The 49,618-nt window shown below is 61.0% G+C and carries 43 protein-coding genes (1 of these 43 only partly in view); 9 read left to right on the top strand and 34 right to left on the bottom strand.

The genetic code is table 11. The features are described from left to right. Positions 1 to 113: 113 nt before the first annotated feature. Complete coding sequence (locus GNZ13_RS03615; RefSeq protein ID WP_172160548.1) at positions 114 to 347, bottom strand: hypothetical protein; 234 nt, start codon at positions 345 to 347, stop codon at positions 114 to 116. A 553-nt stretch (positions 348 to 900) separates the two neighbouring features. Between GNZ13_RS03615 and GNZ13_RS03610 the strand changes: the two genes are divergently transcribed. Then, positions 901 to 2,367, top strand: coding sequence for a winged helix-turn-helix domain-containing protein (locus GNZ13_RS03610; protein ID WP_172160546.1), 1,467 nt, complete (start codon positions 901 to 903; stop codon positions 2,365 to 2,367). Here GNZ13_RS03610 and GNZ13_RS03605 read toward each other — a convergent pair. From GNZ13_RS03605 to GNZ13_RS03560, 10 genes are all read right to left on the bottom strand, one after another. Next, positions 2,345 to 7,939 carry an ATP-binding sensor histidine kinase gene (locus GNZ13_RS03605; RefSeq protein ID WP_172160544.1) on the bottom strand — a complete coding sequence of 1,865 codons (5,595 nt, stop codon included), beginning with the start codon at positions 7,937 to 7,939 and terminating at the stop codon, positions 2,345 to 2,347. The genes GNZ13_RS03610 and GNZ13_RS03605 overlap by 23 nt on opposite strands. Before the next feature lie 24 nt (positions 7,940 to 7,963). Beyond that, positions 7,964 to 9,691, bottom strand: a complete 1,728-nt coding sequence (locus GNZ13_RS03600) for an FAD-dependent oxidoreductase (protein WP_172160542.1) — start codon at positions 9,689 to 9,691, stop codon at positions 7,964 to 7,966. Positions 9,692 to 9,729: 38 nt separating this feature from the next. After that, positions 9,730 to 11,259: an alginate export family protein gene (locus GNZ13_RS03595; RefSeq protein WP_172160540.1), complete on the bottom strand. Its 1,530-nt coding sequence runs from the start codon at positions 11,257 to 11,259 to the stop codon at positions 9,730 to 9,732. Continuing rightward, entirely contained in the window at positions 11,249 to 12,199 is a 951-nt protein-coding gene (locus GNZ13_RS03590) for a VOC family protein (protein ID WP_172160538.1), read from the bottom strand. The genes GNZ13_RS03595 and GNZ13_RS03590 overlap by 11 nt, the downstream gene beginning before the upstream one ends. A gap of 62 nt (positions 12,200 to 12,261) precedes the next feature. Beyond that, entirely contained in the window at positions 12,262 to 12,513 is a 252-nt protein-coding gene (locus GNZ13_RS03585; RefSeq protein WP_172160536.1) for a DUF1427 family protein, read from the bottom strand. Between the two features lie 27 nt (positions 12,514 to 12,540). Further along, positions 12,541 to 13,182, bottom strand: coding sequence for an HD domain-containing protein (locus tag GNZ13_RS03580; RefSeq protein WP_172160534.1), 642 nt, complete (start codon positions 13,180 to 13,182; stop codon positions 12,541 to 12,543). Between the two features lie 195 nt (positions 13,183 to 13,377). Further along, complete coding sequence (locus GNZ13_RS03575) at positions 13,378 to 14,847, bottom strand: mechanosensitive ion channel domain-containing protein (RefSeq protein ID WP_172160580.1); 1,470 nt, start codon at positions 14,845 to 14,847, stop codon at positions 13,378 to 13,380. A gap of 39 nt (positions 14,848 to 14,886) precedes the next feature. Further along, entirely contained in the window at positions 14,887 to 16,755 is a 1,869-nt protein-coding gene (locus GNZ13_RS03570) for an amidohydrolase (RefSeq protein ID WP_172160532.1), read from the bottom strand. A gap of 173 nt (positions 16,756 to 16,928) precedes the next feature. Continuing rightward, positions 16,929 to 17,618 carry a hydrolase gene (locus GNZ13_RS03565; protein ID WP_172160530.1) on the bottom strand — a complete coding sequence of 230 codons (690 nt, stop codon included), beginning with the start codon at positions 17,616 to 17,618 and terminating at the stop codon, positions 16,929 to 16,931. Between the two features lie 284 nt (positions 17,619 to 17,902). Beyond that, complete coding sequence (locus GNZ13_RS03560; RefSeq protein WP_172160528.1) at positions 17,903 to 18,835, bottom strand: LysR family transcriptional regulator; 933 nt, start codon at positions 18,833 to 18,835, stop codon at positions 17,903 to 17,905. 192 nt (positions 18,836 to 19,027) lie between these two features. Here GNZ13_RS03560 and GNZ13_RS03555 point away from each other — a divergent pair, with 192 nt between their 5' ends. The 5 genes from GNZ13_RS03555 (at position 19,028) to GNZ13_RS03535 (ending at position 25,676) form a co-directional block, all read left to right on the top strand. Then, positions 19,028 to 20,176 carry an FAD binding domain-containing protein gene (locus GNZ13_RS03555; RefSeq protein ID WP_172160526.1) on the top strand — a complete coding sequence of 383 codons (1,149 nt, stop codon included), beginning with the start codon at positions 19,028 to 19,030 and terminating at the stop codon, positions 20,174 to 20,176. A 37-nt stretch (positions 20,177 to 20,213) separates the two neighbouring features. After that, complete coding sequence (locus GNZ13_RS03550; RefSeq protein ID WP_172160524.1) at positions 20,214 to 21,428, top strand: MFS transporter; 1,215 nt, start codon at positions 20,214 to 20,216, stop codon at positions 21,426 to 21,428. Positions 21,429 to 21,616: 188 nt separating this feature from the next. Beyond that, on the top strand, positions 21,617 to 22,906 hold the full coding sequence (locus GNZ13_RS03545; protein ID WP_172160522.1) for a c-type cytochrome: 1,290 nt from the start codon (positions 21,617 to 21,619) through the stop codon (positions 22,904 to 22,906). After that, positions 22,903 to 23,415, top strand: coding sequence for a (2Fe-2S)-binding protein (locus GNZ13_RS03540; protein ID WP_172160520.1), 513 nt, complete (start codon positions 22,903 to 22,905; stop codon positions 23,413 to 23,415). The genes GNZ13_RS03545 and GNZ13_RS03540 overlap by 4 nt, the downstream gene beginning before the upstream one ends. Then, a complete protein-coding gene (locus GNZ13_RS03535; RefSeq protein WP_172160518.1) occupies positions 23,412 to 25,676 on the top strand; it encodes a xanthine dehydrogenase family protein molybdopterin-binding subunit in 2,265 nt (754 codons plus the stop codon). The genes GNZ13_RS03540 and GNZ13_RS03535 overlap by 4 nt, the downstream gene beginning before the upstream one ends. Before the next feature lie 110 nt (positions 25,677 to 25,786). On the opposite strand, the gene GNZ13_RS53420 is transcribed toward GNZ13_RS03535, so the two are convergent. After that, the gene (locus GNZ13_RS53420; RefSeq protein WP_268959129.1) at positions 25,787 to 25,912 is read right to left on the bottom strand and encodes a hypothetical protein; all 126 of its coding nucleotides are present in this window, start codon (positions 25,910 to 25,912) and stop codon (positions 25,787 to 25,789) included. 247 nt (positions 25,913 to 26,159) lie between these two features. On the opposite strand from GNZ13_RS53420, the gene GNZ13_RS03530 reads away from it, so the two are divergent. Next, positions 26,160 to 26,363 (top strand): hypothetical protein, encoded by a 204-nt coding sequence (locus tag GNZ13_RS03530; RefSeq protein WP_172160516.1) that lies wholly within the window; start codon positions 26,160 to 26,162, stop codon positions 26,361 to 26,363. Between the two features lie 23 nt (positions 26,364 to 26,386). On the opposite strand, the gene GNZ13_RS03525 is transcribed toward GNZ13_RS03530, so the two are convergent. Then, positions 26,387 to 27,175, bottom strand: coding sequence for an alpha/beta fold hydrolase (locus GNZ13_RS03525; RefSeq protein ID WP_172160514.1), 789 nt, complete (start codon positions 27,173 to 27,175; stop codon positions 26,387 to 26,389). A 314-nt stretch (positions 27,176 to 27,489) separates the two neighbouring features. Between GNZ13_RS03525 and GNZ13_RS03520 the strand changes: the two genes are divergently transcribed. Next, positions 27,490 to 28,356 carry a helix-turn-helix domain-containing protein gene (locus tag GNZ13_RS03520; RefSeq protein WP_172160512.1) on the top strand — a complete coding sequence of 289 codons (867 nt, stop codon included), beginning with the start codon at positions 27,490 to 27,492 and terminating at the stop codon, positions 28,354 to 28,356. Between the two features lie 64 nt (positions 28,357 to 28,420). Here GNZ13_RS03520 and GNZ13_RS03515 read toward each other — a convergent pair whose 3' ends face one another. From GNZ13_RS03515 to GNZ13_RS03465, 11 genes are all read right to left on the bottom strand, one after another. Continuing rightward, entirely contained in the window at positions 28,421 to 29,380 is a 960-nt protein-coding gene (locus tag GNZ13_RS03515) for a fumarylacetoacetate hydrolase family protein (protein ID WP_172160510.1), read from the bottom strand. Between the two features lie 48 nt (positions 29,381 to 29,428). After that, positions 29,429 to 30,718, bottom strand: a complete 1,290-nt coding sequence (locus GNZ13_RS03510) for an MFS transporter (protein ID WP_172160508.1) — start codon at positions 30,716 to 30,718, stop codon at positions 29,429 to 29,431. Between the two features lie 107 nt (positions 30,719 to 30,825). Further along, positions 30,826 to 32,028, bottom strand: coding sequence for an acetamidase/formamidase family protein (locus GNZ13_RS03505; protein WP_172160506.1), 1,203 nt, complete (start codon positions 32,026 to 32,028; stop codon positions 30,826 to 30,828). 39 nt (positions 32,029 to 32,067) lie between these two features. Beyond that, on the bottom strand, positions 32,068 to 32,580 hold the full coding sequence (locus GNZ13_RS03500; protein WP_407945601.1) for a GlcG/HbpS family heme-binding protein: 513 nt from the start codon (positions 32,578 to 32,580) through the stop codon (positions 32,068 to 32,070). Between the two features lie 224 nt (positions 32,581 to 32,804). Then, positions 32,805 to 33,134: a hypothetical protein gene (locus GNZ13_RS03495; RefSeq protein ID WP_172160503.1), complete on the bottom strand. Its 330-nt coding sequence runs from the start codon at positions 33,132 to 33,134 to the stop codon at positions 32,805 to 32,807. A gap of 150 nt (positions 33,135 to 33,284) precedes the next feature. Beyond that, the gene (locus tag GNZ13_RS03490; RefSeq protein WP_172160502.1) at positions 33,285 to 34,415 is read right to left on the bottom strand and encodes a YncE family protein; all 1,131 of its coding nucleotides are present in this window, start codon (positions 34,413 to 34,415) and stop codon (positions 33,285 to 33,287) included. Between the two features lie 108 nt (positions 34,416 to 34,523). After that, positions 34,524 to 35,642: a porin gene (locus tag GNZ13_RS03485; protein ID WP_172160501.1), complete on the bottom strand. Its 1,119-nt coding sequence runs from the start codon at positions 35,640 to 35,642 to the stop codon at positions 34,524 to 34,526. Positions 35,643 to 36,180: 538 nt separating this feature from the next. Next, positions 36,181 to 37,188 (bottom strand): ABC transporter permease, encoded by a 1,008-nt coding sequence (locus GNZ13_RS03480; protein ID WP_172160500.1) that lies wholly within the window; start codon positions 37,186 to 37,188, stop codon positions 36,181 to 36,183. Next, a complete protein-coding gene (locus GNZ13_RS03475; RefSeq protein ID WP_172160499.1) occupies positions 37,185 to 38,156 on the bottom strand; it encodes an ABC transporter permease in 972 nt (323 codons plus the stop codon). The genes GNZ13_RS03480 and GNZ13_RS03475 overlap by 4 nt, the downstream gene beginning before the upstream one ends. A gap of 3 nt (positions 38,157 to 38,159) precedes the next feature. After that, the gene (locus GNZ13_RS03470) at positions 38,160 to 39,548 is read right to left on the bottom strand and encodes a sugar ABC transporter ATP-binding protein (RefSeq protein WP_236001787.1); all 1,389 of its coding nucleotides are present in this window, start codon (positions 39,546 to 39,548) and stop codon (positions 38,160 to 38,162) included. A 218-nt stretch (positions 39,549 to 39,766) separates the two neighbouring features. Continuing rightward, positions 39,767 to 40,765 carry a sugar ABC transporter substrate-binding protein gene (locus GNZ13_RS03465; protein ID WP_216674693.1) on the bottom strand — a complete coding sequence of 333 codons (999 nt, stop codon included), beginning with the start codon at positions 40,763 to 40,765 and terminating at the stop codon, positions 39,767 to 39,769. Between the two features lie 318 nt (positions 40,766 to 41,083). On the opposite strand from GNZ13_RS03465, the gene GNZ13_RS03460 reads away from it, so the two are divergent. Continuing rightward, positions 41,084 to 42,181, top strand: a complete 1,098-nt coding sequence (locus tag GNZ13_RS03460) for a LacI family DNA-binding transcriptional regulator (RefSeq protein WP_328807168.1) — start codon at positions 41,084 to 41,086, stop codon at positions 42,179 to 42,181. Between the two features lie 29 nt (positions 42,182 to 42,210). Here the strand turns inward: GNZ13_RS03460 and GNZ13_RS03455 are convergent, their stop codons facing one another. The 10 genes from GNZ13_RS03455 to GNZ13_RS03410 all read right to left on the bottom strand — a co-directional run. Beyond that, positions 42,211 to 42,978 (bottom strand): AraC family transcriptional regulator, encoded by a 768-nt coding sequence (locus GNZ13_RS03455; protein ID WP_172160497.1) that lies wholly within the window; start codon positions 42,976 to 42,978, stop codon positions 42,211 to 42,213. Positions 42,979 to 43,038: 60 nt separating this feature from the next. Then, the gene (locus GNZ13_RS03450) at positions 43,039 to 43,389 is read right to left on the bottom strand and encodes a cupin domain-containing protein (RefSeq protein ID WP_172160495.1); all 351 of its coding nucleotides are present in this window, start codon (positions 43,387 to 43,389) and stop codon (positions 43,039 to 43,041) included. Continuing rightward, a complete protein-coding gene (locus GNZ13_RS03445; protein ID WP_172160493.1) occupies positions 43,386 to 44,363 on the bottom strand; it encodes a quinone oxidoreductase family protein in 978 nt (325 codons plus the stop codon). The genes GNZ13_RS03450 and GNZ13_RS03445 overlap by 4 nt, the downstream gene beginning before the upstream one ends. A 10-nt stretch (positions 44,364 to 44,373) precedes the next feature. Then, positions 44,374 to 44,913, bottom strand: a complete 540-nt coding sequence (locus GNZ13_RS03440) for a gamma carbonic anhydrase family protein (protein ID WP_172160491.1) — start codon at positions 44,911 to 44,913, stop codon at positions 44,374 to 44,376. Continuing rightward, the gene (locus tag GNZ13_RS03435) at positions 44,910 to 45,791 is read right to left on the bottom strand and encodes a BKACE family enzyme (RefSeq protein ID WP_172160490.1); all 882 of its coding nucleotides are present in this window, start codon (positions 45,789 to 45,791) and stop codon (positions 44,910 to 44,912) included. The genes GNZ13_RS03440 and GNZ13_RS03435 overlap by 4 nt, the downstream gene beginning before the upstream one ends. Positions 45,792 to 45,808: 17 nt before the next feature. Beyond that, a complete protein-coding gene (locus GNZ13_RS03430) occupies positions 45,809 to 46,558 on the bottom strand; it encodes an SDR family NAD(P)-dependent oxidoreductase (protein WP_172160489.1) in 750 nt (249 codons plus the stop codon). Between the two features lie 14 nt (positions 46,559 to 46,572). Next, positions 46,573 to 47,415 (bottom strand): dioxygenase family protein, encoded by an 843-nt coding sequence (locus GNZ13_RS03425; protein WP_172160574.1) that lies wholly within the window; start codon positions 47,413 to 47,415, stop codon positions 46,573 to 46,575. A 364-nt stretch (positions 47,416 to 47,779) separates the two neighbouring features. Beyond that, entirely contained in the window at positions 47,780 to 48,901 is a 1,122-nt protein-coding gene (locus GNZ13_RS03420) for a porin (protein WP_172160488.1), read from the bottom strand. A gap of 11 nt (positions 48,902 to 48,912) precedes the next feature. Further along, positions 48,913 to 49,266, bottom strand: coding sequence for a Rieske (2Fe-2S) protein (locus GNZ13_RS03415; protein WP_172160487.1), 354 nt, complete (start codon positions 49,264 to 49,266; stop codon positions 48,913 to 48,915). A 12-nt stretch (positions 49,267 to 49,278) separates the two neighbouring features. Then, positions 49,279 to 49,618, bottom strand: partial view of a branched-chain amino acid ABC transporter permease gene (locus GNZ13_RS03410; RefSeq protein ID WP_236001781.1) — the final stretch only. It continues 767 nt past the right edge of the window; only the last 340 of its 1,107 coding nucleotides appear in the window; the start codon falls outside the window, past its right edge — the gene reads right to left on this strand; it ends in the stop codon at positions 49,279 to 49,281.

Here is a 49,618-nt window from a genome sequence, read left to right as displayed (position 1 = left end):
CCTGGATCTGTTTCGGTTTGGAAGAGCACGATTCGTTGCGCAAGCGGTGGAGAGCGCACCTGCGTGGGATTGGACGGCATCCCCTGTCAGGGCGACTCTCCTCTTCGCCTAACTCACACGTGGGCAATCTGCAGGCCGCCGAAATTCTGGATGGTGGGAATTTCGACCTTCGTGTACGTGTCAGTCTGGGTGACCGGTGCCACCACGATGCCCGGGCTGGCGAAGCCGCCGCCAAAAGCAGCGTTGAGGTTTCCGACGTTGTAGTTGCTGCCGCCGCGTACAGCGGAAAGAGCCTTGGCAGACAGTTCTTCGGTGTGGGCGAGGTCTTTGATGGTCAGTGAGGTCATGGTAAATCTCCTGGGAGTTGCTTCGGTTTGGATGGAAGAGCACTATTCGTCGCGCTCACAGGTACATTTGCATAGGGTGTGCCAACCTCAATCCATGAGCCGGGAAAAATAACCTAACCACATGAAAACAAAGACAAATAAATATCAACCATGAGCTTTTAAAAGGCTGGTTAAGGGACCGGATGGAAAAAGATGTCTTGCTATGGCAAACACATTTCCCGGTGACTGTTTGCTTTGACAGAACAGCCCTGCTCTACGTAAATGTCAGCTGACATGACTGCCGTTCCCGCGCGCGGATCACATCGCTTCAGACCACGATTGGTTCCCTGCCCAACGGCGCGTGATCAGACGGCACGGTGGCTCGGCCGGGCGGCACCCCGGCCGCGCCCATAGACTTTCCTACAAAGCATCGCACTAACGTGCAAGACGCATAAATCTCGCCGCGGTACTTTCGTACCGTACCTGGCTCCGGCGCCCGCGACTGCCTCCGCGCCCCGCCGGCACGCCGCTCCCTTTCCGTGACTCGCTCACTGTTCCTGAACCTGACAAAGTCATGATCGAATTAGGCCGCTTTCAGATCGATCTGGAGATGCGCACCCTGCAGCAGAACGGCAAAACCGTTCAACTCGGGTCCCGCGCCTTCGACATCCTTGCCGTCGTGGCTTCCGCCAATGGCCGTCTCGTCACGAAAGACGAACTGATGAACACCGTCTGGCCGGACACCGTCGTCGAAGAAAACAACATCCAGGTCCATCTATCCGCGCTGCGCAAAGTACTCGGTCCGGACCGGGACCTGATTCTCACCGTGCCCGGGCGCGGGTATCAGCTTCGCCAGCGCCGGAAAGACGCGCTGCCCGACGAAACCGGAGTACGGGCATCCGGCGGACGGGCATCCGACGTACGGGCACCCGGCTCGCAGGCATCCGGCGCTCGCCGTCTCCCACAGCCTAAATCCGGACTGTTGGGGCGTGGCCTCGCGATCAGGCAAATCCGCGCGATGCTAGAACAGACGCATGTGTTGACGCTGGTGGGCGCCGGCGGCATAGGCAAAACGAGTGTCGCTGTCGAAGCAGCGCACCATAGCTCGTCGGACTTCGCGGAGCCCGTCTGTTTTGTCGAACTGGCCGCGTTGACCACCGGGGAAGCCGTGCTCCGCGCCATCGTCGAGAGCTGCGGGTTGTCCGTGCCCGGTCCGCAAGTCGATGTCGAGCAGGTGGCGGCGGCCCTGGCCCGGCGGCACAGACTGCTCCTACTCGACAACGCGGAGCATGTGATCGGTATCGTGGCGCACATCGTCGAGGCACTGGTTGCCGGCAACGACGCGCTCCGGGTGCTCGTCACGAGCAGAGAACCGCTCCATATCATGCCCGAGACAGTGTTTCGGGTTGAACCGCTGGAGGCGCCGCCGCCTCATTCAACCGATGCGGACATTCTGCGGTGTTCGGCGGTGAATCTGTTTCTGCTACACGCCAATTCATTGCAAGGAAAAGTGGGCAGCGACAGCGCGGAAATCCAGCTCGTCGGCGAGATTTGCCGGCGGCTCGACGGTATTCCGCTGGCGATCGAGCTCGCGGCGGCTCGCGTCGTTGCGCTCGGTGTAGAAGGCGTGTATCGCCGGCTGGACGATCGCATGGCGATTCTGTCGGGCGGTTACCGGACTGCGCTGCCGCGCCATCAAACCCTGCGCGCGACGTTCGATTGGAGCTTCGCGATACTCGACCACAACGCCCGGTCGCTATTCCGGCGTCTCGCGGTATTCGGCGGCGCCTTTACTTTCGAGGCAATGTGCGCGGTCGTATGCGACGAGGCGTACACGATGGCGAACGCGATCGGCAGCATTGGCGAGCTGGTCGCGAAATCGCTTGTCAGCGTTGAGTTCGACGGTCCGGTGGCGAAATATCGCCTGTCCGAATCGACCCGTGTTTACGCGATGGCGAAGCTCCAGGCGGAAGGCGAGCAGGAGGACATCACCGCGCGGCATGCGCGCTACCTTCCGGCTACGCGGCGCTCGGCAGCGTGAACACGAAGACCGTCCCGCGGGGGTAGCCGGGACCTGCGGTCAACGTCCCGCCGTGCGCTTCAATGATGGATTTGCAGATGGCGAGTCCCATGCCCATGCCGCGTGCTTTTGTCGTAAAGAAGGCGTCGAAAATGCTGGACCGGATCTCTTCACTGATCCCGCTGCCGTTGTCCTGCACGGACACAACCACCGAATCCCGATCGCTGGTCGTGTCCGTGCAGGAAGTGACGCTCAGCAAGCGCTGCTTCGCGTCGAGATGACTCATCGCATCCGCGGCGTTCATGACGAGGTTGAACAGAACCTGCTGCAACTGCACCCGGTCGGCCATCACGGAGCGGCCAGCCGCCAGATCCAGCCGCACCGCCAGACCCCGTTGCTCGACTTCAGCGGCCGCGAGCTCGAACACTTCACGAACCACACCGTCGACCAAGGTGGGAACGAAACTCGGTTTGGTTTCCTTCGCCAGAGACTGCAACGCCCTGATGATGTTGCCGGCTCGTTTGCCGTCTTTCACGATATCGCGCAAGCCGCCCAGCGCTTCCGGAATGTCCGGCACCGGACGGTTGAGCCAGCGTACCCCCGCGCTCGCATTCGACACGATCGACGCCAGCGGCTGATTGATTTCGTGCGCGATGGAAGCAGCAAGCTCGCCCATCGTGGTCGCCCGCGACGCTTTCGCCAGTTCGATCTTGGCGTTCTGCAACGCCAGTTCGGTCGTGTGCCGATCCGTGACATCCGTGACGACGCCGACAAAGTTGCTGACGCCGGATGGCTCGCCAAGCACCTCGAGATATTTGACTACTCCGTCCGGCGTCACGATCCGGAACTTCTGCCGGAATGGCGTGCGATTGTGTGCGGCCCGTGTGACAGCCTCCTGGTAGACGCTGACGTCTTCCGGATGAATCCGTTCGAGGACCGCCTGGGTGCCCGGGCTCCCCGCCTCCATCGCAAGTCCAAACACGTTGTAAAGCTCTTTCGACCAGTAGCGCTCGCCCGTCAACGTGTTCCAGATATAGCTTCCCGAACGACTGATCCGTTGCCCGAGGGCGAGCGCCTCTTCACTCATGCGCAATGCCATTTCCGTTTCCTGGCGCCGCTTGTTTTCTTCCACGAGTTCGGCATACAGGCGCGCTGTTTCAAGTGAAATAGCGGCTTGCGAGGCCAGCATTTCCAGCACCGACGTGCGGCTCGCCGTGAACACGCCCGCGGTCAGATTGTTCTCCAGATAGAGCACGCCAACGGCGTTACCCTGTTTGACCAGCGGCAAACAGCACACGGAACGAACGGAACGGTTCGAAAAGGAAACGTCGAACGAGAACCGCGGATCGGATTGCGCGTCTTCCACCACGACCGGCTTGCGTGTGCGCAATGCCGTGTACAACACCGAAGCCGGTACATCCTCACGCATCACCTTGTCTTCACCCAGCGTCACCTGAACGCCGCCTGGCTCGTCCCGACCAATCGCCTCGACAACCGGGACATTGCCCTTTAACAGGATCAGCATCCCGCTTTGCGCACCGGCGTGAACCATGGCGAGCGTGACGAGTGTCCGGATGAGTTTGTCGAGCACGATCTCCTCGGACAATGCTTGCGACGATTTCAATGCGGACACTAGGTCGAACTGCTGCTGCGCATCGGGGATTTCGACCGAAGGCCGCGATGCCACCGGCCGTTCGAGCGAGAGCTGGGCAGGACGTTGGGCGCGTTCGAGCTGCCCGACTTTGGCCAGTGCACCCCAACGGGTATAACTGTCGATCGCGCGACGGCTGTGATGGCGTGCCGCACTGAACAGGCCGTTCACCTCGGAGCATACGGATGCGAGTTCGTGAGCCAGCGCATTGCCGTGATTGAAGCCGCTATCCGCTGCCGCCTCGGCGGCCTGCTCGTACAACGACAGAGCCGCGAGCGGCGAGCCGCTGAGTCGCGCCACTTCGGCCTCGACTAACAGGAGCTTGTCCCTGAACGTGGCCGGATTGAGCTGCGCCCAGTTCCGCAGCTTCGCCAGATGCGGCTCGATACTCGCCACCGTGGCGGCCGCGTCTTCCTCGCCGTCGTGCACCTTCGCGAGAGTCAGCGCCGTGTAGAAGTGATAGTCCAGCAGATGAATGTGCGCGGGGGTCGCCCATCTCAGCTCGCCGGCAACGGCCAGGCAATACCGTGCGTTCCGATGGTCCCCGTGAAAATAACAGGAAACGCCTTTTAGCAACCAGATCCAGAAGCGCAGTGTCGCCATCTGGGTATCGAGCAAGTCGGCGTCGAAGCTCATTCTGCCGTAGACCACGACGCCGAAGTTGCCCGGCAGCCCGGGACCGCCCATCAAACTGTGGACGAAGCGCTTCTGCAATTCGAGGATAGCTTCGACGTCCTTGAAACGCACACGTCTTGCGAATGACAATCCAAGGTCGATTTCCCTGTCGACCTGCTCCAGCGGCGCCCCAAGAATCAGCAGGTCCGACACGATGTGATTGCACGCGTAGCAGCTCATCGTCAGATCGCCGCTCGGGCCAGCCGACTCGAATGCGGCGCGTGCGCATTCCAGTACGTACGAAAGAGGTTGGGTCCAGACAGCGACCTGATCGAGCGCAACCAGCGTACTGGTGGCCACCGAGTGATAGCCGCGCTCCTCAACCAGCGTTCGCGCCAGACGGGCGAATTCGAACCCTTCTGCGTATCGGCCGAAAAATTCCGCGACGTACACGCCGAACCACGCGAGGCAATGCGCCGAGGCCGCCGTGATACCGTGGTCGATGGTCAACTGCACCATATGGCACAGGTTTAGAAAGCCAAGCCTTTCGTTCACGAACGATGCAGGCGCGTAGACACTCACCAGCAGATTCATCTCTGATTCGATCGCCGCATTGCGCAAAGGCGGCAGATCGGCGATCGAGGCAAGGGTTCGCGTTCCAAGCGATTGAATGAGCCGGCTGTAAGCGGCCTCGACATCCGCGGCGTCCGGACAGCGCGGCAGGACCGTACCGAACAGCTTGATACCTTCGAGGGCAGTATCGATGGCGGCTTCATAGTCCGACAGATGCTGCTGCATGTCGACTTTCAGCTTATACACCGACGCTCGCGCAATGACCGACAGGTTCTGGTTCAGCAGCTTTTCGATCTGAGTGCCGGCGGCCTCGAAATTCGCATCCAGAATGTGGCATTGCACCCGCAGAATGCCGATCTCGTAGCCGAGCGATTGGGAATAGTCTTCCCCACTGGCGTCGAGAAGCTTCTGCCCGACGTCCAGGTAGTTCAGCGCGGACTGAATGGCAATCGCTTCTTTGGCGTGACGCGCAGCCTGCAGACAGATTCTGCTGAAGACAGTCGTCTCGTGCGCGTCCAGTTCGCACAATGCCTCGGCTGCCTGTGCGCGTTCGATATGGTGAGCAATGTCGAACGCCGGCCTCTGCACGTCGCGCACGTCGAAGTCTTCCAGCAGGATGCGCGCGATACGGGCATGTTCGGCACCGCGATCCTCTTCGGCGATCAGCGCATACGCCGCCTCCTGGACCCGGTCGTGCGCAAAGGCGAATCCCGTCCGGTCCGACACGATCAGACCCGCCTCCACCGCGGGATGCAGGCGGCGCTCCAGTTCCAAGCCGCCGGCAAGATCGATCCGCACCAGGGTCGCCCTGTCGAGCCGCCTCCCCATCGACGCAAGCAGCCTGAGGACCGCCTGCGCCTCTGCAGGCAGTCTCGACAGGCGCGCAACCATCAGGTCGACGACGTTATCGGACGACTCGTATTCGCTAATACGATCGATATCCCATATCCAGCGACCGGCCATGCCGTCGTAGCAGATCAACTGGTTGTCGGCCAGCGCAAGCAGCAGTTGTTTGACGAAAAAAGGATTGCCGCCCGTCTTCTCGTGAACGACCGCAGCCAACGGATAGACGTGCGCGGAACCGCAATGCAGCGCGTCAGCCAGCAAGGCCGTGACATTTCCGGTATCGAGCGGCGCCACGTCGATCGTGGAGATGCGTGCGCTTCTGCTCGGCAACGCATTCAGGAAAGCCTTGAACCTAGGTGACCGGTCGACTTCATTGACGCGATACGCGCAGATCAGCAGCACATGCCGGTCCTCGACCGTCGTCAGGAAACTGGCGATGAAATTCAACGTGGCATCGTCGAACCAGTGAACATCGTCGAAAAAAAGGATCAGCGGGTGCGCTCTGGTCGCGAAGACGGATAGCAGCCGCGTGATCAGCGCCTGGAAACGAAGCTGCGCTTCCACCGGCGGCAGATCCGACACGTCCTGCTGCACGCCGAGCACCAGCTCCAGTTCGGGGATATAACTGACGAGGAGTTTGCCTTGCAGCCCGACAGCATCGCGCAGCACGTCCCGCCAGCCGTCCAGCTCGCTATCGCTTTCGCCCAGAATGCGCTGGAACAGCGAGCGTATCGCCTGCATCAGAGGCGCGTACGGCGCGTTCTGGCCATACTGCTCGAGCTTTCCCGAGGTGAACAGCGCAGGTGTCTGTGCGGTCGCGCGGTGCACGCTGCGCACGAGTTCGGATTTGCCCGCGCCCGAGTATCCGGACACGAAGATCAGTTCCGCCATGCCCTGCCGCGCGTTGCGTTCGAACGCGTCGAGCAGCGCATTGTATTCATGCGCGCGGCCAAACAGACGATGCGTGACGGCGAGGTTTCTGACGTTGTCCTCCGCGGCCGGCTCGAATGGAACGATATGCTGCATCTCGTTCCAGTCCGCCAGACAGCGGCGTAAATCGGCCTCGAGACTCGAGGCGCTTTGATAACGTTCCGCGGGGTTTTTGGCCAGCAGTTTCAGGACGATCGAGCCCAGCACAGCGGGAAAAGATCGGCGGTGTTGCCGCGGGTCGGCGGGCTGGCGCGCCACGTGGTTATAAACCCATTCGACCGCATCCGCCGCCTCGAAAGGCAATTGGCCGGTGAGCAGTTCATATAAGGTCACGCCGAGCGAATAGAGATCGCTTCGCTCATCGGCATGCCCTTCCGCCCGCCGGGCCTGCTCCGGCGACATATAGGCCAGCGTGCCGTACAAGGTGTCCGGTGATTCGGTCAGCGGATCGCCGACGACGTTAAAAGCGTCACGAAAGCCCAGTAACCGGATCGTGCCGTCACTGCATTCCAGCAGATTGGACGGCTTGAGGTCGCGATGCAGGACACCGCGCGCGTGCGCGAGACGCAGAGCGTGCGCGGCGCCGACCGCGATTCGCAGGAAACGGCTGACCGCGATCATCCCGTCGGCAGGTGGCAGAATCAGCGTGCCGCCGTTGTCTTCGTATACGAGCACGGGACCCCGCAACAGTCGCACGAGTGCGACCGGCCGCACGGCCCATGTCGAATCGAGCTTGTCGGCCGGCGCGAATTCTTGCTGCAAGCGCCGCAATACCGCTTCCGAGGGCAGATCGGTCGGCACCGCGATCAGCCAAGACTGCGCGACGTCCTGCGACCTCGCGCGATAACGCACGATGTTTCCGTCAACCAGTAAGGCCTCGAGCGCAAGCCGGTCGAACCACTCCTGGTCAAAACGCACAGTGACACCGGAGTCCGCCGACGATCCGCGAACGCCCTCGATGAATGCCCCTGTGCTCAATTCATTTCTCCCGTCCGGACAGCCCTACGCGGCTGCCGCCGTCAGTTGCCTCAGGTACGCATGGATCTGACCGACCACAGCGGCGCCGTCGCCCACGGCCGCGGCTACCCGTTTCGCGGACTCCGAACGCACGTCGCCGACCGCAAACATGCCCGGTATGCTGGTTTCGAGCGGATATCGTTCGCCTGCTTCAGACAGCCCATCCTCACTGCGGGCGAAACCCGTGACCACAAACCCTCTGTTGTCGAGCTCCACGCCGCTCGAACTAAGCCAATCGGTCTTCGGGTCCGCGCCGACGAAGAGAAACAGATGACGCGTCGCGACGACTTCCTCCACATCCTCGTCTTCATGCCGGATATGAAGGTGCGTGAGTCCGGCTTCGTCGCCATCAAGCGAACGCAGCGTGCAGCGCGCACACAGCGTGACGTTAGGCAAGGAGCCGATCCGGTCGATCAGGTATTTCGACATGCTGGCCTCAAGGTCCTTGCCACGAATCAGCACGCGGACGCTGCGCGCGAAATTGGCGAGAAACACGATCGCCTGGCCGGCGGAGTTGCCCCCGCCCATCAACACGATGTCCTGTCCCTTCACCAGCTTCGCTTCGATCGTCGACGCCCAGTAGTACGTGCCGCGTCCATCGAAGCGATCGAAGCCGTCCACCGTCGGCCTCCGATAGGCGGCGCCGCTCGCGACCACGACCGTGCGGGCGCCGATGCGCTGCCCGTCGAGCAGCGACAGCAGAAAGATGCCTCCATGACGGCTTACATCCGTGACCTTGCCGGGAATCGCCAGATGCGCGCCGAACTTCAGCGCCTGCTGGAACGCCCGCGCGGCGAGCGCCTGGCCCGAAATACCGGTAGGAAAGCCCAGATAATTCTCGATCCGCGAGCTGGCGCCGGCCCGGCCGCCCGGCGCACGCTGATCGAATACGGCAACCGACAGGCCTTCCGTGGCCGCATACACAGACGCCGCCAGCCCGGCAGGCCCGGCGCCGACGATCGCGACGTCATAGACGTGCGATTGCTCGAAGGTCGGCACGAGTCCAAGGCACGATGCGAGCTGGACCTCGTCCGGCGCGCGCAGCACGTTGCCGTTCGGGCAGAAGACGAGCGGAAAGTCGTCGGGGCCGGTGGTCATGCCGCCCAGCAGCGTGATCGCCTCGGGATCGCTACGCGCGTCGATCACCGTCGCGGGGTACGCATTGCGGCGCAGAAAACTTTGCAGCCCCATCAGCTTCGAGCAGTCGCCATCACCCACGATGATCGGCCCGAGCCCCTGCTCGATCAGTCCAAGCCGCCGCAGAATGAGCGCGCGCATGATGTGTTCGCCAAGTTGCGCATCGGCCACGATCAACGCACGCAGCTTTTCCGGCTCGATCACGAGTGTCTCGACGTCCGTCAGCGCGACGCCGTCGATCAATGCCGGTTTGCCGGAGAGTTGCGCCATCTCGGCCATGAAGTGTCCGTCTTCATGTTCCGTGACGAGCGTCGAGCGGCCGAAACTGTCGCGCGAATAGATCTTCACGCGCCCACGCAGCAACACGAACAGGCCGAGTGCAACGTGCCCCGTTTCGAAGATCAGTTCGCCGGCCTTGAACGACATCGGTCGGGCGAAACGCCGCAAACTTTGAATCTCCGCCGCCGAAAGACGGGGAAACATCTGGTGCTGACGGTACTCCAGAGAGGAATTCGGTGTCGCGAGTTCCGACTTCATCGTAGCGTCGGCGTCGGTGGATAAATCTGGAGTGCTCATAATATGACCTCATCTGGCATGGTTTGCAGATAGCGCTTCTACCAGCCGAATTTGAGTTCCGCGCCTATGTAATCGGCATTGCGGGCGCCCAATTCGCGCAGCGACGGTCCGACCTGGAAATGCACGGCCTCGAGCGCCGCGGCTAGGTTCGCGGTGACCGCCCAGTCGGCGCGAAGTTGCGTATAGAACCCGGTCCAGCGGCGGCCGTGTCCCGCCGTGCCCGGCACGACCACCGCGCCTTGCTGGTAGACCGCGTCGGCGGTGGTCTCGCGCCATTGCAGCCCCACGCCGGCCAGCAGTGTCAGCTTGCTGTTCGGTTTAACGACGAGCGACGGCTTGACGTGCACCAGGTTCGAGTAGCCGGTATAGCCGGCCAGCGCGAAGTAGTACCCGTTCGGGAACAGCGGATTGAACGTGCCGACGCGGCCGTCGCCCGGATGGTTGTCGCCCGATGCGGCGTCGATCTGAATGCCGATGCGAGGTGTCCATGGCACGGCTGTCAGCGTGTAGCCGGCAAGCGAGCCCACCGCCCACGCGCCGATCGTATTGCTGCCGACATGCCCCGACTGGTACATCCCTTCGACGTCCCAGTCGATATGGTTGACGTTGCCGGAATAGCGCGCATCGAATACGTCGCGATGTTCGTCGCCGACCGCGTCGAGAAAGTGCGCGTTGCTGCGGTTGTAGCGGGAGTAATACGCGGACAGATCGCCCGGGCCCACGCGCTTGCGCTCCACGCGCACACCGCTGAACGTCAGATCGCGATTGGAAACGTCGTCGAAATCCGAATTGTCGCGATACTGAACCGGCTGCGTCGCATAGGCGATCCAGCGCCATGGACCGGTTTCATAGTCGGCCCATAGCGCGTCAAATGCCTGACGCACGTTCGGGCCGTCGCGAACCGAGACGAAGCGCTGCAAGTCGAACGCCATTTCCTGCCGCCCGACGCGGAACTTGAAGGTACCGGGCCCAAGCGGCTCGGTGATCGCGACAAACGCCTGGCGCAGATCCAGCGGATTTTTGTCGACCGGCGTGACGTTGTCCTTGCCGTAGGGGCGCGCGTCTTCGAATTGCGTGAAGATCTGCACATGGGGCCCAAGCCGGATGTCCGCGTGAACGTCCAGACGTTGCAGCAGATACGTGTCGTCATGCCCCGATCCGAGACCGAACAGCGGCGCGTCGTTCACCTCCAGGCGCTCGCGAAGCACCACGCCGAGCGAGATGTACGCGTCGGGATTGCCGAACAGCGGAATGTACTTCAGCGAATCGAGCGGCCGTTTCGGCACGCAAGGATTGGCCAATACCCCCCAGTTTTCCTGCCAGCGGTTGAACATGATTGCAGGCCGCGCACACGACGCACTCACGGGAGCCGAAGCGACTGCGGTGTTAGCCGCGGAGGTATCGTCAGCCCCGCCGAGCGCAGTGTCTGCCGCTGAGGCCGGCAGCGCGGCCGCGAGACCCGTGCTGAACAGCAAGGCAAGGGTGGCGCGCCGGGCGGAAAAGCGCGGCGCGCACCTGCGTGCTTTCAGTGACCTCAACGGCTTCATGACGTTTGCGTCACTTGCCATCGTGCACTTCAGCAATGTACCGGCCCGGGAATTCGAGTATGGCGGTCGTACCTGTTGCGCTGTGGTACGGCGGGTAGAGCACCTTCGCGCCGGCCGCTTGTGCGCGCTCGACCGTCTGGGCGACATCGTCCACGCCATAACCGGTCGTCTCAGTCCCGAACGGGACCGGCAGCTTGCCGTCCGTGACGAACACGACCATATGGCCGAAGCCCGAGTTGATGCGGACCACACGGATCGTCTCGCCCGGCCGGCCGATCACGCCGGCGTCCGCGCGCGGGTTGTCCGACAGCACCTTGCCGTGCGAGAAGCGCAGCCATCGGCGAACGAAGTTGTCCGCTTCGTAGCGCGACACGTACACGCGGTTGTCCGGCACGCTCTGCAACGGCGCATAATTCGGCGCCTTGGTGTGCCAATAGAGCTGCATCGTCACGCCGCCCGGCCATTGAATGATCGCGTCCTTGCCGATTGGATCGTCGAACGTATCGACGACGATGTCGGCACCGGCCGCACGCGCGGCTTTCACAGCCTTATCGATATCGGTGACCAGATACCCGGTTCGCTCATTGCCGAACGGATACGGAATCGCCGTTTCGAAGCCGAACACCGAGAGCATGCCGACCGGCGTTTGCACATACTGTGACGCGGTCTTGCTCGGCGTGGGCGTCACCGTGAAAACCGCACGTTGAGAGGCCTTGCCGCCGAACGTAGTAAGAAAGCTGTTGACGAACGCGTCGAGATCGGCGGAAGCGACATACACGTGGGTGGTGCTGTACTGCGCGCCCACCGATACGTCGGGGTATCTCGCGGCGACTGCGGCTTTTCCGTTCGACACCTCCGGCAGCCCGGCATCGGCGAACGCGGATGCAACAGGTGTCAATCCAATCAGTATCGCTGCGCAAAGAGACGCGAGTGAGCTGAGCCGATGAAACGACTTGAACATTTAGTTACCCAAAGTTGTTAGCAATGTTTGAATGGTCTGCCTCCGATCGAGGCGGTATCCCGTCAGCCGCCCTGCTTCGTCGCGCCCGGCGCCACCGTCTTTTGCGCTTCAGCGCCCTTCACCGGCCCAGCGACCTGAACCGTCGTCGTCTGCGCAAAAAACTGCGCTTTGACAACCGGGATGGCGTGCTCGCCCAACACCATGCCGAGCAATCCGGCTAACGCAATCAGCGGCGGCGCCGGCGACTGCACCTTGAGTAGCCAATAGAGGAGCCCAATGCCGAAGCCGACTCCGAGAGAAATGATGTAGCCCATGCTATTCGTCCTTTCCTGAAACCCTTGTTAATTCGGCCAGTCCGATCCCAGCACCAGGCCGCAGAAATTCAAGCGGCGATAGTTCGGGTCACACCGGTCCAGTACGTCGGCATTCACCGTTCCGAACGTCGTCTCCGGCCGATGTTCCATGCCACGCGCATAGGCTTCGATGATCTTCTTCTTGAAGCCTGATTCGCGCGGATAAGCCTGCACGATTTCATCGCACTGCTGTGTGGTGAATGCGTCGTGGCGGGCGCCCCGAACATCCATCTGCACGCCGGCGCTGAGCAGCGCGACCAGCGGCGACATATGCTCCGGAATGCCCGGTGTCGTGTGCAACGCGATCGCCGCCCATACTTCGTCGATCAAGCGGTCGGCGACGACGTGCTGCCGCAGAAATTCGCGCGCGGCATTCGCGCTGTCCACCTCGAACCGGTACGGCGACCGGTGATACTTCACGTTCAGCCCGACGTTGTGAAACATCGCAGCGACATAAAGCAACTCGGCGTCGAACGTCAGGTTCTCGCGGTATCCGGTCAGCGCACCGAACAGAAATGCTCTTAGCGAATGGTGAAAGATCAACTCCGACTCCGTGCCCCGGATCTGATCGGTCGCCGCCTGAGCCATTAAACCGTCGAGAATATCAATGCCGGCAATGGTTCTCTTCATGTCAACTCCTCCGTGTCGCCCCTGCCCCCGGTGTGTCTCTACACGCATGCCGGACCGGTACCACAACCAGGCGACGTCCAGGACCGTTCGGCGTCCAAGGAGCTCCTGTACATGGCAGCGTATCGAATTAAATCCATAAAGACTTTGGCAAATTCTTAAAAACACTTAATCGACGCGGTGCGCCTACCCATTCACTCAAACCGTCAATTCATGGAAGCGCCGCACGCCTTCGCGAATCCATTGCAGCAAGCCGCCAGAGGTCTGATCCCCATGGGTCGGCGATGCAAGCATCATCTCCTCGGTTGCATGGTGTTCCGACAGCAAGCGGCACATTTCCTTCACCACCTCCGGACGCCGCGCGAGAACAGGCGTCAACGCGCTCTTGTCCAGCCGGAACACGGTGACGCGGGTCAGCGCACGCACGACGATAGCGGTCCGGACGCCGGCGAGCACGCCCGACTGGCCGATCGAATCACCCGGCGCAAGTCTTCGCAGTTCGACCTCGCTGCCGTCCTTCGACACGATCGCTCTCGCGACGCCCTGCGCCAGAATATGAAGCTCGTGCCCGCTCACATCCGCTGCGTCATAAATAATGTCGGCGGCATCGAACTCGTGCTTCGTCAGGTGCGCTGCCAGTTCCGATATCTCGTCATCTTCCAGCGTCTGGAAGATCAGCACGTTGCGCAGCAAGCGATGTTTCTCGTCCGCACCGTCGACAGCCGGCTCGGGCACCGACAGCGGCCGCAATACGACTCCACGCGAGAGCAGATGGCGGTGCGCGAGATCGAACAGGTCATTGCGCACGTCGATCTTTTTGCTCAAGGCGTCGACATAGCAGACGATCTCGTACTCGATCGCGTCGTTCGTGGCGCGGCGCACGCTGACGAGCGGCTTGGGATCAATCAGCACGTCTCCGGAACTGGCGGCGGCATTGGCGAGCGCCTCAAGTACGAGCGCCGGCCGGATCGACGGCTTGACCGGCAGCACGATGCTGATGCCATGCGTATGCGAGGGCTCATTGGCGTTGACGATATTGGTACGCGCCGCCACGCTGTTCGGAATCACGACGATATTGCCCTGACCGTTCAGCAGGCTCGTCGCACGCCAATTGCTTTCAACCACCTTGCCTTCCACGTCGCCGATCGTCACCCAGTCGCCGATTTGAAAAGGCTGCGTTGCGTTCAGGACGACGCCTGAAAACACATCGTTGAGCGTGCTCTGGATCGCGAGGCCGAGTACGACCGCGAGCGCGCCGGACGTGGCGAGCAGCCCTTTCACCGGCAGCTGCAGCACGAACGCGATCGCCCCCACCGCGGCGGCCATAAACACCAGCGCACCGAGCACGTCCTGAAACAGACGCTCCCTGTGCCACGTCTCGGGCAACACCACGCGATCGAGCAGGATGATCACGAGGCGCGCACCCTGCAGCCACCACACCACCTCCAGCACCTGCGCAAGCAGATGGCGCAGCGGCTCATCCGGCCAGGGCGCCGCGCGTAGCGGATACATCCCCGAACGGAACAGCACGTAGGTCGACAGACCGAACATGAGCGCACGAAAGGCGAGGCGCACCTGGTCGCTCTTGCGGTCCATGAAGCGCCAGGCGAGGAAATCGAGGACCAGAATGCCGAGGCCAAACAGCACACCGTCGGTCAGGGTCGGCATCATGGTCCTCGCTCGCGTGGTGGCACGAACCCGTGCCTATCAGAATGCGAAACAGCTACATCCCAATGCGCCCCAGAAACCGTTCGAGTCGCTGACCGGTACGTTTTTACGCCACGCCCACCCGTGGGCGTGGGCATGCACACCGCACAGATTCACGCAGCCATCCACGCACGCCACCGCAGTCGGCTTGTAACGGCTGTAGCCGCCGAATTCCGCCACCGGCGACCACGACGGGCTGACCGGCAGATCAGGGGGGCCAAGCGGCGCGAATTCGTCGTCGGCGTACACGACCTTGCCGCCCACCACTGTCATTGCGGAGGTGAGGAACTTGATGCGGCTTTCGTCGACGGTAAAGTAGTCTTCGCTGAGTACCGCGAAGTCCGCGAACTGGCCGGGCACCAGCGCGCCTTTGCGGTCGTCCTCATTTGAGAACCATGCGCTGCCTACCGTGTAGCGGCGCAACGCTTCCATCCGGTCCAGACGGTTCTCGCTGGAATACATCGCCGTGCCACCGACTGTCTTGCCCGACACCATCCAGTACAGCGAAACGAACGGGTTGAAACTCGCGACGCGCGTAGCGTCCGTCCCCGCGCCAACGGGCAATCCGGCATCGAGCATGTGGCGAATCGGCGGGGTGCGCTTCACTGCCTCTTCACCATATCGCTGGATGAAGTACTCGCCCTGAAAGGCCATCCGATGCTGGATCGCGATGCCGCCGCCAAGCGCGCGCACCCGCTCGATGTTCTTCTGCGTGATGGTCTCGCAATGGTCGAAGAACCAGCGCAACCCGTTGAACGGGATCTGGGCGTTCACGCGTTCGAATACGTTCAGGAAACGCTCGATCGATTCGTTGTACGTGGCGTGAAGCCGGAACGGCCAGCGGTTCGCCACCAGCAGTTTGACTACGGCTTCCAGTTCGTCTTCCAGCGTATCCGGCAGGTCCGGGCGCGGCTCGAGAAAATCTTCGAAGTCCGCTGCCGAGAACACCAGCATTTCACCGGCGCCATTCACGCGCAGGAAATCGTCGCCTTCGCCGGGCTTCGTCATCTTCACCCACTTCGCGAAGTCTTCGATTTCCTTCTTGGCGTTTTGCGTGAACAGGTTGTACGCGATACGCACGGTCAGCTCGTTGTGCTTCGCGAGATCCATGATGACCGCGTAGTCATCCGGATAAGCCTGGTAACCGCCGCCCGCGTCGATCGCGCTTGTCACGCCGAGGCGATTCAGTTCGCGCATGAAGTGCAACGTGGAATTGCGCTGATCTTCCGGTGCGAGCTTCGGCCCTTTGGCGAGCGTCGCGTACAGAATGCCGGCGTTCGGCCGCGCGATCAGCATGCCGGTCGGGTTGCCGCGCTTATCGCGCTGGATCTCGCCGCCGGGCGGATTAGGCGTGTCTTTGGTGTAACCGACCGCGCGCAGCGCCGCTGCGTTCAGGAGCGCGCTGTCATACAGATGCAAAATGAACACCGGCGTATCCGGCGCAATCGCATTGACTTCTTCGAGCGTCGGTCCACGCCGCTCGGCAAACTGGAATTCATTCCATCCGCCCACCACGCGCACCCATTGCGGCGCGGGCGTGCGCGCCACCTGCTTCTTCAGCATGTCGAGCGCGTCCGCGAGCGACGGCACACCGTCCCAACGCAACTCCATGTTGAAGTTCAGCCCGCCTCGAATGACGTGCAGGTGGGAATCGTTCAGACCGGGGATGACCGTGCGCCCCTTGAGGTCAATCTGCCGAGTGTTGTCGTTCACGTGCCGCATCACGGCGTCGCGCGATCCCGAAGCAATAATGCGGCCGTTCGCGACGGCGAGCGCATCGGCGAAAGAGCGTTTGTCGTCCTGGGTGGCGATCTTGCCGTTGAAGAAGACAACTTCGGCCGGCGTCGGCGCGGAAGTATTGGAATTCATGGTGATCCTCATAGGGAGCGCTCCGCGCTCAAGATGCGGAGCTTTTCCGGGGAAGCGGGCGCTCGCAGCGATTGCTTCCATGAAGCATTCAGAAACAGGCTGCAGCCGGCATGCGGAATTCAGGACACCGATGCACTGCCCTCGAATTCCGCCGGACGACGTAATGCGACTGTTTACTTCTTTGCAGGCACCGCTGCCAGAACCTCGTGCGGCCCCGACGTGCGCTGGGGAGCCTTGTGCACCATGGTGTAGGCATAGTCCACGCCCATCCCGTACGCACCCGAATGCTCTCTGGCAATCGCCATGACTGCGTCGTAAGTCTCTCTGTGCGCCCAATCGCGTTGCCATTCGAGCAGCACCTGTTGCCAGGTCATCGGAATCACGCCGGCCTGAATCATGCGCTGCATCGCGTAGTCATGCGCATCCTTCGACGTGCCACCCGACGCGTCGGCGACCATATAGATTTCGTAGTCACCTTCGGCCATGGCGCATAGCGCAAACGTGTTGTTGCAAACCTCGGTCCACAGACCTGCCACCACGACCTTCTTTCGGCCGTTTGCAGCCAGCGAGTCACGAACCTTCTGGTCATCCCACGAATTCATGGACGAGCGTTCGAGCACTTTGTGCTCCGGAAACACGTCCAGCAACTCAGGGTACGTGTATCCCGAGAAACTTTCGGATTCCACTGTCGTAATAGTGGTAGGAATGTTGAACGTCCGCGCTGCCTTCGCGAGTCCCACTACGTTGTTCTTAAGGACCTGACGGTCGATGGACTGGACCCCAAAGGCCATTTGCGGCTGGTGGTCGATGAAGATGATCTGCGAGTTTGCAGGTGTCAGAACTTCAAGTTTCGGATTTGCCATGGCTTTGTACATCCTAAAGGTTTGGTGAACATGGGAGGACATGCCGCACTTGCCTGAAGTGCGAGAAAAACTGAAACCAAGTCTATCCACAGCTGTTCGCCGAGTCCTTGGCAAAGCCCTTAATAGTTCTTAAATAAAAATGACGGCCGGAGAGTCGCGGCAGATCGCGACTGATCGCGACGCGGTCCATCTCGATGGCGGCTCAGAACATTTCATATTTTCTGCAGGACTTTATGTGCGCTGCGTTCCTACACTTCAATCAATCCGCGTGGGCGCGTCGCCGTTCAGCCTTCGGGTGAGGTGCGAAGCCGCGCTTCGAGAAACTGAACGAGCGAGCGCACTTTGCTGGAGTGACGACGATTGGGCAGATAGGCGGCATAGACGACTGCATCGTCTCGATGAGGGCTCGCATCGAAATTCTGGAGGAGGCGCATCAGGCGTCCCGCGCGAATCTCGGCGCCGACCAGCCATTCGGGCAGCAAGGCAATACCGCGTCCCGCCATCACCGCCTCAAGCAGGATGTCGAGACTGTTCGACAACAGATGGCCGCGCACCTCGACGCGCTGTTCGGCACGCTGTTCGACACCCTCCTGGCGGAAGGTCCAGACCTGGCGGCTGCGGTAGCCGCCGCCGTACGCGACACGAAGGCACTCGTGTGCTTCGAGCGCTTGCGGTGTCTCAGGCGTGCCGCAGCGTTCGAGGTAGTCGTGGCTTGCCACGACGTAGCGCAGGTTACTCGCCAACTTTCTGACGATCAGGTTGGCGTCACGATCGGGCGAGCCGATCCGGATCGCGACGTCGATCCGGTCGAGCGCGAGATCGGCAAAGTGATCGGCCACGACGACGTCGAGGAACACGCGCGGATTGTCAGAAAGGAATGCCGCGAGGTGCGGCGCGAGCCGCAAGCGACTGTAGGTGGACGGCACCGAAATTCTGAGCGAGCCGACCGGCGACGCACCGCTGTCGAAGACGCTCTCGTCCGCCTCGGCCAGATCGTCGAGCACCTTGCCGACCTGCTCGACGTACGCAATGCCGGCGTCCGTGAGGCTGACCTTTCTCGGTGTGCGGGTCAGCAGCGCGGTACCCAGGGAGGCCTCCAGCGAGTCCATCAGACGCGTGACCGACGAGGTCGCCACCCCGAGACGTTGCGCGGCCTTTGAAAAGCCGCCGGCGTCAGCCACTTCCAGCAACGTATTCAAGGCGAGGAATTTGTCCATGGTCGGCCTCATCGACGATTTGGTTGCGAGCAGCGCAACGCGGGCTTGCATTTTAGACCCATTCTATAAATTCAACGCAACGCATAAGCTGCATCCGTTACCTAGTGAGGGGTGCAACATGCAAGCCATTCAGGTCGAGGTCAACCACGACTTCATTTGTACGCGGCGCTCTGCCGGGCAAAGGAGCGCAGCATGAAATCACTTCAGAAACCCCGCGCGGTCGTGATCGGCGGTTCGCTCGGCGGATTGCTCTCGGCCACCACGTTGCGGGCGGCCGGCTGGCAGGTCGACGTGTTCGAAACATCGCCGAACCAGCTGGAAAGCCGCGGTGGGGGCATCGTGCTTCAGCCGGATGTGCTGGATGCGCTCCACTTTGCCGGCGTCGCGTTGCCGGATCCGCCTGGCGTGGCGTCAGGCGAGCGCATCTATCTGGACCGCGAAGACAACCGCGTCGAACAACTGTACATGCCGCAAATGCAGACGTCGTGGAGCCTGCTGTACCGCGCCATGAAAAATGCGCTGCCTGCAGCGGCCATGCACGCAGGCGAGACCTTTGTCGACTTCCACATGGAAGGCGAGCAGATCGTCGCGCAGTTCGAGAGCGGCCGCAGCGAGCAGGCGGATTTGCTGATCGGCGCAGACGGCATCCGTTCCACCCTCAGGCGGCGCCTGCTGCCCGAGGTCCTGCCGGTCTACGCGGGCTACGTGGCGTGGCGCGGACTCGTCGAGGAACCCGATCTGCCACGGCATGCGGCGGACATGCTGCGTGACCGGTTTACTTTTCAGCAAGGCGACGGGCACTCGGCGCTCGCCTATCTGATTCCGGGCGACGGCGATTCGACCGCAGTCGGGACGCGGCGCTGGAACTGGGTGTGGTACCGCAAATACAGCCGCGAAAAACTCGACGAGCTGCTGGTCGACCGTCACGGCGTTGCGCGCGCGTTCTCCTTGCCGCCGGGCGCGGCCAAAAGCGCGGACATTGCGCAGTTGCGGGACGACGCACACGCGTTGCTCGCGCCGACGTTTCGAGCACTCGCCGATGCGACCGATGATCCGTTCATGCAGCCGATCGTCGATCTGCGCTCGCCGAAGATGGTGTTCGGCCGGGCCGTATTGCTCGGCGACGCCGCATCGGTTCCGCGTCCACACACGGCGGGCAGCACCGCGAAGGCCGCGGCCAATGCCCATGCTTTGGCGCTTGCGTTGTCATCGACATGGCAAAGCGGCACAACGATCGATTCAGCCCTCAAGCGTTGGGAAAACCAGCAGTTGCAACGCGGCAGGCTGATGACCGATCTGGGCATTTCGCTCGGCGACCGGGTGATGAACATCGCCCGCTGAGTCCGCATTTTCCGTTTTTTCATTTCAGGGAGTTGTCATGTCGATCCAGGCATCCACCACGGCGGGCGGCACAAGCCACGTCAAGCTCACCAGCGGTCTGATCGCGCTGTTTGCATTCTGCTGCGGCGCGATCGTCGCGAACCTGTACTACGCGCAACCGATCACCGAACTGATCGCACCGGACATTCACATGTCCGGCAATACAGCCAGCACGATCGTTTCACTCACGCAAATCGGCTACGCATTCGGCCTGTTCTTTCTGGTGCCGCTCGGCGACCTGCTGGAGAACCGCAAGCTGATGATCACCACCGCGCTGGTGTCGATCGTGAGTCTCGGCGCCGCGGCTTTCGCTCATCAACCCGGCTGGTTCCTCGCGATCTCGCTGCTGGTGGGATTCAGCTCCGTGGCCGTGCAGATTCTGATCCCGCTCGCCGCGCATCTCGCGCCGGACGAGTCGCGCGGCAAGGTGGTCGGCACCATCATGAGCGGCTTGCTGCTCGGCATTCTGCTGTCGCGTCCGATCTCCAGCGTGGTGGCCGAGCACTTCGGCTGGCGCGCGGTGTTCGGTTCGGCAGCAGTGCTGATGGCGATCGTCACCACCGTGCTCGCGCTGACTATTCCGCCGCGCCAACCGGACCACAAGGCCACCTACTTCGAACTGATCGGCTCGCTCGCTCACCTGGTTCGCACCATGCCGGTTCTGCGTCACCGCTCGTTATATCAGGGGCTGATGTTCGCTTCGTTCAGTCTCTTCTGGACCGCGATCCCGGTCGAGTTGACGCGGCATTTCGGACTCTCGCAAACCGCCATCGGCATCTTCGCGCTGGTCGGTGCGATCGGCGCAACCTCGGCGCCGGTAGCCGGACGTCTGGCCGATGGTGGGCACACAGTGCGCGCGACGCTTATCGCGCTCGTGGTGGGCGCGCTCGCTTACTTGCCGGCGTTGATCCATCCGGCGTGGGGCGTGTTCGGACTTGTCGTGACTGGCATCGTCCTCGATTTCGCCGTGCAGATGAACATGGTGCTCGGCCAACGCGAAATCTATGCGTTGCATGCGGCGAGCAGAAACCGCCTGAACGCGCTGTATATGACCAGCATCTTCGTCGGCGGTGCTTTCGGTTCGGCGCTCGCCAGCCCGCTCTATGAACACGGCGGCTGGCCGCTGGTCGCCGGCGCCGCCACGGCCTTCCCGCTCGTTGCACTGGCGCACTACCTCGCGATCGGCCGTCCGCACGCCGCTCGCATCGCTTGACTGCAACTTCACTCTGGTACGCGGACGGCGCGCTGTCCGCGCGTTTTCCCGTTAACAAACTTTCAGCGTGGCTTCAGGAAATTCCGTGACGTTGTCGATACGCTGATCAACATAGTCATCTATCTGAATGACGCACGGCGTAACGCGTGTGCATTCTTTGATTCAGGATTTCTCCGACAGGTGCATGAATGACTCGCAAGTCTAGATTGCTGGCGGCGGGCGGCGTGGTCATCGTGGCCGCGCTGATCGTCGTCGCATTGCTGATGTGGAAGCCCGCCATCGCACCGGTCAGTCCTCCGGCGGCGGCGTCGTTCGACGCGCAGACAAAGCTCGCCGGCGCACGCGTCGTGGCGCTCGGCGACTGCATCGTGTGTCACACCGCGAAGGGCGGCAAACCGTTCGCCGGAGGCCTGCCGCTCGCCACACCGTTCGGCACCATCTACGCGACCAACCTCACGCCCGATGTCGAAACCGGCATCGGCAACTGGTCGCTCGAAGCATTCACGCGAGCGGTGCGCCACGGCGTCTCCCGCGATGGGCACCTGCTCTATCCCGCGTTTCCGTATATTCACTTCACGCGCATGTCCGATGGCGACATTTCGGCCGCCTACGCGTATCTGCTGACGCGCGAGCCGGTCAACGCCACCGCGCCTGCCAACGACCTGATCTTTCCGTTGAACTTCCGGCCTTTGCTGGCCTTCTGGAACATCTTGTTCCTGCACCCCGGCGAGCGGGCCGCGGATGCCTCGAAAGATGCCAAGTGGAATCGCGGCAAGCTGCTGGTGGATAGCCTCGGTCACTGCGCCTCATGTCATTCGCCGCTCAATGCGATTGGCGGTGAAAAGTCGGGACATGCATTCGACGGCGGCATTGTCGACGGCTGGGAAGCCCCCCCGCTGAATGCACTCGGCGCAGCGCCGAAGCCTTGGACCCAGGAACAGCTCGTCACCTATCTGCGCAGCGGCCGCGCCAGCGAACACGGCGCCGCGGCCGGCCCGATGCTGCCCGTCACGCGTGACCTCGCTACCGTGCCGGAAGAGGACGTGCAGGCGATTGCCACCTACATCCTGTCGATTCAGAAAGCGCAACCGGCCGTCATGAATGTCGTTGCCGAGAGCGCGGGTCAGGCCGATCCGTCGCCTGCGGCGCAACGCGGCGCGATCCTGTTCGGCGCATCGTGCGCGCAGTGCCACGGCCCCGCCGCGCCGATGCAATCGATCGGCGAGCGCCCCACGCTCGCGTTCAGCACCGCCGTCAACGCCACAACACCGCGCAACGCCGCCCAGATGATTCTCAGCGGCAACGGCTGGCACGGCGAGGACCGCATGAACTACATGCCGGCCTTCAGCGAAATCTACAGCGACCAGCAAATCGCCGACCTGGTGTCCTACATCCGCGCGAGCTATTCGCAGCGCGGTGCGTGGAAGGACGTCGAGGAAACGGTGGCCACGGTCAGAAAGGAGAACAACGCGCGATGATCAACCTTACCGTCAATGGCGTGCAGCACGCGCTGGATATCGATCCGTCGACGCCACTGCTTTACGTGCTGCGCAACGACCTGCACTTGCACGGCGCCAAGTTCGGCTGCGGACTTGGACAATGCGGCGCGTGCACGGTGATCGTGGGCGACCGGGCCGCCTTTTCCTGCCTGATGCCGGTGTCGTCGATCGGCAGCCGCCCCGTGCGCACGATCGAGAGTCTCGGTACGGTCGAGCATCCCGGCCCGCTGCAGAAGTCGTTCATCGAGCATCAGGCCGCGCAGTGCGGTTATTGCATCGCCGGCATGATCATGCGCGCCCAGGCACTGCTCGATCGCAATCCGCGGCCGACCGAGAGTGAGTTGCGCGAGCACATGGAGCCGAATCTTTGCCGTTGCGGCACCCACATGCGCATCCTCGCCGCGATCCGCGAAGTCGCGCACCTGCCCGCACCAGACGCTACGCCCACCCCGCCTCAAGGCGCGGCGACCCACGGAGGCACGCAATGAGCGTCGAAGAAGACGATATCAACGAAGGACGCCGCCGCTTCATGATATCCGGCGCGCTCGTGGTGAGTTTCAGTCTGTTTCCGGGCGTCAAGGCGATGGCCCAGGAAGTGATCGCGGACGAAGGCGCTGCCGTGCACGTCGCCAAAGCGACCGAGACGCTTGCAGGCAGCCTGAAGACCAATCCGTTTCTCGATGCATGGATCAAGATCGATCCCGCAGGCAAGGTGACCGTCTACACCGGCAAGGTGGAATTAGGCACCGGCGTGCGCACTGCGTTGCTGCAGATCGCAGCCGAAGAACTGAACATGACGCCATCGCTGATCACGTTTTTGACCGCCGATACAGGCGCCTCGCCGGACGAGGGACTCACGGCGGGCAGCCACACTATCGTCGACAGCGGCAGCGCCTTGCTGAACGCCTCCGCCCAGGCGCGCGGCCTGCTCGTCGACGCGGCGGCCAAACACTTCGGCGTCGAGAGCAGCGTGCTGAAAGTTCAGGACGCGGTCATCAAGGCACCCGACGGCCGCACGATGACTTACGGTCAGGCCGTTGGCGCGGTCGATCTGCATCGCATGGCCACGCCGGTGTCGCCGTTGAAAGACCCCGCGACGTTCGTCACGATCGGCACGTCATTGCCGCGATTGGACATTCCGGGCAAGGTGACAGGCGGCGCGAGCTACGTGCAGGACATGTCGATGCCGGACATGCTGCATGCACGGGTGGTGCTGCCGCCGGTCTATGCTGCGAAGCTGCTGCAGACCAATACGCCCGAAATTCTGAAGATGCCGGGCGTGGTCAAGGTGATCAGGGACGGCAGCATGCTGGCGGTGGTCGCCAAAGGCGAATGGCAGTCCGTGCAGGCGCAACGCGCGCTGGCCGCGGGAAGTCGGTGGAGCGCCGGACGCACGTTGCCCGACCCGGCAACCGTACACCGCGATCTGAAGACGATCTCCACGCAACACATCGAGATTGCGAACACACACAATGCCGCCGGCACGCCCGTCAAAACGCTGAGTGCGAAGTACACCAAGCACTACATGCTGCACGGTTCGATCGGCCCGTCCTGTTCGGTCGCGCAGTTCAAGGACGGCACCATGACCGTCTGGACGCACTCGCAAGGCGTCTATCCGCTACGCGATGCGCTCGCGGAAATGCTGTCGCTGCCGAAAGAGAATGTGCGCTGCGTTCACGTCGAGGGATCGGGCTGCTATGGGCACAACGGCGCGGACGACGCAGCATCGCACGCCGCCTTGATCGCCCGCGAGATGGCGGGCCAACCGGTTCGCGTGCAATGGATGCGCGAACAGGAACATACCTGGGATCACTTCACACCCGCGATGGTCACCGAAGTGAGCGCATCGCTCGACGCAAGCGGCAGCATCGTCGACTGGAATTACGCGCTGTGGAGCAGCTCGCACAACGAGCGGATCGTGAACGCGGGCCGGCTCCTTCCCGCGCAAATGCTGGAGAAACCGTTCGTGCCGGCGCCGTCGGTGCCGATGGTGCAGCCCGAAGGCGGCGGCGACCGCAACGCAATTCCGCTGTATGCGTTCCCCAACATGCACGTGATGAACAACTTTTCGCCGACCATGCCGTTGCAAACGTCGGCGATGCGCTCGCTCGGCGCGCACATGAACGTCTTCACGATCGAGACGTTCATGGACGAGTTGAGTGCCGCGGCCGGCGCCGACCCGGTCGCGTTCCGGCTCAAGCATATGCAGGACCCGCGCGCCCGCGACGTGATCAGACTCGCGGCCGAGAAATTCGGCTGGCCGCACGCGCCGCGCAAGGCCAATCACGGCGTCGGCTTTGCGTTCGGCAAGTACAAGAACCTGATGGCGTATGTGGCGATCGCCGTGGAGATATCCGTGGTGCGCGAGACAGGCCAGGTGATTCTCGAACGCGCCGAGGTGGCGGTGGACGCGGGGCAGATCGTCACTCCCGACGGCATCCGCAATCAGATCGAGGGTGGCCTGATTCAATCCGCCAGTTGGACGCTCTATGAAGAATTGCAGTTCGACACAGCGAGAATCCGCAGCTTCGACTGGAGCAGCTACCCGATCCTGCGGTATTCCGCCGTGCCGCGCAGTTTGAACGTGCATCTGATCAATCGGTCAGGTGCCCCGTTTCTCGGGGCTGCCGAAGCGTCGATGGGGCCGACCGCCGGCGCGCTCGGCAACGCGCTGTTCGATGCGACCGGAAAGCGCTTGCGCGACATGCCCCTGGGTGGCGATAGTCTGCGCCGGCTGGTCGACGTATAGAGAATCCGCATGGCGCCGCTCGCAACGGGTGAAGCTGCCTCGCGGACATGAGCACATGACGTTTCTACAAGGAGCAAGTCAGTGATCATCGATCTACAGGGCTCAAAGCATCATGCTTTCGCCTGGCAGGTGAGCCCCGCCACCAGCGTGTCGACCATGGCGCTCAGCCGGGCCCGGTATGGCTGCGCGGCATTGTCGCCCGTCTGCAGCGTTCCGAGTCCAGCCGCAATGAACATAGCGGCCGCGCCGTCCCGATCGATACCGGCCTCGCGCGCGATGTCGTCGGGGGAGGCAAAGACGGCCGAAGCGCGGGCGAAGTCGCCGCCGGAATCGAAGACATCGCCAACTTGTTGTCCGTAAAACGAATGACTTGAATGCGATCATTTAGATCAAGCCACTCAAGGGTTTCCGCTAGTCCTCGCGATGCCTAGAATAGTTAAGGCGTTGAACCGACGCCCCTCAGCTCAAGCGGAGAGCATCATCATGAAAGTCACTGCGTTTTTCACGGTCGTGGTTTTAAGCATTTCCCTTGTTACGCCGGCTTTTGCCAGTGAGCATATGCATGTGAATCACGACCACGAACACCCCCGCTATCAACCGGCCCATGCGGATCAGGGCGGTACGGATCGAAATACACCGGCTCCGGCGCCACAAAACAACAATCAGACCGTGCCGGGTAGCAAGTAAGATCGACGAGTACGTGGCTCGCCCTAGCGTGCATAGCGAAGCAGGAAATCTCGTAACGGCGGATTCACGATATCGGCATGCGTCAAATTCGGCGTGTGCCCCGCTCGGTCGACCAGAACAAGATCTTTGCAGTTCGGCAACCGGGCGGCGAGCGCTTCCGCGCAGCCTGGGCTGATGGCGGCGTCGTCGCGCCCATGGAACACGATCGACGTATGCGTAATCTCGGCAAGGCGTGGCGTGATGTCGTCTCTCGAGACAAGGGCATTGACCGGATGTTCGAAGTGATCCGCACTAGCATTCATCCATTTCCGGATCCATGCCGACGCTGCGTACTCCGGACCGAACAGAAACGCCGACAGATTCTGCGCGACATTTTTTGCGCCATTGCGTGCCCATTCCGCCTTCAGCTCTTCGAATGACTGCTGGACCTCCTCGGAGTCGACGTCGCTTCTTGTCGATATCAGGGCGATCGCTCGAAAGCGATCCGGCTCGAGCAACGCCGCACGCATCGATATAAATCCGCCTTGAGACATGCCGACAAGCGATGCCGAGGCAACTTCCAGATGATCGAGCAAGGCGATGAGATCCTGTGCGGAGTCCCAGTAGCTGAACGCCCGGGTTGCGGCTCCGGTTGCACCAAAACCTCGCTGATCCCATACGACGCAACGGAACTCATTCCGGAGTTCCGCGATGTTCGGCTGGAACATGTCGCCGTCCATCAGGAAGCCATGACTGAAGACAACGACAGGTGCCCCGGCAGGGCCGAACTCATCGTATGCGAAGCGTATCCCTTCTCGTTCAAAAAACGGCATGCCTATTCCTACTTTCGAATAACACGGTGGATTCAATATAAGCCGACCTCCGCTGGAACACCTGACCGAAAGCGCCGATTGCTTGTCAAATCGTCCCGATTTTCTGAACCCCCTTTTGGAAATCTCCATGCATGTCATAGCACGTTTCTACCCATTGACTGCACTCCTCACTTTTGATTAAGTAACGTCTATGCGTGCTGTCAATCGACTGGCTTGCCGCAAGATTTCGCCGCTTATCGAAGCGTCTTTTTTGTATTCATGGAACCCGGCAAAGCGTAATGCACCGCCTCGTTCCACGAGGAGAAATGTTGGGTATGACCACAGTACCAATTGATGGCGACAAGCCCGTCTGGATTCTGCAAGGAAGTTTCGGGCGAGCAACGGTGAACTTCATTAGCCGTCCGCTCGTCGCTCACGCTCACTCCCAATACCAGTTTCTTTTCAAGCTTGGCGGAAGCAACGGCAAATTCCGCGTCGGCGCAGACGATTGCGCGCTTACGGCCGAGCGGGCCATCTGTCTGAATCCCTGGGTCGAACACTCGAAAAGCAGCAGCGACGGCGAGCCTTCCCTGATCCTCTCCCTCGTGATCGAGGCACCCTGGCTGCGCCAGCAATTGAAACTCGCTGAAAACGGCACCGCGAGTATTTTCCCGAAAGCCGAGGTCGTCGTCACGCCGGACGTGCGGCATCACGTGGATCGTATCGCCGCGGCGATCACCAACCACCTGGTCGCGCAGGACGACGATTGCATGCCCATTCTTGCGGATCTGGTGACCGCACTCGGTCGAGATTTTGCCGATCCTGCGTTGACCGCCGGCATCATTCCGTCAGGCAGGCCGATCGATTTTCGCATCCGCAAAGCAGTGGATTTCATCAAGCACGCGTCAGTGACGAATCCCACCGTTGCCCAGGTGGCGGCTCAAGTCGGTCTATCCAGGTCGAGATTCTTCCAGCAATTCCGACTATGCATGGGCATTTCACCGCAGCACTATATCGATTGGGTCCGCATGTCGCATGCGATCCAGTTGCTTGGCGCTAGCGATAAACCGCTTTCCGATGTAGCCGAAGAGTTGGGGTTCGAAGAACACAGCCACTTCACCCGTTTCTTCGCTCAACACATGGGTGTGCCACCCAGTGAGTTTCGCAGGCATTCGGTGACGCTGGACAATCAGCGCGGCTGAACGAGGGTGTGGGGCCTCGAACGATCCCCACACCCTCTGAAAGCCAGGATTGTCGTAACCGGAATCAGGCCGCGGACTTCTCTACTACGTGACCACTTTCACTGTTGGACGCGTCGGCGACTACCGGATTGCCGAGAACGCCCAGTCCATCGATCTCGATCTCGACCCAGTCTCCCGGCCGCATATGCACCAGCCCCGGTGTCGGAAAGGGACCGTATTGACGCGAGAGATCGTGGCCCTCGACATCGTCCGGCTGAGGTTTCAACGCGCCGGGCGTTCCCATTGCAATCAGGTCGCCGGGCCGCAAACGATAGCCCTGACTGAGATAGCTGATCACTTGCGCAACGCCCAACAACATATCGTCGAGCGGTGCGCTCTGACGAACGACACCGTTGATGCGAGTCTTGATAGTGTGCGTGGCAGGATCGCCAAACTCGTCACGGGTCATCAACCACGGCCCATAGGACCCGGATGCTTCGAAATTCTTGCCGAGGCCGAATTGACGATTGTGCATCTGGAACTCGCGAACCGATCCTTCGTTGAGGCAGGTGTAACCCGCCACATGTTCCAGCGCTCGCTCCACCGGAATATAGCGACCAGGCGTGCCGATGACGACACCCAGTTCGCCCTCATAGTCGAACGCGCGTGCAACGGATTCCTGCGGCGCCAGAATCGGCTCGCCGGCGCCGACATAGGACGCAGCCGTGCGCATGAAAAGGTGGGGAAATTCCATCGACGTTTGAAGTCCCGTCTCCGCGATATGGCTTTTGAAGTTCAACGCCAGTGCCCACATCGCGTTCGGGCGGTCCAGGAAGGGCTTGAGTGTGACGTCAGCGAGCGCACGATCGCCCTGCCGTCCTTCTGCCGCCAGCCGCAGCCGCGTTAGTCCATCCTCCTGTTCCAGGATTGAAATGAGGCTGGCTGGAAGGTCCGGGGCGATGTCGGAGACAGCAACGAAATGGGTCGGGCTGGTGACGATTCCAAGTGCGATGCGGCCAGCGTCGGAGTAAGCAATAATCTTCATGATCGAGCGTGTCTTTGCGTTGGATTAAATAGTAGGACGTGGCGAGTCTCAGTTCTCCACCACGGCGCTATCGGGAAACTTTTGAACCGCTCTACGACCGATCAACGACAAGGCGGCGAGCGCGAGGATCGCAGCGCCAGCGGGCGCAACGGAAGTGAGGACGATATCGCGTACCGGCCAACCGAGCGACAGCAAGCCGCCTCCAATCGCCGGCCCAACGAAGGAACCGACCCGCCCGATCGCATGCCCCCAGCCGACCCCGGTCGCGCGTATCTCCGGCGGATAGAAAGCGACTGCGAGCGCGGTCTGACCCATGATGCCGTTGACCAGACCGGCGCCGATCACGCCGATGAGCAGCAGCACGATGCCCGGCGTCACCGCCACCTGACTAAGGCCGGCAATGCTGATAATCACCAGCAACAATCCCAGAACCAGAGCCGATTTCACCCTGAGCCTGCCGGCAAGCGTCATGATCGCGACAGCCCCGGTCATCACGATGTTGCCGCTCAGACCACCGATACTGAAGGCCGCCATGCCGACCGAAGCATGGTCCGCTGAGAAGCCGAAATCCACCAGCAGCGTCGGCACCCAGAACAGCAATGCATAGACGTCCATGAAGATCAGGAATGAAAACAGCCACAGCAGGCACGTGTAGGCGCCCAGACCATTTTCGAACAGCGCCTTGAGCGGGTTAGACACACGCACGGCGGCGGCATCGGCTATCACCGGGCTGCGCGCCGGGAGGATGCGAAAGAACGCAACAACCAGCAGGAAAGGCAGGACACCACCGGTCACAAAGATGGACTGCCAGCCGAAGTGACTCATCAGAGGACCACCTGCCACGCCGCCCGTGACCGCGCCCACGGACATGCCAGTCGTAACGAGCAGGGACGCCGCCACCTTATGCTTCGCGCCCATGATGCCGGCCGCCGCCGTAATCGCGATCGGCAACGCCGCGCCCAAACCGATGGCCGCCGCGAGACGCATGACGGACAAGCTGGCGATATCGTTCGCATACGAAGTCAGCAGCGTGCTCCCGGCGAACAGCACAACGCTGGCGACGCCGACGGCACGGTGTCCGAAACGTTGAGCGAGAGGACCGGAAATCATGAAACCGATCGCCGCGCCAACGTTCGTCGCCACAAAAACGGTGGTGAAGAGCGCCGGCGCCAGGTGCCATTCATGAGCGAGCTTTGGCACGACAAAGGAGATCGACGTCGTGTTGAATCCGTCTAGAACGATCACCAGGAAGCACACCAACAGGGCCAGTATCGGTCCTGCGCGGCGCGTTTTGGCCAAGCCGCCTTCTATAGACGGTTTCGGGTCTTTCTCATTCATCGAATCATCTCCTTACAACGCTGGCATCTGCGCGGGCACATGGCCCGCTCGCAATGCTGTAGCCAGGCGTTAGTGCACGCCTGTTGAACTGACGCACCATCATGGGTTTAGGCGCGGATAGACGTTGCAATGCGCTCCTGTAGCGCAGGGGAAAAAATGCGCTTGGGAAGCATGCAGTGAATACCCTTCGGCGGAATAGTCGAGTAAACCGTTCCGGTCTGATTGGCGTATTGCGTCACACGGAAGCTACCGGCCACGCTATAGATTCCGTAGCAATCTTCCGGTGCAATGCCGCTGGCGGCGGACAGCCAGCTGATCATCTGGCGCAAGCAGGCCACCAGTGAATTCTCGAGGGAGTCGGAAAACCCGAAGCCGATCCAGTGGTCAGGCGTCTCCGCCATCGGCACATTCAGTGCGGCACCTTTGTGCAGGATGTACTGGATACGCATCTCTTCGAAAGCCGTCTCAATCGAGGTCTGATCGACGTTGCCTTCACCCGAGGCGCCCATGGAACCGCCCGTCCACACCCGCGCACCGGTGACCTGTACTGGCAGGAAGATCGATGTATCCACACCCAGCACGGCACAGTCGAGATTGCCGCCGTAATTGCCGGCCAGATTTGCGCTGATGGGTTTCTCGCCGGCCGGCTGCGCGGCGATATACGCCTGAAATGGCTTCAGCGGAATATTGACGCCGGGCACATACGCGGCGGCGGTCCTGTCCTTGTCGAATTTCAGATAGCGCAGGTAAGGCTTGAAATCGTGCGGCAATGCGCCGACGCCGGGAGGCGCGGAATTCCAGCCCCAGTCGATCGGCCGCATTTTCAACATACGGCATTCGACCAGATCGCCCGCTTCGGCGCCGATGATCGAAACGGGCCCAATCAGCGAGAAGGGACCGTTGGGGTACTTCTTGCGGATCGGCTCGCGCTCCTTGAAGGTCAGCCCATACTTTGCCTCATTGCCCCAATTGGTCCATGTGCCGTCATACCAGACGGTATCGCCCGACTTGATCGTGACTGCTGTCGGCGCGCTGGGCTCGATCTGCCCGACCTTGACCGTGTCCAGCGACGGCACGAGTTTGATGGTCTGACCTTCGCGCGCGGCTGCCGCGACGGCCGCACCTTGTGACGTACCGCTCTGCGCGCGAGCTGCGCCGGACAAACCTAAAGCGCCCGCGGCAAATGCACCGAAACCAAGCTTCAGGATCGAGCGACGGCAAGCGTCTGTCGCATCATGTGTCGTGGCGTGCCTGTCTTCTGCCTCGCTTGTCACTGCCACTGCATCGCGTTGTTCTGTTTCGCGTTTCATGAAAATTTTCCCAATATCGTTTCAATAGGACACGACGTGTCATCGCGCAGTCGTTGCACCGATTGCTTCAATTGCACCCTTGACGACCTGATCGTCGATCTCCGAGGGTGCACCGCTCGCGCCAACGGCGCCTAACAGATGCCCACCGACAAAGACGGGAAACACACCCCGTGCCGGCAGAAACGGCGCGAAATAACCCGCACCGGAAACATTGCTGTACTCCGAAGGATCATCCTTGAAGCGCTGCTCCAGCGTTGCGCCGGACTGGCCACCGAGCGCAACGGAGGCGAAGGCCTTGCCGCGGGCGAAATCAACACTGGCAAAGGGCGCACCGTCCATGCGTAAAGCCATAATGAGGTGGCCTCCCGGGTCGAGCACGGCAAAACTCATCGCGAGATGGCGGCTCTGCGCGGTTGCCGTTGCGATCTCAACAAGCTTCATTGCCTGCTTGATACTCAGCGAATAGCTTGCAAGCGGGGCCGCTGCCTGCTGCGCTTGAGTCGTCTCGGCGACACAAACGTTGCTCAGAAAAACGAGGCACGCCGAACCCACTAATGTGGCCAATAGGGCGTTGTTTAACGGAGCTGGACGACAGAATCTCAAGCTAGTCTCCTCTTCATGACACCTCGAGCGGCGCTCGATAGATGAAGCTTATGCTGGGGGGCGCGTATCGCTATAACCAGAAAGATCGCGCGCTTACCAACAAGTCCGATAATTTTTGATCGGGCTTGTCGCTGAGGACATAACCCCCAGCGTCACCCTTAAAGTTGAGCGTGTTACTGACCCGATGCGGATGCCGGCGCAGCGGCTTTCGATGCAGCGGCCTTGCGCTCCGCATCCATGAGATTCTGCGGATAGTTATCCTGATTGCCTGACTCTCGATAACCGTTCTTCTCGAGTGCCTTCAACTCGGCGTTCTTCTTTTCCCGCCGTGCCTTGCGCGCAGCCTTCCGTTGGGCCTTGGCGATCTGCTTCGGCGTTGAGGCGCCCATGGATGAGGACGCCTGCTCCCCACTAGCCGGTTGAGCCGTCGCCACAGGCGCCTCGATTAGCATCAAACCAAGCGACACGACGAGTGCAGCTGAAACTGCACGAAACTGGACCATGATTGAGTCTCTTTGAAAGTTGGATTACTGAGGGCGGAGGGAGTGTGGTGCAAGGTGCCCCAGGACCGTTTGACGAAGTCCTGGGGAATCGGCAGCGTCCGACTGCGAGTCACACGTGCCGAACGACTGCCGGGTCGCTTACCGGATCGCTTACTGGGTCGCGAATACCGCTACACCAGCACCCGCAAACTGCTCCGAGTGGCCCGGTCCGTGCGGCACGAAGACACGATGAGACTCGCCGTCCACCGCCACCGAGTGCGCGCCCATCGTGGTCGGAACAATCGCGACGATGCTGCGCGTAGCGGCGTCGATAATGCCGAGCGCCGGGTCGAACTTCGCCGTCTTGCTGCCGACCTGGGAGACGTTGTCCGCCGAACGGTGACCGGCGGCCAGGAAGTAGCGATTGGACACCGGGTCGTACACGACTTCGTCCGCGCCGCCGAACGGCAACTCGGCGACGGTTTTGCCGTTCGTACGGTCGATGATCAACGTAGCCTGCTTGCCACCCTCGTCAGGATCACACCCGATCAGTGCATCGTTGCCCGGACCCATTGCGAGGCCGGTCGGACCTTCACAGCCCTTCAGCACGAATACGTTCGCGACGACAGGCTTGCCTGCGAGAACCGACGCGACCGGAATCACATCGACCTCCCCTTTCGGATTGGCTTTGGTGCCATCGTTGTTCAACACGAAGTTCTTGCCCTTCGGGTCATACGCGCACGCTTCGAGACCGGTCGAGTCCTTCAACGGGAGTTTCCCGATCACCTCCTGGCTCTCGGTATTGATGAAGGTGGCAAAAGGCGGCTCCTCTGCGCCGCTCGAGAACATCACGACATGATGCTCAGGGTCCAGGCAGCTCTCGTCGGCGCGAATACCGGACGTGCTGACGGTAATGGTCTTAACCAGCTTTTTGGTTGCGACGTCGATCACCTTGACCGAGTTGACGTCGCCAACGTACACCAGCGATGTGCCCGGCACCGGGGTGACTCCCGACGGGCCCGACTTGTCATGGCTGGGTCCAATGCCGGCGAAGTCCGCCTTAATCTGGTCAACCAGCGTGGCTGTTTTCGCGTCGAACACGTCCAGCGTGGCGTTCGCCCCGTCGGCAAGGTAGTACTTGCCGTCCGCCGACGCGCTGATATCGAAGCCGAACGGCTTGGCGCTCGTCACCGGAATATTCGCAAGCCATTTGGGCGCGGTCTGGGCCGCCTCGCTCGCCCACGTATAAGCGCCGACCGCCAAAGTACCCGCCAAAGCCAGTCCAAGGTATGTACGTTTCATGTGTTGACTCCTCCAATCAGTCGTTAAAATTTCCAGTCGCTGCTGGGACGGGGAGCACTTCCCCAATTCGGTTATCGCAACGCAGACAAACCTGCGAAGAAAGCGTGGTTAGAAAGCGTGATAGATGCCGACTCGCACGTCAGTCTGCTGACCCGCCAGCGAGGGCTGGAAACTCGCGCCGATGACAGCGTCCACTCCGGATGACGCCTTCAGGTAGTCCGAGGAGATGTAGACCTGGGTACGTTTCGACAGCGAATAAAGCGCCGCTGCGGTCACCTGGTTCCACGTGTGGCCTTCGAAGCCGGTGTGCTGATAACCGAGAACCAGCTGCGTGGCAGGCGTGACCTGGTAGGTCGCGCCCGTTTCATAGACATGCATGACCGAGGTCTTGGCCTGGTACTTCAGGACGGTATCGCTGAAGTTGCCGTAGAGCGTGAAGTCTCCAATCGCATAGGACGCACCGATCCCGAACGTCCCCAGAGAGCTAATCTGGAACTCCGGCGCCAGGTCGGTCGCGGTATTGTTCGACACAGTGGCGACAGGCACATTGAAGAACGAGTGGACACCAATTTGCGCATAGGGGTCGAGCGTGGGCTTGGCCTGGTACGTGTACGCTGCGCCGATCGTGAAAGGTCCATTGGCGTATTGCAAACCGGCACTCCAACCGCTTCCGTCATGAAAACTTCCCGGCGTATTGCTAAAGCCGTACATCGCACCAAATGTGAAACCGCCCCACACGGGACTCGTGTACTTGATGGAGTTTTTCAGGCGGTCATTGTTGGTGTGGTCGAAGTCGCCCTGGTGAATCGCGTAGCCGCTACCGGAGGAGCCCACGTTGAACTGGCCAAAGAAATCCGCGCTGAAATCGAACTGATTACCCATTGTCAGCGTGCCGTAGTCGGTCTGCAGACCCACCCATGCTTGCTGGCCAAATAAGGTGTTCGGCTGATTGAGCTGGCCGTTATTGAGGTTGAACAGCGTCGACAACTTGAACACAGTCTTGATGCCACCGCCCAGATCCTCCACACCCGTCAATATCCAAAGATTTGGAAACAGCACGCCGCTATCGGCCTTGTAATTGTGGTGACCGCCTTCGTTGTCGACGAACGTGATACCGTCGTCCAGTTTGCCCGCCATCGTCACGCTACTCTGCGCAAAGCTCGCACAGCTCAATCCAGCGCTGCACAGCCCCGCACCAATGACCGCGGCAATCAGCCTTCGTTTCATGTCTTCCTCACTCGCTCTTAGTAATGGATTCACTGCCAGCCGCTTCCGAATTCACAGCTCGCATTTATATATTCGTTGTACGAATCTTCTAGGAAGGAAAGACAGGCTAAAACAAACACGCGACACACCTGCAAGACAGCCAGATTGCCTCGGTCGTCGCCTTAGCCGGCTTTCCGACCCACCACCACGCCAAATCCTTCCTTAAGCTCTACTTCTGCAATACCTATGCAATCGTTTGCATCTTAGTGCGTAATCTTTGCTCGTCAAAAATTATTTGACTCACGTTTTCCCTTGGTATTTCAATCAGTCAGATGAAATTTATTGAACAATCGATTGCGTTTGCGTCGACCGAATCGTTATCCAGATGATACGGAACAGCGGATTAAAGTCCTTGACCTCGAAGTCTCGCCGCTTATCAAAGCGTCCGTTTTCGTGACTATCGGTAACTGGAAATAGCGGCAACGGCGGCAAAGGGCATGCAAGACGAACAACACGATGAGCGACAAACAACCCTGAGGTCATTTATCGCCCAGCAGAGTCAGCCGATCCGCTCTTTTCTGCCCCGTCCGAGCACGTCCGCGAGCACGGCAATGAGCAGAACGGCGCCAATGATCAATGGCTGCCAGTTTGCGTTGAGGTTCAGGAGGTTCATCCCGTCTATCACGAGCGCAAGAATGAGGCACCCTGACAACGTGCCCAGCAAGCTCCCTGCGCCACCGAACAGTGACGTGCCACCAATCAATATGGCCGCGATAACGGGAAGCAGAAGCGGCTCGCCCATGGCTGAATCTGCGGCATTGACCCGCGCGAGATAGATGAGCGCCGCAATCCCGGACATCAAACCACTTATCGTATAAACAGCAATTTTGCGCCGGCGCACCGGTATGCCTGAGAGCCTCGCAACCTCGCTATTGGCACCAATCGCATAGATTTCCCGGCCGAAATTGAGCCCTCCCGTGACGATCGTCGCGCCAACCAGCACGAATACCATCATGTACACAGGCAACGGTATGCCGCCGAGGAATCCTGTCCCCAGTGTTCTGAACCCCGTCGGAAAGCCGTAGATTTCGTTACCGCCCATGTAATGGAACGCGAGCCCCTGAACGACCCAAAGCATCCCGTAGGTGGCAAGAAACGGTGGAAGCCGCAGCAACGTCACGGCGAGACCATTGAGCAGGCCGATCAGCGTACTGCATGAAAGCGCGGTTGCGGCCGCCAGAACCGGCGACCCGCCCGTCTTCATGACACCTGCCGCGAGACAGGCCGACAACGTAAGATTGGCCGCAATCGAGAGATCAAAGCCGCCAGACAGGATCACCAACGTAAGCCCGGAGGCGAGCAGGAACATCAGGCTCGCCTGACGCAGAACGTTGAGCAGATTGGGGGCTGCAGAGAACGCCGACGTCGCGAAAGCCAACGCCATCGCAATCAGAACGATGAGTATGGCGCGATAGATCAGCGTGGCCGTTTCCTCACGGACATGATGACGCACATCCAGCTGGCTGACGCGGGACCATACGAAGCGGGAGTTGTTCAGAATACTCATGCTTTCGCTCCATTCACTCTGGACTTGCGCACACTATCGATAACAACGACAAGGAGTACCAGCATCCCGACGGAAACGACCTGCAGAGAGGACTCGATGCCAAGGAGATTCAAGGCATTGCGTAAAACGCCGATCGTCACGACGCCCATGACCGTGCCGAACAGCCATCCTTCGCCACGCTCGAAAGACGTGCCGCCGAGGACGACAGCTGCAATGGCATCGAACTCCATGCCGATCGCCGAGTTGGGCTCTGCGGAATTCATTCGACCGACCAGCACCAGCGCCGCCAATCCGACCATCAAGCCACCGAAGACATAGATCGCAATGTGAAAGGCTTTGGCTTTGATACCGGCAAGAAGCAGCGCATCCCGATTACCGCCGATGGCGAACACATAGGTGCCAAACCGGGTGTGATACAGCAGGAGATGGGTGAGTGCATACGCTAAGAGCGCAAAGATCACCGGAAACGGAATACCGAAAAGGGTCCACGCGTAGAGCTGGGCGACGCTGGGGTTCCCGACGACAACCGCGTTGCCGTCCGTCAGCACTAGCGCGATACCGTGGGCAATGCCGAGCGTACCGAGCGTGACAACAAAGGGAGGAAGCCCCAGCTTCGCGATGAGTGCGCCGTTGAAGAGACCTGTCAGCATCCCCACTGCTACCGAGGCACATAACGCCAGCGCGATGCCCCACCCCAACCCCAGAGTCTGAGCGAAAACGACCGCACAGAGACTGAGGAGCGCACCCACGGAGAGGTCGAGCCCCTCGCTCAGAATGACTAGCGTCATCGGCATGGCGATCATGAGCAGGATCGAGACCTGCAGTCCGATGTTGGTGATGTTGCCACTCGATGCAAACCCGGGCACACCGAGCATCGCCGCCACCGCAAGTACGCCGCTCGCCGCGACAATCGACGGCACAGGCCGCCGCTTTCGTATCACACTGATTCTTTCAACGCTTGCTTCCATGATTTAACTCCCGTGCATCGCCAGGCGAAGAATGTTCTGTTCGCTCAAGCTTTCTCTGGGCAATTCACCCGAGACCACGCCTTCGCGCATGACGTAGGCGCGATCGCAAACGTGAACAATTTCCGTCAATTCAGAACTGATGAGCAGAACGGCGGCGCCGTCTTTAATCAGTTTCTCGATCAGATTGAAAATTTCCGTCTTTGCGCCTATGTCGATACCGCGCGTCGGTTCATCGAATATGAACAGCCGGCAGCCGGCACTGAGCCATTTGCCAATCACGATCTTCTGCTGATTGCCGCCGCTGAGGACACGTGCGCTCTTACCGGGGTCACCGGGCGCGATCCGCAGGGAATCGATGAGCGCTTTAGTCGCACTCCTTGCTTTCTCCGCTTGATACCACCCTCTCGGAAAGAGTTTCCACAGGCTGGCGGTGAGCAGGTTTTCGTGCACGGAGCGCTTCAGCGCCAGCCCCTCCTGCTTCCGGTTCTCAGGAATCAGGCCCACGCCCATCGCCGCGACTTTGTGAGGACCGCCGGTCACAGCCTGCCCAAAGACGGTGACCTCGCCGGTTTGAATCGGGTCGGCGCCGAAGACCGCTCTCACGACCTCGGTGCGCCCGGCGCCGACAAGTCCCGAGAGTCCGACGATCTCGCCGCACCGGACCTGCAGATCGACACCTCGAACGCCGGTTGTGGTGGTCAGCTGGCGCACGTCGAGCGCGACCTTGCCCGGCTCGCCGAAATACTGGCGCTTGTACACCGTCCCGACTGACCGGCCCACCATCAAAGCGATCAGTTCATCGGGTGTCGCCGCGGTGGCCAGCATCGACTGCACCAGGCGGCCGTCACGCAGTACCGTGACGCGATCGCCCAGGTCGAACACCTCCTTCATGCGATGGGAGATATAGACAATCGCGGCACCTGACTCGCGCAGCTTCCTGACGACACTGAACAGCGCCTCGGCCTCACGATCGGAAATCGCCGCCGTCGGCTCGTCCATGACCACCACGCGGGCATTGTGCGAGAGCGCCTTCGCGATCTCCACCATCTGCTGCTGCGCGACGCCGAGGTCGGCCGCGTACGCGTGGGTATCGTAGGCAAGCCCAAGTTCTTCGAGCGCGGCTCTCGCATCGAGATGCATCTTGCGATGATCGATCAGACCAAAACGATTGCGCGGTTCGCGCCCAAGGTAGATGTTCTGCGCGATGTTCAGATGCGGTACGAGGGAGAACTCCTGGAAGATCACCGCAATGCCGAGTCGTTTGGCGTCAGCAGGCGACTCGATTGTTATCGGTTGGCCGTCGCTGAAGAACTCGCCGGAGTCGGCTCGGTACGCGCCGAACAGTACCTTCATCAAGGACGACTTCCCTGCGCCGTTTTCCCCGAGAAGCATATGCACTTCACCGGCGTACAGCTGAAGGTCGACGTCAGTCAGGGCGCGCACACCCGGGAAGCTCTTGCAGATCTTGCGCAATTCCAGAAGAGGCACGGCTGGGGTCGGAATCGTTGTTTCCATGTTTGCCTTCACTTTGCGGCTTGAGCCGTCGCTGGCGATGCCGGCGTATCGTTCGAGCGATATCCGGCACCGCTGCAGCGCGAACCCCTGCCTCGTTAGTTACTCACGATTTCGTCCCATTTCGGACACTGCCGTTTGTCGCCCGGCACTTCGAATGGCGCATAGTTCGTCTTGTCGATGACGATGCCCTTGATCAGAATGGTCTGCGGAACGGACTCCTTACGCGCAGTCCTCACGCCCGCCATCGTGGCAATGCAGCCCATCTTGTAGCCGTTGAATTCGGCGGTCGCCAGCAGTCGGCCGTCCTTGATGGCCTTGACTGACTCCGGCACGCCCCCGATACCCACCACCTTGACCTGCTTCTGGCCGGCTGCCTCCAATGCCTCAATGGCCCCCATCGCCATCACGTCTGCTGCCGCGAGAACACCGTCGATCTTTGGATTCGACTGAATCAGGTTTTCCATCACCTGAAGCGCCTGCAAACGCTGATAGTTCGCCGGCTGGGAGGCGAGCAGCTTGACGTTCGGAAACTCCTCCAGCGCCTTGTGAAAACCGCGTACCCGCTCGTCACTCGTGGTGGAACCCTTCACACCTTCAAGAATGACGACATTGCCTTTCCCGCCGATGCTCTTCAGCAGATAGCGGCCGACGTCCAGCCCAAGATTGAAGTCATCGGCAACCACGACGGAGGCGAATTTACCGCCTGCGACCCGGTCGTTGTAGTTGATGATCGGGATGCCGATCGCATTGACCTTCTCGATCTCCGGAACGACGCCATGAGGATTGACGCCCATGAACAGCACGACGCTGGGTTTTTTGACACTGACGTCCTCGAGCTCGCTGAGCTGCTCGCCAAGATCGTTGGGCCGCGTCGGCGCGTAATGGGTCACCGAAACGCCGAGATCTTTTGCTGCTGCATCGACGCCGGCGTGGACGAGCGCGAAATGTGGATCGACCTGATTTTTGTAGAAGGCCGCAACGCTCTCGCCTGTTGCAAATGCGTTTGGCCCTGTGGCAATGCCCAGTGCGAACGCACAGGTGATGAGAATGCGTTTTTTCGCCAGTCGGCTCGTCAGTTCTGTCGTCAGTTTCAAGGTCGTCTCCGTTTAACTATTTCTTGGCGGCCCTCAAGCGAGTGCCCGAGTCCGGTACGCCAGCCCGGTTGCGGGAATGCATCCCGGGAAGCACCTCCAATCTTGCGCACAACTCATGCAATCGATTGCTTGAAGGCAATTCAATTATTAAGCTGTTACTGCATCCTGCTTGCCATTCCTAGCTTTTTATCGTGCAACAATCTTTATGCAAACGTATGCATATACTAGTCCGACAGATACCTTTGTCAATTCATTTATGACGTTCGGCGCCTGGGGTTTGTACTTGCAACATTGAGCGCAACCCTTTGCACCTATACAATGACTTCCATGGCCAAAACATCAGAATCCCGGGCAACGAGCCGCGTCACCATTCGCGAAGTCGCGCTGCATGCGTCTGTCAACGCGTCGACGGTCTCGCGCGCCCTCAATCCTGCAACCCGTCACCTGATTGGGGACGAAGTCGTCCGCAGAGTGTTGGCGTCCGCGAAATCCTTGGGTTACCGTCAGAACAAGCTCGCGTCCGCGCTTCGCGGAGGGCAGTCAAGGGTGATCGGGGTGTGCTTGCCCGATATCGAGAACCCGGTATTTCCACCAATTGTCTGCGGCATCGAGGAAGAACTTGCGGCCGAAGGCTACGGCGTCCTGATCGCCAACACCGTTGGCACGCTGAAAGACCAGGAACGCATGCTTGAGCAGATGCTCGAGCGCCAGGTCGACGGCCTGGTTCTCGCCACCGCTGCCCGTCACGACCCGTTAGTACGCCGCTGCATTCTCGATGGCATACCTGTCGTGCTGGTGAATCGCGCGGAGGAAGGCGGGCAGGTTCCGGAAGTGATCAACGACGACTTCCTCTCCATGAAGCTTGCGGTCGATCACCTGGTGCAGCTGGGGCACAAGCGGATTGCGCATCTCGCCGGCCCTGAGCGCCTCGCAACCGGGCTCTCGCGAATCCAGGGCTTCCAGATGGCGACGCAGCAGCACCGCCTGACCGGAACCGTCATCCTCGAGGCCGCTGAATTCACGCGTGAAGCGGGCCGGGTGGCCTGCGACCAGCTGCTGAAGGAGCACAAAAGCGTGACCGCGATCATTGCCGCGAATGACCTGATCGCGCTGGGGTGCTATGACGTGTTTGCTGAACAACGTCTGGTGTGCCCCACAGATATTTCGCTCATCGGTCACAACGACATGCCGCTTCTCGACATGCTCCATCCGCCATTAACCACGCTGCGCATCCAGCACCGGGAAATGGGCCGGCAGGCCGCAAGACTGCTGCTCGGAATGATTGCGACACCGGGTGCGGCCCCACACCGCATTACGCTCCCCCCCGAACTCATGGTTCGCGGCTCGACCGCCATGCCACGCAACGCGCCGCTACGAGCGAAAGCGCCGAAAACCGCGTCTGCTTCTGCTGAGTGAGTGCAGAATGAGCACAGAAGCGGTAAGGATCAACCTGAAGCGCTTCGTTCAGGCCTCCTGATGCGCTGACGCGCGAGCCATTCGCGCGGTGCATTGCCGATCCGCGATTTAAAGAACGTCGAAAACGCGCTCGATGTGAATCCAAGAACACGGGCCGTCTCCGCTACGGAAATCCCGTGCACAAGTGCGCACATCGCCGCGCCTACCTGTACCTCCCGTCGCCATCGGCCGACACTGGCACCCAGTTCTTTGGTAAAAATCCGGCTCAACGTACGGCAGCTGACTCCCGCCCGGCTTGCCGCGTCCTCAATCGCCATATCCTTGGTTGGATGCATGAGCAGCGCCTCGCATAACGCCGCGACACGGCTTCCCGATGAGGGCATGCGGACAGCAAAATTCCCGGCAATTTCAGGTATCGCACGCAGCTCGTCGGCTACCAGAGCCACGACCGCCGCATATGAGCGTTCGATAGTCGATCGTTGCGAGGCCGAGAAGATCGCGATCAATACGTCGGAGCAGTGTAGAACGCGCGCCGCCGGTACGAAATCGGCGCTCAGGCCGGTATCGATTCGAAGCGCGCAAATATCGGCTTCGTACACTGCAGAGACGCTATGTGTGACGGCCGGCGGAAGCCAGATGCCATTGCCTTGCGTCACACAGTACGCGCGCCGCCCCACCGTTATCCACACGCCGCCTTGCCGCACATAGAGAAAGCAGCCGACAGCGGCGGTTTGGGCATGCCGCTGTTCACCCGCGCCAAGCCGCATATCCGTCACAACACCGGTGGAATACATCATGCGCAAGCTTTGCGGGTCGCCATGGAAAGCACGCGGGCGGTAATCACTGCCGTCGCCTCATCAGCATTGCTCAGGCCGCAGAAACGGCATCGCCAGCAGAATCTTCGCCGGGCTGCGGGAGCGGTTGTGCAATGCCCGCCGCTCGCCCGGCGCAATGCGGCACGAATCGAAGGCCGCGAGAATAGCCTCGCCTTCATCGGTCATGACGACGACTTCACCTTCCAGCACCACATAATGTTTTTCAACGGGCGACGCATCCGATGTGGTGTAGCCGCCCGGCTCGATCGCCGAAACGCCTAGCCACAGCGACTCCGCCGGTCCGGCTTCATGGCCCTGAAGCCGGACGCACCGCATCGAAAAATGGTTGGGTGGAAAGTATTCCGGCGCATCTTCGAAGCGGGTTATGTTCATGGCTTGAGCAGAACCCGGTTAGCCGCGCCACGGAAAACGGCCTGATACGCGAGCGCCGCGTCGGAGAGATCGAAGACAAAATCCTCGACGATGGGAAACGGTTTTAACGTGCCACGTTCGAAAGCCGGCAACAACGCGTCGAGAATGAGCGCGCCTTCCGTGCTGTCGAGTGCGAGCGTATCGATGCCGACATAGGTGTGCTGCCCCCGATAGAACGTAAAGATGTCAAATGGCACCGGGCGTTCGATGGTAGAGATGAAAATCTGCTTCCCTCGCACCGCCATGGCCTTGTTGGCTTTTTCAAAATATGGACTGCCAACCGTGTTGTACACGATGTCTGCGCCATGGCCATCTGTCAATTCACGAACCATCTCGTCGACGTTCTGCGACGAGGCGTCGATCATGGTGACGTCGGCGTTGGCATGGCCGATGTACGGTGCATTCGTGCGCTCGACACCCAACACCTTCGCCCCAGCCTGGGTCGCAAGCTGTATCGCCGCCTGCCCCACCTTCCCGTTTGCACCCAGCACGAGCACGACGTCGCCTTGTTCCACGCCACCCGCCCGTTGCAGTCCTTCGAAGGCGGTAACGAAGGGGACGCCGATCGCGCCCGCTTCTTCCATGGTCAGATTTCCCGGCTTGGCGCGCACGCTGCCCACGGGCACGGCGAGATAGCCGGCATGCGTGCCATCGCGCCGGATACCCAGCTCGCCGCCGCTGCCCCACACTTCCTTGCCGAGCATCTCCTGCGGCCCCTCGACAACAATGCCGGCGTAATCCCGCCCCGGCGTGCGCGGCCACACCGCATGCGGCATGAAGCCCAGCACAGCTTTCACGTCGCTCGGATTCACGGCGGCGCTCACCACGCGCACGAGACACTCGGCAAACTCGACGTCTGGCGCATCTTGCGGGCCAATGTGCAGATCGAGCGAGTCGATATCGGCGCTCTTTTCCATGACACGAACTGTTTTCATTTTTTATTTCCTAAAAGGTCAAGATGACAGGTCGAGCGGTTCTGTAACGCTCGGCAAGTGCCACGTAGCGGACAGCAGACGCTGCCATGCCCTCGAATTCTTCGTCATTCAGCGTGCGCAACAGACGCGCCGGGTTTCCCGCCCACAACTCACCCGCACCCACCATCTTGCGCGGCGTGAGGACCGCCCCTGCAGCCAGCATGCCGCCTGACCTGACGACAGCCCCATCGAGTACGCGCGCACCGAACCCAACAAACCCCGCGTCTTCTATGGTGCAGGCGTGCAAAATCGCGCCATGGCCAACGGTCACGTCATCGCCGATGATGACGGGCAGACCGTTAGTCGTGCCGTGGATGACCGTGCCGTCCTGGATGTTCGTGCGCATGCCGATCACAATTTTTTGGACGTCGCCACGCAGCACGCAGTTGTACCAAACGGACGACTGACGACCTATTGCCACGTCGCCGACAAGCGTCGTGCCATTCGCGATGTAGGCGCTCGGATCCACCTGTGGCGCGCCGAATACCGACGCATCCTGAAGCGCGCTCATCGGTTCAGCCCCAACAGCTCGCGCGCCTCCTGGCTGGTCGCCAGTTCGCCTCCGAGCGAGTGCACGATGTCGCAAGCACGCGTGACCAGTTCCGCATTGCTGTTAGCGAGCACGCCCTTGGCGATGTAAATGTTGTCTTCCAGGCCGACCCGGACATGGCCGCCGGCCAGCCATGACTGGGCGACGATCGGGAATTCGAAACGGCCGACACCGAAGGCCGACCAGACGGCCTGACGGGGTAGCAGGTTACGCGCGTAGAGAAGCGTTTCCGGACTGGCCGAGAAGCCGTATTTGACGCCCATCACGAGGGTCCAAAGCCCCGGGCCGTCAAGAACGCCTTCCTTGATCAGGTCCAACGCGAGGTGCAAGTCACCGGAGTCGAAAATCTCCAGCTCAGGCTTGACGCCCGCCTCGCGGATGACGTGGGCCATGCGCGTGACATTCTTAGGTGTATTGATGACAACGTCGGCACCGGAGTTCATCGTGTTCAGGTCGAGACTGCAGATGTCCGGCTTGAGTTCGAGAATGTGCTCGACGCGCCTTTCCGGCGGCAGCAAGGTGGTGCCAGGCGCCGCGACTCTGGGGTCGTCGTCGCTCGGGATAAAGCGGCCGCCCGGGCCTGTGGTCAGATTGATGATGAGATCGACATTCACCGCGCGGATGCGCTCGATGACTTCCCGATAAAGCGCCACCTCCATCGAGGGTCGCCCCGTCCCGGGATCGCGCACGTGGATGTGAACGGCGGCCGCGCCGGCGCGTGCCGCCTCGAGCGAAGCGGTCGCGATCTGCTCGGGTGTGATCGGCAGCCCCGGATGTTGCTCAGGTTTGGTGATATTGCCTGTTACAGCGCAGGTGATGATGGTCTTGCGGGAATGCATATTAGGCCTCGCTGCAACTAGTTCAGGCGACGGCCACCGTCCACGACGATGGTCACCCCAGTGCTGAATTTCAGATGAGTGGCGCAGGCCTCGATGGCCGCTGCGATATCGTCCGGCGTCCCGATGCGGCCTAGCGGCGTGGTGGCTGCGACCTTGTCGTTGAAGTCCTCGCCACGGCCGGGAACGAACGAGGTGTCGACCACCCCTGGGGACACGTTCAGTACACGAATGCGAGGTGCAAGTGCGCGGCCAAGCGACGCCGCCATCACGTCGAGCCCGGCTTTGGCCGCGCAGTAGGCGATGTTGCTGCCAACGCCTGTCGTGCCGGAAATCGAGGAAACGTTGACGACCAGGCCGTCCCCCGACGCATCGAGCAATTCGCGGAAAGCGCGAATGGCCGCGAATTGCCCGCGCCAGTTGACCTTCAGAATCTCATCGATCAATTCATCTGTGAGTGCATTCAGGTCGGAATGCTTGACGGGCTGGGTAAAGCCCGCCGTGTTCACGAGAATATCCGCGCGGCCATACCGGTCGCGCACCAACCCCGCCAGCGCGTTCAGACTCTCGCTCGCGGTAATGGATGCAAGCGCCGCGCTGTGGCCCTCGCCTGGCAAGTCGTCGGCCACGCGCTGCGCTTGGGCCAGGTCATGCTGACCGACAACGACGACGCGGGCGCCAGCTTGCCCAAGACGGCGGGCTACAGCAGCGCCGATCCCTCCGGTTCCGCCCAGGATGACCGCGACCTTCCCTGAAAGTGTGTTGGACACGTGAAACCTCGTCTTTACTTGATGGGGGGAGTCGGATAGGTCGGCGTTCCTTCGGCGAGAACGAAGTCGTAGTCGAGTGTGTAGTACAGCCTGTCTACATCTCGCTTCGGACCCGTGCCGGAATCGTGGCGCTGGAACGTGCCGACGAGGCGGCGGTTGACACCGAACACGACGTCGGAATTCAGGTGCTCCGAGTCATCGGCGAACACTTGCGAGACCAGGGTCGCGTAGCCTTCCGCGATGATGACGAAGTGCAGGTGCGCCGGCCGGAACGGGTGGCGATTCTGCTTTTCAAGCAGCACGCCTACCGGTCCGTCAGTGGGCACAGGGTAGCCGGCAGGGCGCACGCTCTTGCAGGTAAACCGCCCCTCGCTGTCGGTGTAAAAGTGACCGCGCAGGTTCTTGTCGGGCTGGCTCGAGTCCTGGTTCTCGTACAAGCCGACTGGCGAGGCCTGCCAGACGTCGACTTTGGCGTTGGCAACAGGCTCGCCTTTGGTGTTGAGCACGCGCCCGTTCACGAAAAGCGGGGAGCCGGGTGAGTTCTCGCATGCGATGCTTCCACCATTCGCGTACTGCGGCGAGTCACCCCGGTAGAACGGCCCCAACAGGGCGCCCGGCGTGCGACCGCTTGCGTCCGAGTTATTCAGCAACGTAACCAGGGTCGATAGACCCAGCACGTCGGCGAGCAGAACGACCTCATTGTGCTTGTCGTTGCAAGCGAGGCCGACGGCCCTCACGAAATCAAGGCCCTTCTCGAATTCCTCGTCAGTCAGCTTCACCTGCTTAAGGAATGCGTGGCCATGATCCACTAGCGCGTCGAGCAGCTCCTTGAGCCGAGGATTGTCAGTCTGGCTCATTGCCGCCTTGACAACCGCGGTTATCGAAGCGGCGTCGTCGACGATGTTCTTCAGATGGTTCGAATTTTCCACAGGGCATCTCCATCGGTGCAATCGTTTGCATAATAAATTGCAAAAATGCCGATGTCAAAGCTTAAAGATGCCGTAGTTAACCCTGATTACCCAGGTAGACAAGGCGATTCCGACATTCGCGAATTACGCAACCGATTGCGCGCGGAGAGCTTCGACCGCGCCTCGGCGACACGCGTGCCGCGCTGCAATGCGCGCGGAAGTGGCACGGATACAGGCGCAGCCGGCCCAGCCAAAGGATGGCTGGGCCGGCTGCGCCGCGGCAAGTTGGCGTCTCGTCTTTAGCCGAACCCGCTCAAAAACTCGTGCGCAAACCAATGCGCGCAAGCGTCTGCGACCGGTTACTCGCCGCGCCGTCCGGCTGCAACAAGCCGTTGATCCACGCTCGCGTCACTGCCGCATCGCCACTCGCGCGCTGATAAATCGCTTCGATGTAACCGGTGGTGCGCTTCGAGAAGTTGTATTGCAGCGCCGTGGTGATTTGCTGCGCCTTGTTGTCCAGCAGCACATCGTTGCCTTTCATATACGCATAGTCGAACCCGAGGGTCCACGGCCCGGAGATCGTCCACGACGCGCCGCCCTTGTACACGTCGATCTTCGCGCCGCTGGCGGTATTCTTCGTGTTCGTGTACAGCAGCATCGCCAGCACGCTGCCGAAGTTATAGTGCGCGCCCACGCCGAAGTTGCGGATACCGTCGTGACCGTTGCCCAGTTGCGGATACTTCACTTCCACATACGCCGCACCCACACCCAATGGACCATTCGCATAGTTCGCGCCGAAGCTCATTGTCGAGTCCGAGGAGAACGAGCCGGGCACGCCACCGAATCCGTAGAGCGCGCCAAAAGTGAAACCCGAGATATCCGGGCTGCGATACTTGACCGAATTTGCCACGCGCGTCGCGCCCGCCATCCGGTCGAAATCGAACGAGCCGGTCGGATTGTTCGGCACGCCCAGCGCAGTAAATGGCCCCTGGCGAAAATCGTAGATCCCGCCGAACAGGAACGCACCGTCATACAGTCCGAGCGTCAGCGTCTCGAACATGAAGTCGTACTGGTTGCCGAACGTCAGCGAGCCGAAGCGGTCGTTGGTGAGTCCGACCAGCGCTGTACGGTTGAAAATCTGCCCCGCGCCCGGAATCGTCGCGCCGGTGCCCAGATCGAACTGCGACGTGAGTTCGAAGATCGCCTTGTTGCCGCCGCCCAGGTCTTCGCTGCCTTTGAAGGTCAGAAGGTCCGGAGACAACACGCCGCTGTCGAACAGCGTCGCGGCGCCCCCATGCTGGTTGTTCACATACGTCACACCCGCATCGATCACGCCTTGCAGTGTCACGCTGCTTTGCGCGCCTGCGAAGCCCGGCGCCATCAATGCGACCGCGCAGCCGGCTATCGAACAGCGTTTCGATTTCGTCCTCTTCATGCCTGTCCCCTTCAGTCGTTGTTGAATATGTTTCGCTGCTCAATCCGAATGGCAACGCGCGTGAGTGCGGCGCCCTGGCATGGGCCATCGATGCACAAGCCGTCTTCGAAGCGGAACATCGCGCTGTGGTGCGCGCACATCAGCAATTCGGCGTCGTAGGCCCAGAACGTGTTCGGCTCGTAGTTCAACGGAATCGAAAAGTGCGGGCAAACGTTGCGGTAGGCCCAGGCGTCGTCGCCTCGGCGCAATACGACGATGCCTGGCGCGCCGGCTTGCTCAGCGGCAACTTCCAGCGCGCCGCCATCGGGAATATCGTCGAGCGTGCACAGAAAGCCCGCTCGAGGTTCGGGATTCGCCGCGTTCATGACGTGGCCTCCTCATGCGCGGTGGGGAGCAGACGGTGCATCGACTGAATCCGTCGACGCGTCGTGCTGCGAGGCTTGCTGTGAACCTTGCTGTGAAGCGTCGGCGTCGGCAAACACGACGCGCCGGCCCACCGGAAACAGTTGCAGACCGTAGCGGCGCGATACGAAGCCCCACAGGCCTTGCGGAAAGAACATCGTCACGACGATGGCAAGCGCACCGAGTCCGATCAGATACCAGGTGCCGAAATCGGACAGAAACTGGTTCAGCACGAAGAAAATCAGCGCACCGACAATCGGCCCTTCGAGGGTGCCAAGTCCACCGATCATCACGATGAAAATACCGAACGCGGTC

The sequence above is a fragment of the Paraburkholderia elongata genome (genome assembly GCF_013177735.1).
In the GTDB taxonomy this organism is placed as follows: Bacteria; Pseudomonadota; Gammaproteobacteria; order Burkholderiales; family Burkholderiaceae; genus Paraburkholderia; species Paraburkholderia elongata.
Note: the sequence above shows the minus strand (reverse complement) of the source record. Positions and strands in the feature narration are given on the sequence as shown.

Coding starts and splice junctions, on each gene's coding strand:
- GNZ13_RS03495 (WP_172160503.1), bottom strand. CDS start 33,134: ATGGTCCAGTTTCGTGCAGTTTCAGCTGCACTCGTCGTGTCGCTTGGT.
- GNZ13_RS03585 (WP_172160536.1), bottom strand. CDS start 12,513: ATGGGCTACATCATTTCTCTCGGAGTCGGCTTCGGCATTGGGCTCCTC.
- GNZ13_RS03525 (WP_172160514.1), bottom strand. CDS start 27,175: ATGCCGTTTTTTGAACGAGAAGGGATACGCTTCGCATACGATGAGTTC.
- GNZ13_RS53420 (WP_268959129.1), bottom strand. CDS start 25,912: ATGTTCATTGCGGCTGGACTCGGAACGCTGCAGACGGGCGACAATGCC.
- GNZ13_RS03520 (WP_172160512.1), top strand. CDS start 27,490: ATGACCACAGTACCAATTGATGGCGACAAGCCCGTCTGGATTCTGCAA.
- GNZ13_RS03425 (WP_172160574.1), bottom strand. CDS start 47,415: ATGAGCCAGACTGACAATCCTCGGCTCAAGGAGCTGCTCGACGCGCTA.
- GNZ13_RS03470 (WP_236001787.1), bottom strand. CDS start 39,548: ATGCTTCTCGGGGAAAACGGCGCAGGGAAGTCGTCCTTGATGAAGGTA.
- GNZ13_RS03540 (WP_172160520.1), top strand. CDS start 22,903: ATGATCAACCTTACCGTCAATGGCGTGCAGCACGCGCTGGATATCGAT.
- GNZ13_RS03435 (WP_172160490.1), bottom strand. CDS start 45,791: ATGCATTCCCGCAAGACCATCATCACCTGCGCTGTAACAGGCAATATC.
- GNZ13_RS03610 (WP_172160546.1), top strand. CDS start 901: ATGATCGAATTAGGCCGCTTTCAGATCGATCTGGAGATGCGCACCCTG.
- GNZ13_RS03615 (WP_172160548.1), bottom strand. CDS start 347: ATGACCTCACTGACCATCAAAGACCTCGCCCACACCGAAGAACTGTCT.
- GNZ13_RS03535 (WP_172160518.1), top strand. CDS start 23,412: ATGAGCGTCGAAGAAGACGATATCAACGAAGGACGCCGCCGCTTCATG.
- GNZ13_RS03560 (WP_172160528.1), bottom strand. CDS start 18,835: ATGGACAAATTCCTCGCCTTGAATACGTTGCTGGAAGTGGCTGACGCC.
- GNZ13_RS03575 (WP_172160580.1), bottom strand. CDS start 14,847: ATGCCGACCCTGACCGACGGTGTGCTGTTTGGCCTCGGCATTCTGGTC.
- GNZ13_RS03600 (WP_172160542.1), bottom strand. CDS start 9,691: ATGAGCACTCCAGATTTATCCACCGACGCCGACGCTACGATGAAGTCG.
- GNZ13_RS03505 (WP_172160506.1), bottom strand. CDS start 32,028: ATGAAACGCGAAACAGAACAACGCGATGCAGTGGCAGTGACAAGCGAG.
- GNZ13_RS03515 (WP_172160510.1), bottom strand. CDS start 29,380: ATGAAGATTATTGCTTACTCCGACGCTGGCCGCATCGCACTTGGAATC.
- GNZ13_RS03550 (WP_172160524.1), top strand. CDS start 20,214: ATGTCGATCCAGGCATCCACCACGGCGGGCGGCACAAGCCACGTCAAG.
- GNZ13_RS03450 (WP_172160495.1), bottom strand. CDS start 43,389: ATGAACATAACCCGCTTCGAAGATGCGCCGGAATACTTTCCACCCAAC.
- GNZ13_RS03460 (WP_328807168.1), top strand. CDS start 41,084: ATGACTTCCATGGCCAAAACATCAGAATCCCGGGCAACGAGCCGCGTC.
- GNZ13_RS03530 (WP_172160516.1), top strand. CDS start 26,160: ATGAAAGTCACTGCGTTTTTCACGGTCGTGGTTTTAAGCATTTCCCTT.
- GNZ13_RS03590 (WP_172160538.1), bottom strand. CDS start 12,199: ATGTTCAAGTCGTTTCATCGGCTCAGCTCACTCGCGTCTCTTTGCGCA.
- GNZ13_RS03415 (WP_172160487.1), bottom strand. CDS start 49,266: ATGAACGCGGCGAATCCCGAACCTCGAGCGGGCTTTCTGTGCACGCTC.
- GNZ13_RS03480 (WP_172160500.1), bottom strand. CDS start 37,188: ATGAGTATTCTGAACAACTCCCGCTTCGTATGGTCCCGCGTCAGCCAG.
- GNZ13_RS03510 (WP_172160508.1), bottom strand. CDS start 30,718: ATGAATGAGAAAGACCCGAAACCGTCTATAGAAGGCGGCTTGGCCAAA.
- GNZ13_RS03570 (WP_172160532.1), bottom strand. CDS start 16,755: ATGAATTCCAATACTTCCGCGCCGACGCCGGCCGAAGTTGTCTTCTTC.
- GNZ13_RS03440 (WP_172160491.1), bottom strand. CDS start 44,913: ATGAGCGCGCTTCAGGATGCGTCGGTATTCGGCGCGCCACAGGTGGAT.
- GNZ13_RS03420 (WP_172160488.1), bottom strand. CDS start 48,901: ATGAAGAGGACGAAATCGAAACGCTGTTCGATAGCCGGCTGCGCGGTC.
- GNZ13_RS03455 (WP_172160497.1), bottom strand. CDS start 42,978: ATGATGTATTCCACCGGTGTTGTGACGGATATGCGGCTTGGCGCGGGT.
- GNZ13_RS03595 (WP_172160540.1), bottom strand. CDS start 11,259: ATGGCAAGTGACGCAAACGTCATGAAGCCGTTGAGGTCACTGAAAGCA.
- GNZ13_RS03555 (WP_172160526.1), top strand. CDS start 19,028: ATGAAATCACTTCAGAAACCCCGCGCGGTCGTGATCGGCGGTTCGCTC.
- GNZ13_RS03490 (WP_172160502.1), bottom strand. CDS start 34,415: ATGAAACGTACATACCTTGGACTGGCTTTGGCGGGTACTTTGGCGGTC.
- GNZ13_RS03565 (WP_172160530.1), bottom strand. CDS start 17,618: ATGGCAAATCCGAAACTTGAAGTTCTGACACCTGCAAACTCGCAGATC.
- GNZ13_RS03545 (WP_172160522.1), top strand. CDS start 21,617: ATGACTCGCAAGTCTAGATTGCTGGCGGCGGGCGGCGTGGTCATCGTG.
- GNZ13_RS03475 (WP_172160499.1), bottom strand. CDS start 38,156: ATGGAAGCAAGCGTTGAAAGAATCAGTGTGATACGAAAGCGGCGGCCT.
- GNZ13_RS03485 (WP_172160501.1), bottom strand. CDS start 35,642: ATGAAACGAAGGCTGATTGCCGCGGTCATTGGTGCGGGGCTGTGCAGC.
- GNZ13_RS03445 (WP_172160493.1), bottom strand. CDS start 44,363: ATGAAAACAGTTCGTGTCATGGAAAAGAGCGCCGATATCGACTCGCTC.
- GNZ13_RS03580 (WP_172160534.1), bottom strand. CDS start 13,182: ATGAAGAGAACCATTGCCGGCATTGATATTCTCGACGGTTTAATGGCT.